The organism is Halomonas tibetensis, assembly GCF_042643535.1.
Lineage (GTDB): Bacteria > Pseudomonadota > Gammaproteobacteria > Pseudomonadales > Halomonadaceae > Halomonas > Halomonas tibetensis.
Genome location: NZ_JBHRSQ010000004.1, coordinates 56402 through 113252, shown reverse-complemented (window position 1 = coordinate 113252; position 56851 = coordinate 56402). Strand labels below are relative to the sequence as shown.

The window sequence follows — 56851 nt, the reverse complement described above, 5'->3', positions numbered from 1 at the left end:
CCGCGAACGGATCGTCCGTCAGGGAGAGCACCTGACTCGCCAACTGGGTCGGGGTGCCGGTGATCGCCAGCAGCCAGGAAAAGGCCGAGGCGCCAGCGGTAATCAGCAGCAGAGTGGCCGAGATCAGGCCGGAACTGCGCAGGGTACCGATCATGTTCCGGAAGTCGATGGTGCGATAGACCACCATGCCGACAAATAGCCCGTACATGCAGGCGACCGCGGCGGATTCGGTCGGGGTGAAGATGCCGCTGTAGATGCCGCCGAGCAGGATGAACGGCAGACCTAACCCCCAGGCGGCCGACTTGAACGCCGAACCAATCTCACGCAGTGTCGGGAAGGGCGAGCGCTCGTATCCCTTGAAGGACGAGTAGACGATGCAGTAGGCGATCAGCAGTGACCCGATCAGGATGGCCGGCAGCAGGCCACCCGCGAACAACCTGCCTACCGAGGTGCCGGTGACCGAGCCATAGATGATCAGCGCGATGCTGGGAGGCACGATGGGTCCCAGGGTGCCCGCGGTGGCGATCAGTCCGATGGCAAAACGCTTGTCGTAGCCGGCCGCGACCAGGGCAGGGAACATGATCGAGCCGATGGCCACGACCGTGGCGGGACTGGAGCCGGAGATCGCTCCGAAGAACAGGCAGGAAAGAACGGTGGCCGCCGCCAGACCTCCCGGCACCCAGCCCACCAGCGCCTTGGCGAGATTGATGAGCCGGTCCGACAGCCCCCCGATGCGCATCAGCTCGGCGGCCAGAATGAAGAACGGGATGGCCATCAGCGAGAAGTTGTTCATGCCGGTGAACATGCGCATCGGTACGATGACGGGATTGGTGGCGCCGAAGAATTCGATGGCCAGGAAGACAGAGAAGGCCAGGGCCGCGAAGATCGGAAGACCCAGCAGCAGCACTGCAAAGAAGATGGGAAGAAGTGCCGTGATCATGAGGATCTCCAGTCGTCAGACAAGCTTGTCTTTTCCAGCGGCGAGCTCTGCAGCGAGGCTTTCCGGCGGCTTGGTCCAGGCTTCGTGGATGACCCACAGGTAGCGCAGAATCAGCAGGATCCCCGAGATGCCGATGGGCAGGTAGAACCAGGCCATGGGCAGACGCAGGGCGGCCGTCAGCTGTCCTCGTCCCAGGGTGTTGAAGTAGAGATCGAACCCGTAGTAGGTCAGGAAGCCGGCAAAGGCAATGCCCAGCACGGCGGCAATGATATGGAGCCAGCGATTGATGGCGGGGGGCACGAAGGCATTGAGCACATCCACAGAGATGTGAGCGCCATGGCGTACCCCCATGCTTGCTCCCACGAAACTCATGCAGATGATGGAGTAGATGACGACTTCCTCGGCCCAGAACAGGGAGCCATTGAAGCCGTAGCGATAGACGACCTGGATGGTGGTAATGATGGTCGCGATCGACATGAACGCGACCATCGCCACACTCTCCAGGAGATCAACCACCTTGTTGAGTGCTTCGAACATGGTGAGTGCACCGGGTTAGAGTGACATCGGAGTGGATGGCAGGATCAGTACTCGATGCCTACCGCGTCGTAGACCGTGTGCAGAAGCTCGGTGGTGACCACGCTCTCGTACTCCTCATGCACCGGCATGCTGGCCTGGATGAAGGCTTCGCGCGCCTCGGGAGTGATCTCGTTGATCGCGATCTCATCCTGAATGGCTTCGAGGATGGTGGCCTCGTCCCGGAGGGTCAGTTCGCGAGAGGCGGTGCGCCCGTTGTCGAAGGCCTCGAGCATGACGGCCTGCAGGTCCTCTGGCAGCGAGTCCCAGGAGTCCTGATTGATGACCGCCGCGTAGGCGTGGTAGGCGTGGTTGGTCAGCGACAGGTAGTCCTGCACCTCGTGGAAACGCATGGTGTAGATGTTGGCCAGCGGGTTCTCCTGGCCGGCGACGACCCCCTGCTGCAGACCGTTGTAAACCTCGGTGAAGGCCATGGCGGTGGCATTGGCGCCGTAGTTCTCGTAGGTAGAGATGATGATCGGGGCCTGCATGGTGCGCATGCGGATGGCGTCGAGATCCTCCGGCCCATGGATGGGTCGCACGTTGTTGGTCATGTGGCGAAAGCCGGCCCCCCAGAAGTTCACGCCATACATGTTATGGCCGTTCAGGGTGTCCAGGATCTCGCGTCCCACTTCACCATCCAGGGTCTCCACCATGGTGTCGTAGTCGGCGATCAAAAACGGCAGGTCAAGGATCTGCATGCGGGGTTCGAAGTTGCCGAGCGTGGCCGTAGGCGGGATGCCGATATCCACCAGTCCCATCTGGATCTGCTCGATGATTTCCACGTCGCCGCCGACCTGGGCCGCGGGAAGCACGTTGATCTGGATGCGTCCTTCGGATTTCTCTTCCACCTCCTCCTTGAAGCGAAGTGCTGCCTGACCGTTGGGCGTTTCCTCGATCAGAACGTGGGCGAAGCTGAGGGTGTAGTCGGCGGCCTGTGCCTGGCTCATGCCTAGAGATGCGGCGGCAATCGCCGTCACCAGTGACACCTTGATCAGTTTGCTTTTCATTGTCAGCACCTTGTGGGGTTATTGGTGTGCATTATTGAGGGGTGTTCGGCACCGGGTCGCCCCGGTGTCATCCGTACGCGGTACGGGCCCTTTCAGCCTGACGTAGCCAGGCGGAGCATGTTGCCGGCCATGCTCAGGCCGTCAGGGTTCGCAGTCTCTCGGCGACCTCGCCGTGCGTGGCGGAGGCAAGGATGGCGGAGAGGGCAAGGCGGGCCTTGCGGGCGCTCAGGTCGGTCACGGCGATGACGCCGACTGCCTCGAGGCTCGCCAGGCTGCCCAGGAATTCGTAGCTCGCATGGACGGGACCGGTGGGGCAACTGCTGACGACTGCCACTGGGATGCCTCTCGCGGTAATGCGCTGGATAACGTCCAGCCAGTCCGGCGGCACATGACCGCGCCCCAGGCCGTCGATCACCAGGCCGGCGGCGCCATTCTCCGCGGCGGCCTCGAGCAGTGCCGGTGAGGCGTCCAGATAGGCGGGCAGGATATCGACCCTGGGCAGCGTGGCGTCGTCGGGGAGCGTCAGCTCGTCCGGCCGAGCGGGATGCATCGATAGGTTCACCCGTGCCCCGTCGATATAGCCCAGAGGGCCGGTCTCGGGTGCGGCAAAACCATTCACCTGAAAGCTGCTGACCTTGCGGATTTGCCGTGCGGCAAAGATCGACTGGTTGAAGACGACCAGTGCGCCCAGGCCGCTAGCCTGATGACTGGCGGCTACCAGCACTGCGTCCGCGACATTGCGATAGGCATCCGTTCCGGGCTCGTGAGGAGCCCGCTGCGAGCCTGTCAGCACGACGGTGGGTGAGGCCGGGAGAGTGATGTCGAGGAAGTAGGCGGTCTCCTCGAGGGTGTCAGTGCCGTGCGTGATCACGATGCCCGCCACGTCGGAAGAACGGGACAGTGCCTGACATTCCTGGCGAAGGGTCATCAGGTCGTCGAGGGTAATGGCGTTGCTGGGCTTCTGCAGGAGAGAGCGAACCTCGACGTCGATGTCTGCATCTGCGGGTAGTGAGACCCAACTCATCAGGTCTTCGCCCTTCAGCTCTCCTGACCGGTTCCGGCCCGAGGCGTCCTGGCCACTGGCGATGGTTCCGCCGGTGGTGAGGACCACGATCCTGGTTCTTGTGCTGATTCTTGTCATTATTATCACCGTGTCGGGCATGGGGCCTGAAGCTTCGCTATGCCGTTTCAGTGTTCAGACATCTGATGTCTGCTGTCTGAGCTCATGCTAGACTCAATTTTGAGTCGTCTGCAAGCGGGAAATGACAGGACGTCCAAACATTCGGCATCGATAAACTGTCTGCCTTGCGAGCAATGCATTGGCAAACAACGATTTTTTCGATGCGGCACGCCATACCACTACGAGACGCCAGCATGAGCCTGAAACGCCAGCCCACACTGCCGCTCACCTCAGTCGAGAGTTTCGGCAACTCCATCGATCGCAGCTCCGTTGCCCAGCAGCTGCTTGAACGCATCAAGGGGGCATTGATTCGGGGCGAGCTTTTGCCGGGTGACTATTTGCCATCGGAAACAGAGCTGACGCAAAGCCTGGGAATCGGCAAGTCGAGCGTTCGCGAGGCCATCAAGATGCTGCAGGCCATCGGTATCGTGGAGGTCAAACGGGGTCAGGGGACCATGATATGCCGCGAGCCTGGCGACCCCCTGGTAGACCCAATGGCCTTCGGCATGATCCTGGCGCGCGGGATGACGCGAGATGTGCTCGAGTTTCGAAAGATGTTTGAGCCCGCCTATACCCTGCAGGCCATGGACAATGCCTGTCCGGAGGACCATGTCCGCATCCAGCAGAGTATCGAGGCCATGGCCTCGGCGATCGCCAACGGCGAGCAGACGGCGCGCCACGATGTCGCCTTCCACCGGGCGATACTTCATGCGACCCATAATCCGATGACGATCAGGGTAGGAGAGACGCTGCTACAGCTGATCGAAGCAGCGTTGGAAACCTCCATGCAGACCCTTCCAGAGGTAGCATTGAAGGATCATAAGGCGATTTATGCGGCCTTTCAGGCGGGGGATGAGGAAGCGGTAAAGGCCGCCATCGACGTCAGTAGCGAAAGCTGGGAAACCAATCTCACCTATGTGAGTTGACGGGATGGCGGCCGTGGCGGGTTCAGCCGATGGCGGCGACGCCGGCCTTGGCGACCTGGACGTCCTGGTCGGGCTTGACGCCGGAGATGCCAACGCTGCCGGCGACCTCACCGTCCACCAGCACCGGGACGCCGCCGGCCAGCAGCGACTGCATGGGCGCGGTAACGAAGGCGGTACGGCCGCCGTTGATCATGTCCTCGAAGGCCTGGGTCTCGCGGCGGCCGATGGCGGCGTTGCGGGCCTTCTGGGACGCCACGTCGGCGCTGAAGGGCGGCGCGTTGTCCATGCGGCGCAGGCCGAGCAGGTGGCCGCCGTCATCGGCCACGGCGATGGTAACGCCCCAGCCGTTGGCTTCGGCTTCCTGCTGGGCGGCATCCAGGATGGCGTTCACGTCGGTCAGGGTCAGTGCGGGCTTATTCTTCATGGGTATATCTCCTCAGGGGGTTAGCGATTCGTCGACGATTTCGATCCAGTGCCTGACCGGGGTTCGGTTGGCGCCGGCCAGGTGGGTCTGGCAGCCGATGTTGGCGGTGACGATCACTTCGGGGCTGCCGGCCTCGAGGTTGTCGAGTTTGTTGTCGCGCAGCTGGGTGGCGAGCTCGGGCTGGGTGATGGCGTAGGTGCCCGCCGAGCCGCAGCAGAGGTGGGCATCGGCCACCGGGGTGAGGCTGAAACCGAGCCGGGTCAGTACGGTTTCCACGGCCCCGCCGAGCTTCTGGGCGTGCTGCAGGGTGCAGGGGCAATGGAAGGCGAGGCGGCGGCCCTGTGCCACCTCGAGGCCATCGACAGCTTCGTCGCGCAGCACTTCGACCAGATCCTTGGCCAGCTCGCCCACTCGGGCGGCCTTATCGGCGTAGGCCGGGTCATCCTTGAGAATCTCGCCATACTCCTTCACGAAGGCGCCGCAGCCGCTGGCGGTCTGAACGATGGCTTCAACTCCGGCTCCACCCTCTTTCTCGATATGCGGCCACCAGGCGTCGATGTTGGCTCTTGCCCGGGCACGGCCGTCGTCATGGGCGTTCAGGTGGAAGTCGATGGCGCCGCAGCAGCCGGCCTCCGCCACCGGGGTCAGGCCGATACCGAGTCGGTCCAGCACCCTTGCGGTGGCGGCGTTGGTATTGGGAGAGAGCCCCGGCTGCACGCAACCCTCGAGGATCAGCATCTGGCGGGCATGACTCTGGCCATCGGGGCGCTTGCCGGCATTCACGGGGGCCGGAGGCAGCTTGTCCCTGAGAGCGCCGGGCACCAGCGGCCGAAAGGTCTGGCCAAGCCTGAGAAGCGCCTGGAAGCGTTTGGGCTCCACCAGCATCTTGCGCAGAGCGAAGCGCTGGGCGCGCTCCGCTGGCTTGCGAGGGACCCGGCGCTCGATCTCGGCGCGGCCGATGTCGAGCAGCTTGTGATACTCCACGCCGGAGGGGCAGGTGGTCTCGCAGTTGCGACAGGTCAGGCAGCGGTCAAGGTGCAGCCGGGTCTCCTCGGTCACCTTGTCGCTGCCCTCGGGCGCCTCGAGCATCTCCTTCATCAGGTAGATACGTCCCCGGGGGCCGTCGCGCTCGTCACCCAGCAGCTGGTAGGTGGGGCAGGTGGCGTTGCAGAAGCCGCAGTGCACGCAGCTGCGCAGCACGCGGTCGGCCTCGCGGATATGCGGCTTCTTGAGGTCTTCCTCGGTAAAGTGCGTCTGCATCTCGGCGTTTCCCCTCTGTCTCAGAATGCCGCGTATAGCCGGCCCGGGTTGAAGATCCCCTGAGGGTCAAGCTCGGCCTTGAGGTGGCGGTGGTATTTCTCGACCACCGGGGCGAGCGGGGTGAAGGGCTCCTCCACCGGCTGCCCGCTGGCGCCGCGGAAGCAAGTGGCGTGTCCTCCGGCGCGGGCGACGATCTCGCGCAGGGCTCCGGCATCCAGTCCGCTGCGCACCCAGCGCTGGGCGCCGGCCCAGTCGTAGAGCACATCGGTCTCTTCGACGTCGGGTAGCTCGAGCGGCGGGGTGTGGTTGGGCAGCGAAAGCCGCCACAGCGGCCGGGTGTCCTCGGCGTTGAAGAACGCCAGGCGCTGTTCGCGGAGAGACTCCCAGAAATCGTCCTTGAGCTCGTCGCCGCCAAGCCGCTCGGCGGTGGCGGCCACCGAGCTCGGCCCGCCCTCAAGCCGCAGGTGCAGGGCGCCATCCAGCCAGGCGGCGGCGGTGATGGGCACCGGTTGACGGCCCCACTCGGAGAATTTCTCCAGGGCCTCGGTCAGCGGCATGTCCAGGTGCAGGCTGCGGCTGGCGCCGGGCAGCGGCAGCACCTTCATGGAGACCTCGGTGAGCAGCCCCAGGGTGCCCTGGGCACCGACCATGAGGCGAGAGAGGTCATAGCCGGCCACGTTCTTCATCACCTGGCCACCGAAGCGTTGCTCGCTGCCCTGGCGGGTAATGAGCCGCGTGCCCAGCACGAAGTCGCGCACGCTGCCGGCCCAGGGGCGTCGTGGTCCGGAGAGGCCGGTAGCAATCATGCCGCCGACCGTGGCGTTCTCGCCGAAGTGGGGCGGTTCGCAGGGCAGCATCTGACCATTGGCGGCCAGGGCGGATTCCAGCTCACGCAGCGGGGTGCCGGTGCGTACCGAAACGATCAGCTCTACCGGGTCGTACTCGGTGATGCCGTGGTGCTCGCGGGTCGAGAGCGTCTCGCCTTCGACCGGGCGACCATAGAACGCCTTGGTGTCGCCACCGACAATGCGCAGAGGCGTGCCCTCGGCCTCGGCACGGCGTATGCGGTCTGTCAGCGCTTCGCTGGCGTCATGGCCGGGAATGTCGTGATGGGGGGTATCGTGAGTGGTCACCATAGTGTCCTGTCTCTCAGCCGTGGCTCTTCTGGGCCTGGGTCTGGGCGGGTGCGTCGGGGGCGCTCTTGGTCAGGCGGAACTCGGAGCAGCGAGCCGGGGTAGGGATATTCTTGCCCGGGTTGAGCAGCTCGTCGGGGTCGAAGGCGCGCTTTGCCGCCCGGAAGGTCACAAGCTCGCCGGGGCTGAACTGCACGCACATCTGATGGATCTTCTCACGGCCCACGCCATGCTCGCCGGTGATGGTGCCGCCTACCTCGACGCACAGCTCGAGAATGCGGCTGCCGAGTTCCTCGGCGCGTTCGAATTCGCCAGGCTGGTTGGCATCAAAAAGAATCAGCGGGTGCATGTTGCCGTCGCCGGCGTGGAAGACGTTGGCCACGCGCAGGCCATACTCCTCGCTGAAGTCGTTGATGCCCTTGAGCACCCGGGCCAGCTCGCGGCGGGGAATGGTGCCGTCCATGCAGTAGTAGTCCGGCGACATGCGGCCCACCGCCGGGAAGGCATTCTTGCGCCCGGCCCAGAAGAGCGCGCGCTCGGCCTCATCGCGTGCCAGCTGGATGCCGGTGGCGCCGGCCTCTTCCAGCACCCGGCGTACCGTGGCGCAATCATCATCCACATCTGCCTCGACGCCATCCAGCTCGCAGAGCAGGATGGCCTCGGCTTCCACCGGGTAGCCGGCGTCGATGAAGTCCTCGGCGGCGCGGATCGCCAGGTTATCCATCATCTCCAGGCCGCCGGGGATGATGCCCGCGGCGATGATGGCGCCCACGGCGTTGCCGGCCTTTTCGATGTCGTCAAAGCTGGCCATCAGCACCTTGGCGCTCTCCGGCTTGGGCAGCAACTTGACGGTGATTTCGGTGACCACCCCGAGCATGCCTTCGGAGCCGGTGAAAAGCGCCAATAGATCGAACCCGGGTGCATCCATGGCGTCCGAGCCCAGGGTCATGTGCTCGCCTTCAATGGTCAGCACGTCGACCTTGATAACGTTGTGGACGGTGAGACCGTATTTCAGGCAGTGCACGCCCCCGGCATTTTCGGCCACGTTGCCGCCGATGGAACAGGCAATCTGCGACGAGGGGTCCGGAGCATAGTAGAGGCCGTGGGGAGCCGCCGCCTCGGAGATGGCCAGGTTGCGCACCCCGGGCTGGACACGGGCGGTGCGCGCATCAGGGTCGATCTCGAGGATGCGGTTGAAGCGAGACAGCACCAGCAGCACACCGTGCTCCAGTGGCATGGCGCCGCCGGATAGGCCGGTGCCGGCGCCGCGGGTCACCACCGGCACGCCCAAAGCGGAGCAGCGCTGGAGCAGGGTTTTGACCTGCTCGAGGGTCTCGGGAAGAGCGACCAGCATCGGCAGGGCGCGGTAGGCGGAAAGACCGTCGCATTCGAAGGGGCGTAAGTCCTCCTCGCGGTGCAGCAGGGTCATCCCGGGCAGGGCCTGCCGGAGATCGGCCAGCACCTCGGACTGGTCGCGCCCGGCTTGGCCGCCATCGAGTCTAGGGTCGAAGTGGGTATTCATGGTGACTCCTGAGCGAGAGGGACATCACTTGAGTTTAGGGTCAATTTTATGGAAAGAATTTCTATAAATCCATGGAAATTTTTTTCATAAAGCTTGCTTGAGCTATGATGGATCGAGAAATGACCGGGCCCCGCCGATGATCGGCGAGGCCCGGAGGACGTCATGCTCTTGCCATCATCCTGCCCGCATCAGCGGATCGGAGATGCCCATCACATAGAAGGCCACCAGCGCGAGAATGCCGGAGAACACCAGGTAGTAGATGGTCGGTAGAATGGTCTTGCGGATGGTGATGCCTTCGCGGCCAAGCAGGCCTACGGTGGCAGACGCTGCGACCACGTTGTGGATGGCGATCATGTTACCCGCTGCAGCGCCCACGGCCTGCAGTGACACCATCATGGCGGTGGAGACACCCAGCTGCTGCGCCACGTTGAACTGGAAGTCGGACAGCATCAGGTTGGACACGGTGTTGGAACCGGCGATAAAGGCCCCCAGGGCACCCACGGCCGGAGCGAAGAACGGATAGACGCCGCCCACGCTGTCAGCCACAAACTGCGCCATGGACACCGGCATGGAAACCAGGTCCGCCCCGTTGACGCCGGAGTTGATCAGGATCCGCACCATCGGGATGGTGAAGATAAGCACGAAGCCGGCACCGAGAATGGTCTTGGAGGATTCGCTGAAGGCGGCCCCCAACTCACCCAGGCGCATGCGGTGAAGCAGGGCGGTGAGCAGCACTACCATCAGCAGGATACCCCCTGGCAGGTAGAGCGGCTGGATGGCACCGGAGACCCCGGCTTCACCCAGGATGTTGCTCCAGCCGATGGAAATCGAGGTGAGCGCATTTTTGAACGGCTCAACGGTGCGAGAGGCCACCAGGATCACTGCCAGAAGCACATAGGGAACCCAGCCCATGAGGGTGGAAATGGGCGCCTTGCCGGCAATATCATCCAGCTTGATTTCCAGCTTGCCGATCCACTCGTCGGGCCAGGACGTCTTGTCCGGGAATTCCCAGACGTCCTTGGGAATCAGGAAGCCCTTGCGTGCCGCCGGCACAACGATAGCCAGACCCACCATGGCACCGATCATCGACGGGAATTCCGGGCCGAGCAGAACACCTGCCAGCATATAGGGGACCACGAAGGCCACGCCGGCGAAGATCGCAAAGGGGGCGATGGAGAGGCCTTCCTTCCAGGACTTATTCGCGCCAAAGAACTTGACCATGATGATCACCATGATCAGCGGCATCAGAACGCCAACGATACCGTGGATCACGGCCACCTCGGCGGCGATCAGGCGGAAATATTCCATCCAGGTATAGCCGCCGGTTTCCAGGGCCTCAGTGATGCCGATGCGGTCCAGGCCCCCGGTGACGCCCACCACGATGGGGGTGCCCACGGCGCCGAAGGAGACCGGAGTGGACTGAATCATCATGCCAACGACCACGGCGGCCAACGCCGGGAAGCCAAGCGCTACCATCAGTGGGGCGGCAACGGCGGCGGGTGTGCCGAAACCGGAAGCGCCTTCGATAAAGCAGCCGAACAGCCAGGCGACGATGATCGCCTGGACGCGGCGGTCCGGGCTGATACCGGAAAAGCCATTGCGGATCGCGGTGATGCCGCCAGAGTGCTTCAGTGTGTTGAGCAGCAGAATGGCACCGAAGATGATCCATAGAATCGCTATGGTGAGAATCAGCCCCTGAAGGGTTGACGCCAGTACCCGGTTGAAGCTCATGTCCCAGGCGAACAGGGCGATGAGGGCGGTGACCACGTAGACCACCGGCATGGCAGTCTTTGCCGGCATTCGCAGGCCGATCAGCAGTACACCGGCCAGCACCAGAGGCGTGAAGGCCAGCAGTGCAAGTAGGGTGTTATTCATGAGGCAGGTTTCCCCTCGACTGTTGTGGTGGTGTTGTCCGCAATGAGGTGGCACGACTCCGCCTGCCTAAGGCGCAGCGGATGCGCGAAAGATACGCCCTGGAAGCGTTGGTTCGCCAGCCGTGGAGAATTGGTATTACCAATGCTCTGCTGGGTTCCAAACGGCCCGTGTTAAAAAAATGTCTTTTTCAACAATAGGTTGTTTTATTGTGCCCCGGTTTCGGAAAGAAACGGTGCTTTCCGGCTATAGACTAAAAGACAAAGCGACGACGCCTTGGTCTGTTCCGACAACCTGCATGACAGGGCAAGCCAAAGGCTGGCAAGCTGTTTTGTTTATGCCGACTGAAACGGGAGAATGTCATGACACGGGTGCTCTATGATCTTTGCGGTATCGACGAGGGGCTGCGTTTCTCGCCCTATTGCTGGCGCGTTCGCTACGCCCTTGCCCACAAGGGACTTGAGGTAGAGACCCGTCCCTGGCGCTTCAATGACAAGGCGGCGTTGGCCTTCGCCGACCATGACAAGGTGCCGGTTCTCGTCGATGGCGATGCGGTCATTACCGATAGCTATGAGATTCTTCGCTACCTTGATCGCACCTACCCCGAGGCTCCTCTGCTCGGCGATGGCGTTGCCGAGGGGCGGGCCAGCTTTCTCAAACACTATACCGAGCGCGCCCTGCAGCCGGCGATGCTGCGCACCATTGTCATGGACCTGCTCAATGCCATTCACCCCGATGACCGCGACTATTTTCGCGAGACCCGAGAGCAGCGTATGGGCCGAACCCTCGAGGAATTTCATTCTCCGGCGAAGGGGCTTGCCCAACTCGATGCCGCCCTGGAGCCTCTGCGTGGCCGTCTGAAGGAGTCGGACTATATCGACGGAGAGGCGCCGGCGGCAGGGGACTATCTGGTGTTCGGCAGCTTCATGTGGGCACGTTGCGTGTCGAGTGCCGACCTGGTCTCCAACGCCGACCCCGTGTATCGCTGGCTGGAACGTATGCTCGACCAGCACAACGGCCTGGGTCGCGGGGCCATGCGCATCACCGATGTGGAGGGTTCCTACCGCTGACAGGCCACGACGTCTGCTGTTGAGATGGCGCCCGCTCATCACCGGGCTCCATCTTCAGGGATGCGCTCGGGATATGCGCTCGGGGGACGAAGAAAATGGTCCGGCACCATGTTGCGCTGCACAAAACTGACTGCTATGTTGCATTGCAGCGCAGGGCGAAACGTCCTGTCCTTCCAAGCTTGTCTTCCCAAGTTAGATGGAGGTGTTCCATGACCAAGGCAACCACCAAGAAAGCCACTGATACATTCGAGGGCCTGTTAGTCGAGCCGGCACGCGCCTACGGCTCACTGACTCTGGAGTATTACGAGAAGCTGATGGCCGCCCAACTTGAGGCTACGCGCCGCTATGCCGACTTCGGCCTGGCCCAGGCCCGCGCCTGGATCGATGTGCGTGATGCCGAGGGGCTCAAGAAGGTGATGGAGGAGCAGCAGAAGGTGGCTCAGGATCTGGCAGATCATCTCAAGGCCGATGCCGAGAAGCTCTCCGGCCTGAGCCAGGACTACGTGCAGAAGAGTCAGAAGCTGGTCGAAGAGAGTATGAAATCTGCGACTGAAGCCGCCAAGTAATCGGCGAAAAAGCAGCGAGTTTCACAGGAGTATCGCCGGTCGCTGAATCACAAGAGCCGCCCTGATCAGGGCGGCTCTTGTCGTATGCAGCCAGCGTATCAGACTTGCTCAGGGTGCATTCTCACCAAGCAGGTGGACCACCTCTTCATCCTGCACCTGACCGAAGTCGGCGAAGAACTGGCCGACTGCACTGAAGCGGTCGGGAGCCTCCGGGCAGACGACCTCGTCGGCCAGGGCCTCGAATCGAGCCAGGGTGTCTAGCGGTGCGACTCCGATGGCGGCGATGAGCCGTGCTGGATCGCGCTGGCGCAGGGTGGCCAGCGCCGCCGCCATGGTGGCTCCGGTGGCACTGCCGTCGTCCACCACCACTACGACCCGGCCGGCCGGATCGATGGGTGAACGCACCGGTGTGTAGCGCCTTCGGCGATCTTCGATCAACTCGCGTTGCCGGTCGATCTCCCGGGCCAACCACTCCTGGCGGCATCGCCGGGCCTCCTCTTCCAGGTGCACGCTACCGTCCTCGCTCACTGCGCCGATGGCGAACTCGGGGTTGCCCGGGGCACCGATCTTGCGCACCAGCACCACGTCGAGCTCTCCTTCCAGGGCATCGGCGATCACCCGCCCCATGGGCACGCCGCCGCGGGGGATGGCCAGCACCAGCGGTTTCACCCCCTTCAAATGGCCCAGAGCCTCGGCCAGGCGTCTGGCCGCATCGAGTCGATCTCGGTACATGTCGGTATTCCCGCAGGGACACAGGTAAAGTCTAGCCGAGAGGAGGGCCGCGCAAGCGACCGCGCCGCCGGGACCAGCGGCGGCGCGAGGGGTGCCAGGGGTCATATCATCCTCAGGGGTTGGACTTGACCTTCTCGCTCCTGGTCGCGATGACATCCTCTGGCTCGGGCTCTACCCGACTCGGTTTGCCTGGCAGAACGGCATCCAGCAGCAGAGCCGCCAGGGCCGCCGGCACCAGGCCGGACTTGAGCAGCAGACCGAGCTGACCGGGCATGGTCTCGGAGATTGCCTCCACGGCGGGCAGGCCAATCCCCAGGCTCAGCGAAACGGCGATGATCAGCATGGCGCGCTGGTCGAGCTCGCACTCCTGGATGATCTTGAGGCCCGCCGAGGCGATCATGCCGAACATCACGATGCCGGCGCCGCCCAGCACAGCGTGGGGCATGGCGGCCACCAGACCGCCCAGCTTGGGGAATAGTCCCATGCAGATCAGCAGGATGCCGCCGATGGTCACCACGTGGCGGCTGACCACGCCGGTCAGGGTGATCAGGCCAACGTTCTGGGCATAGGCGGTGTTGGGCAGCGTGTTGAAGAGAGCGGCGAAGGAGGTGGCCACACCATCGGCCATCACGCCGCCGGAAAGCTCACTATCCTTGGCCTGACGTCCGGCGCCACCGATGGTGATGGCGGAGATGTTGCCGATGGTCTCCAGGCCCACCACGAACATGATCAGCGTCATGCCGATAATGGCGCTCAGGTGGAATTCCAGGCCGTACTGCAGGGGCTTGGGAAATGCGAACCAGGCGGCGTCGCCGACGCTGGAGAAGTCCACCATCCCCAGGGCAATGGCCAGCAGGTAGCCGCTGGTCAGGCCGATCAGGATGGAGGCGGCCTTGAGGAAGCCGCGGCCGAACTGGTGCACGAGGATGGTGACCACCAGGACGAACAGCGCCAGGCCCAGGTTGGTGGGGGAGGCGAAATCGGGGTTGCCTATGCCGCCTGCAGCATAGTTGAGGCCCACCGGCATCAGGATGATACCGATCAAGAGCACCACGATGCCGGTCACCACCGGAGAGAACCAGTGGCGGATCTTCTTCAGATAGGCACCCAGCCCCACCTGCAAGACACCGGCCACCAGGGAGGCGCCCAGCACGGCGGCCAGTCCGAAGGTGCCGGCCAGTGGCAATGCCACCGGCAGGAAGCCGAAGCTGGTGCCCTGGACGATGGGCAGGCGGGCACCGATGGGGCCGATACCGATGGTTTGAATGAGGGTGGCAATGCCGGCTACGAAGAGCGCGACCTGAATCAGGAAGATCTGTTCACCGGTAGTGGCGCCGATGACGCCAGCGATGATGATCGGCGGCGTCACGTTGCCGGCGAACATCGCCATGATGTGCTGGATCCCTAATGGAATCGCCTTGGTCAGCGGCGGCATGGCGTCCGGGTCCCGGTTGATGGTCCGGGAGGGGTTGGTTTCTGGATGGGGAGCGGAACGGGGTCTGGTCATGGTCGGGCTCGCAGCGTGTGTTGTTGTAGGTGCTGGGCGTGCGGGTCTTGAGGTTCAGCTCTTCGCGCTAGCCTGCAGGCGAAACAGGGCGATGCGATTGATCTGTTCGACGGCGGTGCGGCGCTCCTTCGCCGGATCGTTCTCCAGGCGTACCTCGAAGGCGTCGAGGATGGCAAAGCGATCGCTGCCCTTCACCGCCATCACGAAGGGAAAGCCGAACTTCGCCTTGTAGGCCGCGTTGAGTCGCTCGAAGCGGGCCATCTCCTCGGGAGAGCACTGGTCCAGGCCCGCGCCCGCCTGCTCGCGGGTGGAGTCGTCGGTCAGCTCGCCGGCAACTGCCGCCTTGCCGGCGAGGTCCGGGTGAGCGCGAATCACGGCGAGCTGGCTGTCGGCATCGGCCTCGGCGAGCATCCGGCCCATCACCGCCGCCAGGTTCTCGGGCGTATCGTGGCGCTCGTCCAGCCTGCTCTCCCAGGCCCGTTCGGCCACCCAGGGAGAGTGCTCGTAGATGTCGCCGAAGCCGGCGATGAAGCTGGCCTTGTCCAACCGGCTGGGACGCGGGGTCAGGGTGCGGTGGGTCATGGTCGGTCTCCCGGTTCTCGGTGGTCAGGATGATGTCTTCCCATCAATGTATACAAAAAATATTTTGAAATGTACTCCATATAAGTCTAAAAATGTCCCCACTGAGATTCGCGGCATTCATGGAACAGTCCATGGAACGGTTGATGGATCGGTCACATAGAACAACAGGAGACGGAACATGGGACGCTTGACCACCCACGTGCTCGATACTGCCCAGGGTCGCCCCGGCAGGGGGATCCGTATCGAGGTATACCGCCTGGCGGGCAAGGCGCGAGAGCGCCTCAAGGAAGTCACCACCAACGATGATGGCCGCTGCGATGCGCCGATCCTCGAGGGGAACGAATTCACCGCCGGCGAGTACGAGCTGGTCTTCCACGCCGGCGACTACCTTCGCCAGCAGGGCATCACGGCGGAGGAGCCGCGCTTTCTGGACGTGATCCCGCTGCGTTTCGGCGTGGCCGATGCCGAAGCTCACTACCACGTGCCGCTGCTGCTCTCGCCTTACGGGTACTCCACCTACCGTGGCAGCTGAGGATTCGGCCCTTCGCCATTTCCATAACAACTTCCATAACAACATGCGCTAGACGAGGCATCCCCCGATGCAAGCCTATCTGCTGGACTTTGCCAACTTCATGCTGCGCTGGCTGCACGTCATCGCGGCCATCGCCTGGATCGGCGAATCGATCTACTTCGTGATGCTCGACAACGGCCTGCGCGTTCCCAAGGCTGCCGAGGACCGCGACAAGGGGGTGTTCGGCGAGATGTGGGCGGTGCACGGCGGCGGCTTCTACCACAACCAGAAGTACGCCACGGCTCCCGCCAAGCTGCCCGCGGACCTGCACTGGTCGTTCTGGAAGGCCTACACCACCTGGCTGTCGGGCTTCGCCCTGTTCATCCTGCTCTACATGGCCAACCCGAGCTTCTACCTGGTCAACCCCAATGCCAGCTGGGAGTGGGCGGCCAGCATGAGCGGCTGGCAGGCCAACGTGATGGCGCTGCTGTTCCTTCTCGGCGGCTGGGTGGTCTACAACGAGCTGTGCAAGCGCCTCAGCCCCAACATGGAGCGAGACGGGGTGCTTAGCCTGGCTGTCGCCGTGATGATGGTGGTGGTGGCTTACCTGAGCACCCAGATGTTCTCCGGCCGCGCGGCTTTCCTGCTCACCGGTGCGGTGATGGCGACGGCCATGTCGGCCAACGTGTTCTTCTGGATCATTCCCGGCCAGCGGCGCATGGTGGCGGCGATTAAGGCCGGCGAGACGCCCAACCCGCTGGATGGCAAGCGCGGGAAGCAGCGCTCGGTGCACAACACCTACTTCACCCTGCCGGTGGTGCTGCTGATGATCAGCAACCACTACTCCTTCGCCTACTCCCACGAGCTGGCGTGGGTAATCATGTCGCTGTTTATCTTCGCCGGGGCCCTGATCCGGCAGTTCTTCGTGCTGATGCACGCCGGCAAGATCCAGCCGGCCTACCCGGTTGCGGGTACCGCGCTGATCGCCGTGGCGTTCTGGGTCGCCGCCCCTTCCCCATCGCCCGCCGCCGATCCGGATCGCGCCGCGGTCGGCCTCGAGCAGGCCCATGCCATCGTCGAGACCCGCTGCGCGGCCTGCCACGCCAGCCAGCCGAGCCAGCCCGGCTTCAACGCGCCGCCGGCCGGGGTCGCCTATGACTCACCGCAGCAGACCGCCGCCCAGCGTGCCCAGATTCAGCAGGTGGTGTCCAGCGGCTACATGCCGCTGGGCAACATGACCGGCATGACCGACGAGGAGCGCATGGCCATCGCTGCCTGGGCTGAGTGAGCCAGACGCCTTTCTGTCATGCCCCCGACGCCCCTTCCTTCGGCGGGTCGTCGGCGCCGTTGGCGTCGTCGGTGGGCAAGCAAGTGTATACAATATGATCCACCAGGCACCGCAGGAGACGAGCCTTCATGAACCAGCGTGAGACCGTGGCCGAACGCGGGCCGTCCTCATCGCGCCGCGGGAAGGGCGGTGACGGAGCCGAGCGTCACGAGGTGATATACCGTTCGATCAGCGATGCGATCATCGAACATCGCCTCAAGCCCGGTTCCCGATTGCGCGAGGATGCTCTCGCCGAGGTGTTTGGCGTCAGCCGCACCGGCATTCGCAAGATCCTGCAACGCCTGGCCATGGAGCAGTTGGTCACCCTGACCCCAAGGCGCGGCGCCAGCGTCACCCGCCCCACGGCCGACGAGGCAAAGGACGTCTTCGATGCCCGCCAGATGATCGAGTGCGGCCTGATGCGAGAGGTCGCACGGCGCATCACGCCCGATAACGCGGCGGTGCTGCGCAGTCTGTCAGCACGTGAGCAGCAGGTGGTGCGTGACGGTGATCACAGCGCGGGCATCCGGCTCTCTGCCGAATTCCATTCTCGTCTGGCCAGGATCTCCGGCAACGCCACCCTGGCCGATTTCGTCGAGCGCCTCTGTTTCCGCTCATCGCTGATTCTTGCCGTCTATGGCAACCCCATACGCCTCGGTTGTGAAACCCACGACCATGATGCATTGATTGCCCTTCTGGAACATGGCGAGGGAGACAGAGCTGAAGCCCTCATGTCCAGACACCTGGATGCCGTGGAGGCCACCCTCTCCATGGTCGAGGAAGAGGATGAAACGCCGGATTTGCATACTATCTTCTCCCACTGACGTTGGCGGCTAGTCCAGGACGATATTCTCCGCGGGTCGGTCTTGCGGCAGATTGACCGCAAGGGTGCATTTTCTGTATACAAAATTGTCGTGCGAGGAGTTCAATTTGCGTGATCTACCAACAACAGAGTGACGCCATGACCTCTTCCAGCTATCCCCGTGATCTGATCGGCTATGGACGCAACCCGCCCCATGCCAACTGGCCGGGCCGGGCGAAGATTGCCGTGCAGTTCGTGCTCAACTACGAGGAGGGCGGTGAGAACTGCGTGCTGCACGGCGATGCCGGCTCCGAGCAGTTCCTCTCCGAGATCATCGGGGCTCCGGCCTTTCCGGATCGCCACCTGAGCATGGAGTCCATCTATGAGTACGGCTCCCGGGCGGGTGTCTGGCGAATCCTGCGCGAGTTCGAGCGCCGCGGCCTGCCGCTCACGGTGTTCGGCGTGGCCATGGCGCTGGAGCGCCACCCCGAGCTAGCCCACGCCTTCAAGGAGTTGGGCCACGAGGTCGCCTGTCATGGCTACCGCTGGATCCACTACCAGGAGTTGCCCGAGGAGGTCGAGCGCGAGCACCTCCACAAGGCCATGGCGATCTTCCAGCGTCTCTATGGCGAGAAGCCGCTGGGCTGGTACACCGGCCGCGACAGCCCCAATACCCGTCGCCTGGTGCTTGATGAGGGAGGCTTCCTCTACGACAGCGACTATTACGGCGATGACCTGCCTTTCTGGACGCGTGCCTCCGACAGCCAGGGCGTCGAGCACGACCACCTGATCGTCCCCTATACCCTGGACACCAACGACATGCGCTTCGCCGCGCCCCAGGGCTTCAATACTGCCGACCACTTTTACACCTACCTGCGTGACGCCTTTGACGTGCTCTATGCCGAGGGCGAGGAGTCACCGAAGATGCTCTCCATCGGCATGCACTGTCGCCTGCTGGGTCGCCCGGGTCGCTTCCGTGCCCTGCAGCGCTTCCTCGATCATATCGAGGCTCACGACCGGGTGTGGGTGGCGCGCCGGGTGGATATCGCCCGCCACTGGGTGGAGCACCATCCGGCGCCAAGAGCCTGAGGACATTTCTTGAAACAGCGCACCTACTACGCTCCGACAGGGGGGCACCCGCCCCAGACCCAGCTGCTCTCCGACAGGGCGGTGTTTACCGAGGCCTACGCCTTCATCCCCAAGGGGGTGATGCGCGACATCGTCACCAGCAACCTGCCGTTCTGGGAGAAGACCCGGCTGTGGGTGCTGGCGCGCCCGCTCTCCGGCTTTGCCGAGACCTTCTCCCAGTACATCATGGAGGTTGCCCCCGGCGGCGGAAGTGAGCGCCCCGAGCTCGACCCCGAGGCTGAAGGGGTAGTCTTCGTGGTGGAGGGCGAGCTGTCTCTGAGCCTTGCCGGCGAGCGTCACCGCCTGTTGCCCGGCGGCTACGCCTTTCTTCCGCCGGGAAGTCGTTGGCAGGTCAAGAACGAATCCGACGCTCCGGTGCGCTTTCACTGGGTGCGCAAGGCCTACGAGCGTGTCGAGGGCATCGAGGTGCCTGAGGTCTTCGTCACCAACGAGAACGACATCGCACCCAGCGAGATGCCGGGCACCGAGGGGCGCTGGGCGACTACCCGCTTCGTGGACCCCGGTGACGTTCGCCACGACATGCACGTCAATATCGTCACTTTCCAGCCCGGCGCGGTGATTCCCTTCGACGAGACCCACGTCATGGAGCACGGCCTCTACGTGCTGGAAGGCAAGGCGGTCTATCACCTCAACCAGGATTGGGTGGAGGTCGAGGCCGGCGATTTCATGTGGCTGCGTGCCTTCTGCCCCCAGGCCTGCTATGCCGGTGGTCCGGGGCCATTCCGCTACCTGCTCTATAAGGACGTCAACCGCCATGCGGCCCTGCGTCTGGGTAGCCGCTGACAGGAGATCGACATGCTGGAATTGAAAGCCGAGCCGCTGACGGCCGAGTCCTTCGCCCCCTTCGGCGAGGTCATCGACGCGCGCGAGTCCGACTGGTTCCCCATCAACGCCGGGCGCACTCGGCGCCACCATGACCTGGCCAGGGTCGAGGCACTGGGCGAGGGAGCGCGGACGCTGATCAGCATCTTTGTCAGCCAGCCGGTGACAGTGCCGCTGGAGCTCGGCTTCCTGGAGCGCCACCCTCTGGGCAGCCAGGCCTTTATGCCGCTGCATGAAGAGAGGTTCCTGGTGGTGGTTGCGCCGCCGGGCAACGAGATCGACCCCGTCGAGGTGCGCGCCTTCGTTACCGACGGTCGACAGGGGGTGAACTACCACGCAGGGACCTGGCACGCTGTTCAATCGGTGCTGGAGCGGGAAGGGGAATTCCTGGTGGTCGACCGCGGTGGGGAAGGGCACAACTGCGACGAGTTTTCGTTGCCTTTGCGCATCATCCTGTGATTGGTGCACTGGCCTGGACCCGTACGATTACCTGTCACGCAATGACGCGTATACTTTTCATCAGTCGCACGACCGGCATATGCAGACCGGTCCGATGCGCACCAATGTCAACGATTTACGTGCCATTCTGGCCCTGCCGAGGACTCCATGACGCTTCCCCCCCACGCCCTCCTGCATGACCCCATTCGCCGCACCAAGATCGTCGCCACCCTGGGCCCGGCCAGCGACCGCGAGGGCGTGCTGGAGGCCATGATCGCGGCCGGCGTCGACGTGGTCCGCCTCAACTTCTCCCACGGCAGCCCCGACGACCATCGCCAGCGCCTGGTGCGGGTCCGCGAGATCGCCGACCGCCTGGGCCGAAGCGTCGCCGCACTCGGCGACCTGCAGGGCCCCAAGATTCGCATCGCCCGCTTCAGTCAGGGCGCCGTCGAGCTGTCGGCAGGCGCGCCCTTCGTGCTCGATATGGCACTCGATGGCCATGCCGGCGATGCCTCCCGGGTCGGCTGCGACTATCAGCAGCTGATCGACGACGTCGCCCCGGGCGATCGCCTGCTGCTCGACGACGGCCGGGTGGTGCTCGATGTCACCGCTATCCGGGGCCGCGAGATCCACACCACCGTGGTGGTGGGCGGCAAACTCTCCAACAACAAGGGCATCAACAAGCAGGGCGGCGGCCTCTCGGCGCCGGCGCTCACCGACAAGGACCGCGCGGATCTCACCACCGCCGTCGAGATCGGCGTCGACTACCTGGCGGTGTCGTTTCCGCGCAGCGCCGCCGACATGCAGGAGGCCCGCGCGCTGCTTGGCGAGGCCGGGGCCGAGATCGGCCTGGTGGCCAAGCTGGAGCGCGCCGAGGCGGTGGCCGATGAGGCCACCCTGGACGGCATCATCGAGGCCTGCGAGGCGGTCATGGTGGCCCGCGGCGATCTCGGCGTGGAGATCGGCGATGCCAAGCTGATCGGCATGCAGAAGCGCATCATCAAGCGTGCCCGCACGCTGAACCGCGCGGTGATCACCGCCACGCAGATGATGGAGTCGATGATCGAGTCGCCGCTGCCCACCCGGGCCGAGGTGTTCGACGTGGCCAACGCGGTGCTCGACGGCACCGACGCGGTGATGCTCTCCGCCGAGACCGCCGCCGGCGACTTCCCGGTGGAGACCATCGAGGCCATGGATCGGGTCTGCCTGGGCGCCGAGCGCGAGAAGATCGCCCAGGAGTCCGGCCACCGCATTCACGAGGGCTTCTCGCGGATCGACGAGACCATCGCGCTCTCCGCCATGTATGCCGCCAACCACCTGTCGGGCGTGGCCGCCATCGCCTGCATGACCTCCACCGGCTACACGCCGCTGATCGCCTCGCGCATCAGTTCGGGGCTGCCCATTGTCGGCCTGGCCCACAGTCCGGTGGCCCAGCGGCGCATGGCGCTCTACCGCGGGGTGGTCTCGCTGCCCTTCGACACCCGCAACATGACCCCCCTCGAGCTCAACGAGCGAGCGCTGTCGCTGCTGGTGGAGAAGGGCATCGCCGCCTCCGGCGATCATGTGATCCTGACCCGCGGCGACCACATGAACGCCCACGGCGGCACCAACACCCTGAAGATTCTCGACGTGAACGAAAGCCACGACATCTGATCCTGTATACAGGATCCCTTCACCATGTGGCCCGGTGCAGGGAAACGTGCGAAGGTGCTTCCGGGCGACTCGGGGGAGTGAAATGAGCAGGACCTGGAAGGAAGACGTGGAGGCCGCCGTCCTGGCAGGCGGGAAGATCAGCGACCGGGATATCGTCGACCGGGTGCGGCACGCGGTGCTGACCCAGCGGCTGCCGCCGGGGACACGGCTTCCGGAGGTGTCGCTGGGCGAGATCTTCGGGGTGAGCCGGTCGGTGGTGCGCCGGGCCCTGACGCGTCTGGCTGCCGACCATGTCATCGACCAGCGCCCCAACCAGGTGGCCCGCATCCGAGCGCCGAGCATCGCCGAGACCCACGAGACCTTCGCCGCCCGTCGCCTGGTGGAGGGCGAAGTCGTCGCGCTGCTGGCCGGCCGGGTGGATGCCGAGTCGCTGGATGGCCTGGTTCGGGAAGCAGCGAGCGAGGCCCAGGCCCACGCTCGGCAGGACGAGCCGGCGCGCATCGAGCACTCCCTGGCGCTTCACCATTGCCTGGCCGACCTGTCGCCCAATCGGGTGCTCGGCGCCATGCTCACCGACCTGATCCTGCGCACATCCATCGTCATCGCTCTTTACAAGGGGGCCTCGCTGGCCTCGTGCTATCTGGCGGAGGACCATCCGCGACTGCTGGAGGCGCTGCGCGACGGCGACGCAGAGGGGGCTCGGAGCGCAGTGGTGAAGCATCTGGATAACCTGCTGAATCTCCTTGACCTGGGCCCTCGTGACACCGAGACCGACCTCAAGGCGATCTTCGGTGCCGCCACGGCATAGGTCTGACGCCTGATTCCGGCTTGACCTCGGTCAGTAGCGCCTGCCGGCGTTGGCTCATGGTCTTGTGGTGCCCCTGCACGCTGACTGACAATGCCTTCACTCCTCTCGGGTTCCGGAGATTTCAATGCGTTCACGATGTGCGGCCTGGCTGCTCGGCCTGGCACTGTTCCTTCCCGCGACCCTGCTCAAGGCCGACGTTCCCACCGTGGCGGCGGCGTCGGACCTGCAGTTCGCGCTGACGGAGGCCGCCGAGCGATTCCGCGACGAAACCGGCCGGGAACTGCGCCTGAATTTCGGCTCTTCCGGCAACTTTCGCCGCCAGATCGCTCAGGGCGCGCCCTTCGAACTCTATCTTTCCGCCGACGAGGCCTATGTGCTGGCGCTCCACGAGGAGGGGTACACCGAGGACGAGGGGACGGTCTATGCCATCGGCCGGCTGGCGTGGATGCAGCGCCCGGGCCGCAATGATCTGACGGGGGAAGATGCCCCCCTGGCTGCGGTACGCGAGGCGATTGCCGCCCACGGGGCGGGGCAGGGGCGACCGCGCATCGCCCTGGCCAATCCGGAGCATGCCCCGTATGGCGTCGCTGCCAAGCAGGCCCTTGAACATGCCGGCCTGTGGGAAGAGACCGCGCCTCTGCGCATCCTCGGCGAGAATGTTTCCCAGGCCGCCCAGTTCGCGCTCACCAGCGACGCCCGCGGCGGACTGGTGGCCTGGTCCCTGGCGCTGGCCCCGACACTCGCCGAGCGCAGCGACCACGTGCTGATTCCCGAGGCCTGGCATGCCCCGCTGGTGCAGCGCATGGTGCTGGTGAAGGAGGCCGGCGAGACCGCACGGGCCTTTTACGTCTGGCTGCAGGAGGAGGAGGCCCGGGCCGTCCTGGCCGACTACGGTTTTCGTCTGCCAGGCCAAGATGCGCAACCCGCCGATGAGGGAGTCACCACGCCCTGATGGACTGGACGGCCCTCTCGGTCTCGCTGCGCCTGGCCGCCTTCACCTGCCTGCTGCTGTTGCCGGTGGGGCTGTGGCTGGGGCGCACCCTGGCCACAACCCGTTTTCGCGGCAAGCCGCTGTGCGAGGCGCTCGTTGCGCTGCCACTCGTCATGCCGCCCACGGTACTGGGCTTCTACCTGATGCAGTCTTTCGGCGTCGAGACGCCCGTCGGCAGCCTGTGGCAACGCCTCTTCGGAACGGGGCTCAACTTCACCTTCAGCGGCATCCTGCTCGCCTCGCTGGTGGCCAACCTGCCCTTCGCCGTGCAGCCGATCCAGCGTGCCTTCGAGACGGTGCCGGCCAACCTGCGCGAGGCGGCCTGGTGCAGCGGACTCTCCCCCTGGCAGACCTTCCTGCGCATCGAGCTGCCGCTGGTGTGGCCGGGGATCATCTCCGCCCTGGCGCTCACTTTCGCTCATACCCTGGGCGAGTTCGGGGTGATCCTGATGGTCGGCGGCGCCATCGATGGCGAGACCCGCACCCTGGCCATCGCCATCTACGATCGGGTGCAGGCCTTCGATGAGGCGGGGGCTGGCATCATGTCGGCGATGCTGCTGCTGGTCTCCTTCCTCACCATCGGCGTGGTCTATGGCCTGGCGGGCCGTCGCAGGTGGCGCCGTGCCTGAGTCTTCCGAACTGCCCTCGCGGCTGTCGGTGAGCCTTCACCAGCCAGGCCCCATACCGCTGGACGCCGATTTCCACTGCGAGGCCGGCGAACTGCTCGCTCTGGTGGGACCCTCCGGCAGCGGCAAGACCACCCTGCTGCGCGCCATCGCTGGCCTCTACCGCCCAATATCCGGGCGCATCGACTGCGGTGGCGAGGCCTGGTTCGATGCGGGGCGCAGGCTCTCTCTGTCGCCCCAGCATCGCCGGGTCGGCCTGGTATTCCAGGACTACGCGCTTTTTCCCCACCTCACCGCCCTGGGCAATGTCATGGTGGCCCTGGACCCCTTGCCGCCTCGGGAGCGACGCGAGCAGGCGATGGCATGGCTCTCTCGGGTACGCCTCGATGGATTGGCCGACCGGCATCCTGCACAGCTCTCCGGGGGCCAGCGTCAACGGGTGGCGCTGGCCCGCGCCCTGGCGAGAAGTCCTCGGGTACTGCTGCTTGATGAACCCTTCTCGGCGGTGGATCAGGTCACTCGGCGACGCCTGCAGCGCGAGCTGGCGATGCTGCGCGAGCAGATCCGTATCCCCATCGTGCTGGTGACCCATGACCTCGACGAGGCCGCGGCTCTGGCCGATCGTCTCTGCGTGCTGCATGGCGGGCGCAGCTTGCAGGCAGGGCCGCCGGAGGCCCTTTTCCGCCGCCCCGCCTCGCCGGAGGTCGCCCGTGTGCTGGACCGCCAGAACCTCTTTGAAGGCGAGGTGATTGAGGAAGACGGCGAGCAGCGCCTTGCCTGGGGACCCTGGCGGCTGGAGGTGGCCGAGGGCCTGGAGGCGCTGTCCCTCGGTGAACGGGTGAGCTGGTACCTGCCGCCCTCCGATGTGGTGTTGCATCGACGCGGCAGACCCTCCCAGGGAGAGCGGGAGAATCCGGTTCAGGCGAGAGTCGAGACACTGGTGGTGCTAGGCGGAGTGACCGCTGTTACGCTGGCCTTCGACCATACTGAACGTACCCTTAGCTTCGAGATTGCCACCCATGCCGCGCGTCGCAACGACCTGGCTCGGGGAGAGTCCGTGCAGGTCTCGCTGCTGGCGGCGGGAATTCACCTGATGCCGGCGCAGGACCTGCCGGATGATGCGAGGACGATGAGATGATGCGTGCACGGCAGTGGATCGGCGCCCTGGCGCTGCTGGTGAGTGTCCCGACATTGGCGGCCGACGAAGAGCGCGAGTCCGAGGTTGCCGTGACGCTACCGCTGGTGGTGCATGCCGTCGAGGGGCCGCAGCCGTTTGACGTCGAGGTGGCGCGCACCATTCCCGAACGCAGCCGAGGCTTGATGGAGCGCGACCACCTGGACGAGAACGCCGGCATGCTATTTCTCTACCGGGAGTCCCAGTCGCCCCGCAACGGCTTCTGGATGTATCGCACCCGAATACCCCTGGATATCGCCTTCATTGGCGAGGACGAGCGCATCGCCGCCATCTTCACCATGTGGCCCTGTGGCTCCGCCAACCCCGCTGAGTGCCCGGTCACCTACCCTGGGGTATCTTACCGGATGGCGCTGGAGGTCAACGCTGGCCTCTTCGAGCGCCGGGGCATCGCGGAGGGAGACTGCGTCAGCTGGCCCGGCAGCGCCGGCCATTGCCTGCTGGCGTCGAGCGATGATGCGATGCCCTCGGCACACGACGAATAGGGGAGGGCGACCGGGCTATCATTCAGCGCCGCGCCTCGTAGAATATTCCCTGTCGATAACAATCATGCCCCCGGCATCCCGCCGGTTGGCCGCAGCAAGGACACGCCATGACCACCACACGCCATCTCGCCAAGTTGGCCGCTGCCCTGGCCGGCGCCGCCGTGCTCAGCGCCTCGCTTTCTGCGCAGGCGCGCGAGCTCTCCGTCTCCACCGTGCTCTCCGACGCTTTTCCCTGGGGCCAGGCGGCCGAGAAGTGGGCCGAACTCGTTGAGGAGCGCACCGAGGGGCGCCTCACCCTGCGCGTCTACCCCAACTCTCAACTGGTGGCCGGTGACCAGACCCGCGAGTTTTCTGCCATGCGCTCCGGGCTGATCGATGCCGCTGTGGGCTCCACCATCAACTGGTCGCCCCAGGTGCCGGAGCTCAACCTCTTTTCGCTGCCCTTCTTCCTGCCCGACGAAGCGGCGGTGGACGCCGTGACCGCCGGGGCCGCCGGCGAGATGATCTTCGAGGCCATCGAGTCCCGCGACGTGATTCCCCTGGCCTGGGGGGAGAACGGCTTCCGCCAGCTCTCCAACTCACGCGGCCCGATCAGCGAGCCTGCGGATCTGGATGGCCTGAAGATTCGCGTGGTGGGCTCACCGCTGTTCCAGGACACCTTCAACGCCCTGGGGGCCGACCCCACTCAGATGAGCTGGACCGACGCCCAGCCGGCACTGACCACTGGCGCGGTTGACGGCCAGGAGAACCCTCTGTCGGTGTTCGACGTGGCGCGCATCGACCAGGTGGGCCAGCAGAACCTGACCCTGTGGAACTACATGAATGACCCGCTGATCTTCGCCGTCAACCGCCAGGTGTGGGATTCCCTGGAAGAGGGTGACCGCGAGATACTGCGGGAGGCCGCCGTAGAGGCCGGCCAGTGGGAGATCGACATGACCCGTGAAGAGGAGAGCGGGCGTCTGGCCGCTATCCAGGAGCGTGGCGTCAACGTTACCGAGCTCACCGATCAGCAGTATCAGGCCTTCGTCGAGGCCACCGCCGAGGTCCACGACAAGTGGTTGCCACGCATCGGCGAGGCCCTGGTCGAGGCGGCTCGCGAGTCTGTCGAAGCGCGCTGAGCCCCGACGTATGCCACGTCCGTCGCCCCCGTCTCCGGGGGCGACGTCATTTCACGAGGTCGACATGAAACCTTCCCCTGATGCCCGGCCGGAGCGCTGGCTCGCCTCTCTGGCGCTTTTGATCATCTCTCTGATCAGCCTCGGCAATGTGGTCACCCGCTATATTACCGGGGGCTCGCTTGCCTTCACCGAGGAGTTCTCGGTGTTCCTGCTGGTGGTACTTACCTTCGCCGGGGCGGCGGTGGCCCTGCGCCGAAACGGCCATATTCGCGTGGGCTTGCTGGAGCGGGCGTTGCCAGCGGCGCCGCGCAAGGCGCTGATCCTGTTCCAGTGGGCCTGTGGAATGGCGTTGCTGGGGCTGATCACCTGGTTCGGCGCCAAGCTGGCCTGGCAGGAGTATCAGTGGGAGTCGCTCTCGCCGGGGCTGGGGCTGCCCCAGTGGTGGTACATCGTGTGGCTGCCGCTGCTCTCGGCGGCGATGCTGATTCGCCAGACCCAGCAGACCTGGGATCGCCTCTGCGGGAGACTTGCCGATGAGCCCTGACCTGTGGATGCTGCTGGCCTTTGCGGGTTTGCTGATCAGCGGTGTGCCGGTGGCCTTTTCCCTGGGCCTGGCCGGCGCCGTGGGCATCCTGGCCGGGTTGCCGCCGGCGATGCTGGCGACGCTCGGCACCAACACCTACAACAGCATCGCCAAATACCCGCTTATTGCCATTCCACTGTTCATCCTCACCGGGCTGATCTTCGAGCGCTCCGGGGTGGCGCTGCGCTTGGTGCGCTTCGCCCAGGCCCTGATCGGGCCGCGCCATGGCGGCCTGGCCCTGGTGGCCGTCCTGGTCTGCATGATCATGGGTGGCATGAGTGGCTCGGGGCCGGCGGACGCCGCCGCGGTGGCCATGGTGATGCTGCCGAGCATGACAAAAGCCGGCTACCCAAAGCCCTTCTCTGCCACGCTGATCGCCGCCTCCGCCTCCACGGCGATCCTGATCCCGCCCTCGGTGGCGCTGATCCTCTACTCTATCGTGGTGCCGGGGGTCGACCTGCGCGCGCTCTTCGCCGCCGGCCTCTTCCCGGGGATTCTCGCCGGTTTGGCGCTGCTAATGCCGGCGCTGCTGGTGTCACGCCACTACGGTTGGGAAGGCGGCACGCCGGTGGAAGGCGCCGAGCGTCTGAGAGTGGGTGACACCTTCAAACAGGCGCTGCCTGCCCTGTTTGCGCCGGTGCTGATCCTCGGCGGGCTTCGCTCGGGGCTCTTCACCCCCACCGAGGCGGCCGTGGTGGCGGTGGCCTACGGAGCAGTGATCGGGCTCTTCGTGACCCGCGAAATTGGCCTGAAAGACCTCTGGGGCCTGTTCGGCGAGGCGGCAGTGATTTCCGGGGTGGTGATGATGATCATCGCCCTGGCCGGTATCTTCGCTTGGGCCGGCACCATGCTCGGCACCTTCCGCGATATGGCTCAGTGGATCATCGCCCTGACCGATAATGGGGTGCTGCTGCTGATCCTGATAATGCTGGCGGTGCTGGTGGCCGGCATGTTGCTCGACGCTATCTCCATCTATCTGATCCTGATGCCGATCCTCATCCCGGTGATGCAGCATTTCGAGTGGAATCCGGTGTGGTTCGGCATCTTGCTGGCGATGAATATTGCTATCGGCCAGTTCACGCCGCCGGTGGCGGTGAATCTGATGGTGACCACCGAGGTGGCCAAGATCCGCCTGGAGCAGACCGTCGGCTGGGCGCTGCTCTTTGTGGTGGCCATGGCCGGTGCACTGGCGCTTGTTGCCCTATTCCCCGAGATCGCCCTGTGGCTGCCACGTGTGTTGGGCTACAACGTCGGCTGATCCTGATCGGGGAACCGCGCCTGCAGCGCCTCGCGGCGAAGCTGATTCGCCGCCCGGGGTGAGGCCATGAAGGACGAGAAGCAGCGCTGATCAACGAAGGCATTCTGGCGACCACAGGCTAGCCGTTGCTGAACGAGATAACCGCGCCATGGCGCAGTTCTCTCATTGTTAATGCGCTAATTTCCAACGCGGCGTAAACGCTTGGAGGGGCTAGAATGAACTCTGTTCGTCCAATTCTCCGTTGAGGGAGCCGGGTTACCCGAATGAAGTTTTATCCGCTAAAGTAGAAGAGGTTGGTAGAAACTCTGACCAGCGTGTTGGAGCTGCCACATATTACTGCCTACAACATCATGAGGTGTGTTCATGAAACGCCATGCTTTTTCGGCTGCTGCCTTCTCTGGCGCTTTGCTGGGGGCCGCGATGTTCTCGGCTCCTGCGGTAGCGCAGGAACGCTTTATCACTATCGGTACCGGTGGCCAGACCGGCGTCTACTATGTCGTCGGCCAGTCGGTCTGCCGTATGGTCAATCGCGGCAGTGACGATCACAATATCCGTTGCAATGCGCCATCCACCGGTGGCTCTGTGGCCAACGTCAACGGTATGAAGAGCGGTGAGCTGGACATGGGCGTCGTGCAGTCCGATGTCCAGTATCGTGCCTACCACGGCGAGGATAACTTCGAGTCCGATGGTGCTTGGGAGGACATGCGAGCCGTCTTCACCATGCACGGCGAGCCCTTGACCGTTGTCGCCCGTGCCGATTCCGGCATTGAACATATCAGCGATTTCCCGGGCAAGCGCGTCAACATCGGCAACCCAGGCTCCGGCCAGCGCAACACCATGGCCGTGGTCATGGAAGCCATGGGTTGGGATACCGATATCTTCTCCCTGGCCTCTCAGCTGGACGCTGCCGAGCAGGCCGCCGCCCTGTCCGATAACAATATCGATGCGATGGTTTATGTAGTGGGCCATCCCAATGGCTCCATTCAGGAGGCCACCACCACCATCGAAGCCCGCTTGGTCCCGGTGACCGGTCCCGAGATCGACGAAATTATCGAGGCCAATCCCTTCTACACCCGATCGGTGATCCCCGGTGGCCTCTATCGCGGCAATGATGAGGATACCGAGACCTTCGGCGTAGCGGCGACCTTTGTCTCTTCCACAGCGGTGGACGAAGACGTGATCTACGAGACCGTCAAGGCGGTGTTCGAGAACTTCGATCGCTTCACGCGCCTGCATCCGGCCTTCCAGAACCTCAACGAGGAAGACATGATTTCCGATGGCCTGACCGCGCCGCTGCATGACGGTGCGGCACGTTACTACCGCGAGCGTGGCTGGATCGAGTGATTCCGGTAGCGCCAGCTAACCACCCGTGGTGATCGATGCGCGGACCCCCTCGGGGCGTCCGCGCATCTTGTTGGTGAGTCGGCTTTTTGTCTCACCTCGGGAAGGTAATAATCCATAAGTCACTGACAGTGGACAGGGCCAGCATATGTCTGACGAGAAAAATAAAACCCGCGACTCTGAGATCGACCTCGAGGATATGGTCGCCTCCAGCGATTCGGGGTCGCGCAAGCCGGCGGGGGCGCCCGGTAAGCTGCTGCTGGGGATCGCGGCTACCTGGTCGCTTTTCCAACTGTGGATCGCCTCTCCACTTCCGTACATGCTGGGTTTCGGGGTCTTCAACGCCACCGAATCCCGCTCGATTCACCTGGCCTTCGCCCTTTTCCTGGCCTTCATGGCCTACCCGGCGCTCAAGCGCTCGCCGCGTGACCGGATTCCGATCCAGGACTGGGTGCTGGCAGCCGTCGCTGCCTTCTGTGGCGCCTACATGTTCCTCTTCTACGAGCAACTCGCGACTCGGCCCGCTGCGCCGATCACCCAAGATGTGATCGTCGGCATTATCGGCATCGTGATGCTCCTGGAGGCTACCCGGCGGGCCCTGGGGCCGCCGCTGATGATCGTGGCCTCGGTGTTTATCCTCTACTCGCTGTTTGGCCCCTATATGCCGGGCATCCTCGCCCACCGCGGGGTCAGCTTCAACGGCCTGGTCAACCACCAGTGGCTGACCACCCAAGGGGTATTCGGCATCGCGCTGGGGGTGTCGACCAGTTTCGTTTTCCTGTTTGTGCTGTTCGGTGCCTTGCTCGACAAGGCCGGGGCCGGCAACTATTTCATCAAGGTGGCCTTCTCGCTGCTGGGCCATTACAAGGGCGGTCCCGCCAAGGCCGCCGTGGTGGCCTCGGGCATGACCGGCCTTATTTCGGGCTCCTCGATTGCCAACGTCGTGACCACCGGCACCTTTACGATCCCGATGATGAAGCGTGTCGGTTTTTCCTCCGAGAAGGCCGGCGCGGTGGAAGTCGCCTCGTCGGTGAATGGCCAGATCATGCCCCCGGTGATGGGTGCTGCGGCGTTTCTGATGGTGGAGTACGTCGGCATCAGCTACGTGGAGGTGATCAAGCACGCCTTCCTGCCGGCGTTGATCTCCTATATCGCGCTGGTCTATATCGTGCACCTGGAGGCGCTCAAGGCCAATATGAAAGGGCTGCCCACCAGCAACCCGGTGCGCCCCTTCCTGAACAAGGTGATCGGCTTCCTCACCGGCCTGCTGTTGCTGATGGCACTGTCGTTCGGTGTCTATTACGGCCTCGGCTGGTTGAAGCCGGTGCTGGGAGATGCCACTCCCTGGGTGGTGTCCGTTGCGCTTGTGGTGATCTACGTAGCGCTGCTGAAGGTGGGGGCCAAGTATCCTGAGCTGGAGCTGGACGACCCGAACTCCCAGGTCCTCACGCTGCCCCAGACCCGGCCCACCGTCATGGTCGGTCTGCACTATATCCTGCCGGTGATCGTGCTGGTCTGGTGCCTGATGGTCGAGCGCCTCTCGCCCGGTCTCTCAGCCTTCTGGGCGACGGTGTTCATGATCTTCGTCATGGTGACCCAGCGTCCTGTCATCGCCCTCTTTCGTGGCCGCAGCAAGGTGGCTGAAGACATCAAGGAGGGCTTGAAGGATCTCTGGGACGGCCTGATCGCCGGTGCCCGCAACATGATCGGTATCGGTATTGCCACCGCCGCGGCAGGCATTATCGTCGGCGCGGTCTCCCAGACCGGCGTCGGCCTGGTGCTTGCCGACGTGGTGGAGATCCTCTCCATGGGCAACCTGATGCTGATCCTGTTGTTCACTGCGCTGCTCAGCCTGATACTCGGCATGGGCCTGCCCACCACCGCTAACTACATCGTGGTATCAGCCCTACTGGCGCCGGTGATCGTGACGCTGGGCCAGCAGAGCGGCTTGATCGTCCCACTGATCGCCGTGCACCTCTTCGTGTTCTACTTCGGCATCATGGCGGACGTTACACCCCCGGTGGGCCTGGCCTCCTTCGCGGCGGCGGCGGTCTCCGGGGGTGACCCGCTGCGCACCGGCTTCCAGGCGTTCTACTACAGCCTGCGTACCGCGGCACTGCCGTTCCTGTTCATCTTCAATACCGACCTGCTGCTGATCGATGTAACCTTTCTGCAGGGCATTGTGATCTTCGTCATATCGACGATCGCCATGCTGATCTTCGCGGCGGCGACCCAGGGTTTTATGATCGCCCGTAATCGCTGGTACGAAAGCATCTTGCTGCTGCTGGTGGCCTTTACCTTGTTCCGGCCGGGCTTCTGGATGGACATGATCCATGATCCCTACCAGCAGGTACCGCCGGCGCAGTTTGCTCAGGCGCTGGGCGATGTCGAGGAGGGGAGCAATCTGAGGGTCCAGATCGCCGGCGAGGATGCCTTCGGCGACCCCTTGACCACTTATGTGCTGGTGCCGGTCCCCGATGGTGACAGCGATGAGGAGCGCATGGAGAACCTGGGGATAGAGCTCTATGTCGACGGTGACCAGGCCATGGTGGATTTCGTCGTGTTCGGCAGCCTGGCAGCGGATCTTGGCTTTGACTTCGATCAGAGGATCATCGAAGTGTCGGCGCCGGTGGACCGCTGGGCCAAGGAGTGGATGTGGATACCGGGATTCCTGGTGTTCGGCCTGGTGGTGATGCTGCAGCGTCGCCGTCGTGAACCCGATGCTGGCCAGGCCGCTACTGCCTGAAGGAGACGATGACATGTACAGCAAGATCATGCTGCCAGTGGACCTCAACGAGGAGAGTTCCTGGAAGAAGGCGCTGCCCACGGCCGTGACCCTGTGCCGGACCTTCGGGGCCTCGCTGCATGTGGTGACGGTGCTACCCGACTATCGCATGCCGCTTGTGGGCTCCTACTTTCCGAAGGATTTCGCCAAGAAGGCTCACGCGGCCATCGCTGAGGCCCAACAAACGTTCATTCAGGAGCATGTGCCCGAGGAGATCCAGACTCAGTCGGTTATCGTGGACGGTTCGCCCTGGGAGGCGATCATCAAGGCCGCCAAGAAGCTTGAGGTCGACCTGATCGTGATGGCGTCTCACAACAAGCGAAAGTTCGCCGACTATGTTCTCGGTCCCAACGCCGAGCATGTGGTGCACCACGCCAAGATATCGGTGATGATCGTGCGCTAAGCCCATCGGGCGGCCGTCAGGGCCGCTAAACACGCAGGAGCCCCGGCCAATTGGTCGGGGCTCCTGCGTTATGGAGGAGGTGGGAAGAGATCAAGCGAGGCAGACAAGAGACACGCGCGACCCGGCCCAGGCATCGCGCGTCGTGAAAGCGTGGAAAGCTGCGTGAATGCCAGGGCTGCATAATTGACTCGGGTCAACTACATTAACTCTGAGTTAATGGATGAAGTCGGCATTAAGGCATCGGCCTATGCTGGGATTTAGTCCGCCGGGGGCGGACATTACAAGGCGCAACAGGGGTGACAGCATGAACGCGGCAACAACAAGAGCGAATGACAAGGCTGCAGCAGTGCCCAGGGTCAAGATCACCATCAACCCGGTAGGGATGGATCGGCCGAGGGCCTGGCTGTCAGCCGGCATCGAGGACTTTCGCCAGGCCACAGCGGTGAGTCTCGCTTACGGCATGTTCTGGGTGGGCCTGAGTATTGCCATCACTGCAGGCGCCGTCACCCTGGGACTATGGCACTGGTTATTGCCCATGGTGGCAGGCTTCATGTTCATGGGGCCGCTGGTGGCGGTGGGTTCTTACGGCGTCAGCCGTGCCCTTGAGGCTAACCGGGCCCCTCATCTGGGAGACGCCTTCGGCGCCTGGCGGCCCCATGCCGGCCAACTCGCCATGATGGGGGTGATGATGATGATCTTCTTCCTAGCATGGATCCGGCTGGCGACCCTGCTCTTCGCGCTATTCTTCGGTTTCGAAGTGCCCAGTCCGGGTGCGCTCTACTCGTCCCTTTTGACTACACCGCAGGGCCTCGGGATGATTCTGGTGGGTTCCGTGGCGGGCGGCATTCTCGCGTTCGGGGCCTTCGCCATCAGTTCGGTGGCCATTCCCACCCTGATGCATCACGACCTCACCTTCATGGAGGGAATCGAGGCAAGCGTTCGCTCCGTGGCCCGCAACTTTCGCCCGATGCTGCTCTGGGCGGCCATCCTGACCGGCTGCGTGCTGGTGGGCGTGATGACCTTCTACATTGGTCTTGCGCTTATCCTGCCGGTACTGGGCCATGCCAGCTGGCATGCCTACGAGGATCTGGTGCGCGTTGATATCATCGATGAGGGTGAGCCACTGCGCGGTTGACCCGACTCGTCTCGCCCTGCCGGGGCCAGGCCACTATGCTGGGGGGCGTTGACGTCCCCCTTTTCATTGCTGGCTTCCCGGCCCCGTTCCCACGAGGTCATGTCATGCCGACACTGCCCAAGCTTGCCTGCCTGTTGCCTATCCTGTTTCCCCTGATGCCGCTCCACGCTCAGCCCCTGACGCTATCGCTTAACGAGGGGGGGCATGACATCGCCCATGAGTTCGATGCCTGCCTGGCGGATGTCCAGTGGCAGCCCGCACCCGCCCTGAACTGTGCGAGGAATGCCGAGACTCGCTGGGCGGAGGAGGTAGAGCGCCTCGGTGCCCGACTCGATAAGGTGCTTGGGCGTGAGGCGCGCTTGGCCCTGGAGAGCTCACAGGCCGCCTGGGAGCACGGCCGCGCGGCCGACCTGGCGTTGGTGGAGGCCTACCATGGCCAGTTGGCTGAGGCGGAATTGGGTGATCCCGACCTGCTGCCGGTGGCGCGCCAGCTTCACCGTAACGCCGTGTGGGAGCAGCGCGCTCGTTACCTGCGACGTCTGCTGGATGGCCTTTCTGAACCTGCACGGGAGGCACCTTTAGAACCACGGATTCGGGCTGTGTCAGATTAGCTGACTGACCCTTGTCACAGGATCGGGTAGGCTGGTGACTCTCCGGATGTCACTACTGGATTGCCATCATGCGCCAACGCGTCCTGCCCCTCATGTTCGTCCTTGCTTCTCTCCCGTGGCTGCCGCTGTCGGCTATCGCCGAGGAGAAGCTGCCGTCGCCTAGCGGCGAGGTGCTGCTGACCATCAGCGGCAATATCGACTTCCCCAACGTGGACGGCGAGGCCAGGTTCGACCGTGAGATGTTGATGGCCATCGCCCCCACCGAGATTCGCACTCGAACTCCCTGGCATTCGGACTGTGCCCGCTACGAGGGCCCGCTGTTCCGGGAAGTGCTCGCAGCGGCCGGGGTTCGTAGCGGGCACGTTCGTGTCAGGGCGCTGAACGACTTCGAGGCCGAGATCTCACTGGCCGAGCTGCACGACTACGACGTCATCCTGGCCATGAGCCGCAACGGCTCGCCCATTCAGATTCGCGAATTCGGCCCGCTGTTTGTGCTCTACCCCTTCGACGACCATCCGGAACTGCTCAACGAGTCCGTGCGTTTCCGCTCGGTGTGGCACGTTGTGCACATACACGCCCCCTGAGGGGCCGCTATCGGGAGCGTCACATGTTGCGCCTGCCCCTGCGAGTCAAGCTTGGCGCCATCAGCGCGCTGCTGCTGTTGGCAGCGGCGCTGGTGGTAGTAGGGCTGGTCGCATGGCGACAGGACAGTCTGGCCCAGAGCGTGGGCGGGGATACCTCCTGGCACGCGTACAAGCTCGACCGCGACGTGGTCCAACTGCGCAACTACCTGGCGCAGCAGGAAGCTGACCGTCCTGGATTGGCGCTGCGGTTCGAGCTTTTCTACAGCCGACTTAACCTGATGCGCGGTGGCGGTGATATCAGCGAGCTGCTGGCCTCTATTCCTTCGGCTAACGCCCTGCTGGACGATATCGAGCAGCGTATCGAAGTGCTTGACCGCATGATCGAGGCGCTTGAAGTGCTGCAGGAGAGCGATCGTCATGCCCTGGAACAGCACCTCGATGTCCTGGGGAATCGGACCGAGCGGCTGGTGATCGACATCAATGGCCACCTGGCCGAGACGGCTACCCGCGAGCGTGGCCAGCTGCAGCGGCTCTACGCTCTACTGTTGGTGCTGATCCTGGCGATGAGCCTGTCGGCCATGCTGGTGGCGCTCATCCTGTTCCGCGAGGCTCGAGATAACGCGGCGGCGCGTCGTGACCTTGAGGCGCTGAGTCGTGAACTGGAGGCGACCGCCCGGCAGGCGGAGTCGGCTAGCCAGGCCAAGTCGGAATTCCTGGCCACCGTCAGCCATGAAATCCGCACCCCCCTCAACGGCGTCATCGGCATGAGTGAGGTGCTGATTGAGCATCGGCTAGACAAGTCGGCACGTCATTGCGCGGCCACTATTTATGACAGCGCCGGGCTGCTACTGGAATTGATTAACGACCTGCTGGATTTTTCCAAGATCGAGGCCGGGCGTCTCGAGCTTGAGCAACGTGCTCTGGCGCTGGATGAGCTGGTCGATGGCGTGGTGGTTCTGCTGGCACCGCGCGCCGAGGCTCGCGGCGTGGCGCTGCTGACGTGTCTGGATCCGCAACTCCCGGAGCGGGTGCTGGCCGACCCGGGACGCCTGCGTCAGGTGCTGATCAACCTGGTCTCCAATGCGGTGAAGTTCACCGAACAGGGTGAGATTCGCCTGGAGGTGAGACCCGAAGAAAGCGGGCGACTTCGTTTTGAGGTGGTGGATACCGGCTGCGGCATCGCTCCCGAGCAGCTCTCCAGGATCTTTGAGCCGTTCCGTCAGGGTGATGCCTCAACCGCGCGACGCTATGGTGGTACCGGGTTGGGCCTGGCGATCTGCCGCCGGCTGGTCGAAGCCATGGGCGGGCGCATCGAGGTGGCCAGCGAGCCAGGGGTGGGCAGTCGCTTCTGGTTCGTGCTGCCCCTGATGGCCGCTGAGGGCACCGACCCGGTTGCGCTGCCGGCTGCAAGGGGCTCGCGGCGTGAGGATCTGCAATGCACCGATCTGCTGGTAGTGGAGGACAACCCCATCAACCAGCAGGTCGCTAGGGCCATGCTTGAGCGCCTAGGCTGCCGAGTTACCATTGCCGGCTCCGGCGCGGCGGCGCTGCAGCTGGCGGAAGCGGGCTGGTTCGACCTGATCTTCATGGACATCCAGATGCCTGACATGGACGGCCTGGAGGTAACCCGCCGCTTGCGCGCCCTGAACGGCTGGACGGCAGATGTGCCGATCGTGGCAATGACTGCCGGCGGTCCCGGAGGTGAGCAGGCCCGTTGCCTGGCTGCTGGCATGAACGGCTACCTGATCAAGCCGCTGCGACAGGAGCTGCTGCTCGAGACGCTGTTTCGCTTCCTGGCCGACGGGGCAACGGGGTCGTGCACTATCGGCGTTCCCGCGCCGGCTGGCCGCGACAGCCTGGTTGACCCGCTGACGCTGCTGGCGCTGCATGAGTCATTGGGCGGGGAGGGGCTTGCCTCGCTGATGGATCTCTTCGCTGGCCAGGCCGAGTCTCGGCTGGCCAGCCTGGAGCGCGCCCTCGGCGAGGGTGACCTCAAGGAGGCTCGCCATGCGGCGCACCAGCTCAAGGGGGAGTCGTCGAGCCTGGGTGCCGTCAAGGTGGCTGGCCTCGCTACTCGGCTCGAGCGCCTGGCCAATGAAGGGGAAGGGATGGCGGCCAGGGCTCTGCTGAATGAGCTCTCTTCCTGCCTGGCGGCCACCCTGGCCGCCCTGACCGCCTGGCGGTCTCGGTCTGCCCTCTGAACCGATCGTTTGTGGCGTATCCTCCCGGCGGCCTACACTGGTCGAGGGTTGCAGTCGGAGTCCGCCATGCAAGATGCCACAAGTCTCTTCCCCGTTTCGGCCCCTGCCGTGGTTTCCCCGCTGCGCACCGCCGTGAGCCATCGATCCGACCCGGCCGAGGCCGTGGCGGAGCTCGCCTCTGGTCTGTGTCATGCATCGCTGGGCTTCGTGCTCTTTTTCTGCAGCGTCGAGTATCCCCTGGAGGCACTGTCTCGCGCCCTCAACGAAGCCTTCGCCGACATCCCGGTGGCGGGTTGCACCTCGGCCGGGGAGATCACCCCGGCGGGCTATGCTCGGGGCAGCATCGTGGCGATCGGCTTCGACCGCTGCCATTTCGTGTTTGCCCCGGCGCTGGTGGACTCCCTCGACGCCTTCGACCTGCCCTGTGCCCAGCGCCTGGTGGATGATCTGCTTGGCCGTTGTCGCGAGCGTGCTTTGGCGCCCCTGGCGGACCACAGCTTCGTGGTAACCCTGCTTGATGGCCTCTCGAGCAGCGAGGAAAGCGTGATTGCGACTCTCGATGCCGCACTCGGCAGCATTCCCAGCTTCGGCGGCTCGGCCGGGGACGACAACCGGCTCGCCCGTACCCACGTCTTTTGCCACGGCCGCTTCCACAACGAGGCGGCGGTGGTGCTGATGGTCAATACGCCGTTGCCCTTCGAGGTCTTCACTACCCACCACCTGCGGCCCCGGCATGAAAAACTGGTGGTTACCGCGGTCGATCGGGAGTCGCGACGAGTGATGGAGCTCAACGCGGTGCCTGCCGTGGAGGCCTATGCGGCGCTGGTGGAGCAGCCGGTGGCTGGGCTGGGCCCCGAGCTGTTTGCCCGCCATCCGCTGGCAGTGCGCATTGGCGATCACTATTACGTGCGTTCCATCCAGCGGGCCAACGAGGATGGCAGCCTGAGTTTCTATTGCGCCGTGGATAACGGCATCGTGCTCACGGCCATGACGTCCGCACTGATCCTTGAGGAGCTGGTGCAAACGTTACAGGGCCTCGAACAACGGCTGGGGCCCCACGAACTGGTCATCGGCTGCGACTGCTTTCTAAGACGCCTGGAGCTGGAGGTGCTGGGCGAGGACGCGGCGGTCTCGGACCTGCTTAGCCTGAGCCGGGTGATTGGCTTCAATACCTACGGGGAGCAGTACCATGGCATGCACATCAACCAGACCTTCACCGGGGTGGCCATTGGCACCGCTCGACCCGGCGGCGCTGCCTGAGACGCCAGAGGCCAGGGCGGCGTTGCTGGCCGAGGAGAATGCCCGGTTGAGGCGCATCTGCAGTGCCTTGATCGAGCGCGTGGAGTCAAGCGGCGTGCCGGGTGGGGCGCCCTATGCGGCCTTCGAGCACTCGGTGCTGCTGGCTGAGCAGGTCCGCGAGCGTACTGAGACTCTGCAGCGCACCCTGGGTGAATTGCACAGGGCCAAGGCGGAGGCCGAGGCGGCCAACCTCTCCAAAACTCGGTTTCTCGCCGCAGTGAGTCATGACCTGCTCCAGCCACTGAACGCGGCGCGGCTCTTCGCCAGTGCCCTTGAGGAACAGTCGCTACCGGATGGCTCCCGGCGCCTGGTCGGCAACATAGGGCGCTCACTCAAGGATGTCGAGGCGCTGATCGGCAGCCTGGTGGATATCTCGCGGCTCGATGCCGGGGTGCTCAGGCCCGATATCGCCCCCTTTCCCGCTGAGGAGCTGCTCGACGTGCTGGCGGAAGAGTATCGCCAGATGGCGGCGGCCAAAGGGCTCGCCTTCCACTACGTGACCACTCGGGCGGTGATTGAGACCGACCTGGCACTACTGGCACGGGTAGTGCGTAATTTCCTCGGCAACGCGATTCGCTATACCTCGCGCGGCCGCATCCTGTTGGGCTGTCGACGTCGCCAGGGCGGATTGGAGATCTTGGTGGGCGATACCGGGCCCGGTATCGCGCCCGGGCAGCAGCGCGAGATCTTCGAGGAGTTCCGGCGCCTCGAAGCGAGTCGCGGGGAAGAAGACCGCGGGTTGGGTCTGGGTCTGGCCATCGTCGACCGCATCAGCGGGATGCTTGGCCATCCGCTTGGACTTGCCTCGGTGCCCGGGCAGGGTTCGCTGTTCTCGGTGACGGTGCCTTTTGCCGAAGCGCCCCGGCCATCCCCTGGACGCCCTGACCCTGCGCCAAGCGGGACGCCACTGGTCGACCAGATGGTCTGGGTGCTGGACAACGACGCGGCGATCCGAGAAGGCATGAAGGCCCTGCTGGGAGGCTGGGGATGTCGGGTGGTGGCCATGGGGTCGGCGTCCGAGCTCGAAAAGCGTATCGCCCAACCCGGTACGGTGCTGCTGGTGGACTATCATCTGGGCGATGGGCAGCCCGACGGGCTCGAGGTCGCCGCTCGACTGCGCGACACTTACCCCTGGCTGCCGGTTTTGGTAATCACCGCCAACCACGACGCAGCATTGAAGTCGCGCATACGCCGGGCCGGCTATCATTGCCTGCTCAAGCCCATCAAGCCGCTGCGCCTGCGCCTGTTGCTGACTGTGCTGCTGGGGCCTCAGCCGGAGCGATGACCGGCCCGGTAGCGGGTCAGGTCCAACTCGTTGGCCAGCAGTATCGCCTGGACCCGGCTCGCTACGCCCAGCTTTCTCAGGATGGCCGAGACGTGTGTTTTCACTGTGGTCTCGGCGACGTCCAACTCCCGGGCGATCCCCTTGTTGGAGGCGCCACGGCTGAGCAGCTCGAGCACCTCAAGCTGCTTGTCGGTGAGGCGCGCCAGGCGCGAGTCGGATGGAGCGGCGGTCAAGGCCGGCGCCGGGCGCGCGGGGGGAGGGCGGCGCATGACCTGGGGCGGAAGATAGAGCTGCCCCTCGAGGAGCTGGCGCAGGGCAGCCAGCAGGTCGTCGCGGGGCGTCGATTTGGGGATATAGCCCACCGCGCCCATCTCGATGGCTGCAAGCACCGTGCGCCGATCCTGCTCCGCCGAGACGATGGCCACCGGCAGCTCGGGATAGGTCTCCCTGAGGCGGCTTAACCCATCAAGACCCTCGGCGTCGGGCAGATTCAGGTCCAGAAGCAGCAGGTCGAGGGCCTCCTCGTGGCGCTCGGCCTCCTGCATGGCGCGTGCCAGGCTGTCGGCCTCCAGCAAGCGGGTGCCTGGAAGGCCCGCCGCGATCACCGCGCCGATAGCGTCGCGGAACAGCGGATGGTCGTCGGCGACCATCAGGGTTGTCATTGCTCTCTCCCGTCAAGGCCCTCCTCCCAAGGGATGAGGGCGTCTCATGCCACCGGAGTATGTCGCAGAAGCCCAGCCTGACCAACACTGAGTTGTGTACAACGATAACGATAACAGTCAGGAGCCATGCCATGATCTATGCCAACCCCGGTCAGACCGATGCCGTCATCACCTTCGATAAGCGCTACGGCAACTATATCGGCGGCGAATTCGTGCCGCCGGTAAAGGGTGAGTACTTCGACAACGTCACGCCGGTCAACGGCGAAGTGTTCTGCCAGATCCCACGCTCCAGCGCCGAGGACATCGACAAGGCGCTGGACGCCGCCCACCAGGCCGCACCGGCCTGGGGCAAGACCTCCACCACCGAGCGCTCCAACATCCTGCTGAAGATCGCCGACCGCATCGAGCAGAATATCGAGATGCTCGCCGTGGCCGAAACCTGGGACAACGGCAAGGCGGTGCGCGAGACCCTCAACGCCGATCTGCCGCTGGCCGTCGATCATTTCCGCTATTTCGCCGGCTGCATCCGCGCCCAGGAAGACACCTCCAGTGCCATCGACAACAATACCGTGGCCTACCACTTCCACGAGCCGCTGGGCGTGGTGGGACAGATCATTCCCTGGAACTTCCCGATCCTGATGGCAGTGTGGAAGCTGGCCCCGGCGCTGGCCGCCGGCAACTGCGTGGTACTCAAGCCCGCTGAGCAGACGCCAGCTTCGATTCTGGAACTGATGAAGCTGATCGGCGATCTGCTGCCGCCGGGGGTGGTCAACATCGTCAACGGCTATGGAGCCGAGGCGGGCCAGGCGCTGGCGACCAGCAAACGCATCGCCAAGATTGCCTTCACCGGCTCCACCCCGGTGGGTGGGCATGTGCTCAAATGCGCCGCCGAGAACATCATTCCCTCTACCGTGGAACTGGGCGGCAAGTCGCCGAACATCTACTTCGCCGACATCATGAACGCCGAGCCGGAATTCATCGACAAGGCCGCGGAAGGGCTGGTGCTGGCGTTCTTCAATCAGGGTGAGGTATGCACCTGCCCGTCCCGGGCGCTGATTCAGGAGAGCATGTATGACGCCTTCATGGCCAAGGTCATGGAGCGCACCCTGTCGATCACGCGTGGCAATCCGCTGGATACCGATGTCCAGGTCGGTGCCCAGGCCTCTCAGGAGCAGTTCGACAAGATCATGTCCTACATGGACATCGCCCGCGAGGAGGGCGCCGAGTTCCTGACCGGCGGCGACAAGGAGACCATGGACGACTCGCTCAACAGTGGCTTCTATGTGCAGCCGACGCTGCTCAAGGGCCACAACAAGATGCGTGTCTTCCAGGAGGAAATCTTCGGCCCGGTGGTCGCGGTGACCACCTTCAAGGATCAGGAAGAGGCCCTGGCTATCGCCAACGACACCGAGTTCGGCCTTGGCGCCGGCCTGTGGACCCGCGACATCAACGTTGCCTTCCGCATGGGGCGTGGCATTCAGGCCGGGCGCGTCTGGACCAACTGCTACCACCAGTATCCGGCCCATGCCGCCTTCGGTGGCTACAAGAAGTCCGGCATCGGCCGCGAGAACCACAAGATGGCACTTGAGCACTACCAGCAGACCAAGAACCTGCTGGTCAGCTATGACATCAACCCGATGGGCTTCTTCTGACCGGCGGTCTTTGACAACGCATCGGTAACCCCAAGCCGGATCCCGGGCGCGACGCGAGTCGCGCCTTTTTTCGCTCGTTGCTACACGTCTCGGCCGCTTTGCGTCATCATCATCCGCCCGATCCCGACGGAGAGAGCATGGAGAAGATCAATCTCGAAGCCCCTGACCTTCACCAGGAGCGACTGCAGCGTGTGGTGTCGCTGGTCAGGGCCAGCGGTGCGCGCCGGGTGCTTGACCTGGGGTGCGGATCCGGAGGGCTGCTGCAGTACCTGCTGCGCGACGCCCAGTTCGACCGTGTGGTTGGCCTGGAGCTCTCAGGTGAACTGCTGGCCCAGGCCAAGATGCGTCTGGAGGATCTGCCTTCCGTCCGTGCGGGGCGCCTCGAACTGGTGTGCGGCTCCTATACCGACAAACATCCGGGTCTAACCGGCTTCGATGCGGCAGCCATGGTGGAGACCATCGAACATGTTCCACCCGAGGCGCTCTCTCGGGTCGAGCGGGCGGTCTTCGCCGGGTTGCGCCCCCATCTGCTGGTGATGACAACCCCGAACCATGAATACAACCCGCTTTATGACATGGCGCCGGGCGAGTTCCGCGACCCCGACCACAAGTTCGAGTGGGATCGGGCGCGCTTTCGAGAGTGGGCCCAGGGTGTGGCACGCCGCAACGGCTATCGGGTGAGCTTTTCCGGGGTCGGCGAGATGGACACCCACCTCGGCCAGCCTTCCCAGGTGGCTCGTTTCACCCTTGTGGAAACCCCGACCTGATACCACCCGCTGTCCGAGTTGCACCGCAGACTTCCCATGTCGCCAACTGTTCTACCCACTCTCAATCCTGCGCCAGCCACCGCTCGGCCAGGCGGACGGCATGGGCCTGACCGGCGACCATGGCCAGCCGTCCTGCCTCGCGGCGCAGCCCAGCGCGCCGGAGCTTGATGACCATCCGTGGGGGCAGGCCGAAGAAGATCAGTCCTACCCGCTGAGCATGCAGTTCACCCACCAGCGACTGGAGGGCGACGATGGCCGTGGCATCCAGGCTCGGCACGTCATGCATGTCCAGCATCATCACCTTGACTTCCGGGTCTACCAGCCGCAGCGATGCGACGGCCTTCTCGGCGGCCCCGAAAAACAGCGGGCCGTTGATGTCGTAGAAGGCCACCTCGCGGGGCAGGGTCGGCGGGGCCTCCCGTTCACCGGCGCGCAGCTGGCGGGCCTCGGTGAGGCTGGCCATGCGGCGGATAAACAGCGCCGCGGCCAAGCCCATGCCTACGGCCACCGCCAGTACCATGTCGAAGATCACCGTGAGGGCGAAGCAGATCACCAGCACCGCCACATCGCTGCCCGGGGCGCTTCTCAGGGTGTGAGCAAAATGGCGCGCCTCGCTCATGTTCCAGGCGATGATGAACAGCAGGGCGGCCAGTGCCGCCATGGGCACATAGCCCAGCACCCCGGCCAGCAGCACGACCGCCAGCAGCACCACCAGAGAGTGGACGACGCCGGCTACCGGCGAGACTGCGCCGCTGCGGATATTGGTGGCGGTGCGGGCCAGCGCCGCAGTGGCGGTGATGCCGCCAAAGAAGGGCACCACCACGTTGCCGAGCCCCTGGCCGATCAGCTCGGCGTTGGGGTCGTGGCGGGTGCGGGTCAGGCCGTCGGCCACCACCGCGCAGAGCAGCGACTCGATGGCTGCCAGCATGGCGATGGCCAGCGCCGGGCCGAGCAGTTCGCGAATCAGCGCGAAGTCTACTGCCAGCGGCGTGCCATCTGGCCCTGGTAGTCGCCAGGGTACCACCAGGCTGGGAGCGAAGGGTGGGATGCCGCTGCCGCTTTGCCCCTGGAATTCCCAGCTGAAGCGCGAGGCGATAGTGGCGACCTCGACGCCGGTGGCACTCAAGGCCAGTGCCACCAGAGTACCGACGACCAGCCCCACCAGAGGGGCGGGGACCGGGACCTTGAGGCGCGGCCAGAGGATCAGGGTGGCCAGGGTCACCAGGCCGATGCCCAGCTCCGCCGGGGCCAGGGTCGGGATGGCGCGAACGATAGCGGCTAGATTATGCGGCGTACTGTCGCCCAGTTCGACGCCCGCCAGCCCCAGGAAGTCGGGAAGCTGCAGCAGGGCGATCACCACCGCGATGCCGGCGGTGAAGCCGAGCACCACCGGGTAGGGCACGAACTGGATCAGGCTGCCCAGCCGTGCGAGCCCCAGCGCCACCAGGATCAGTCCCGCCATCAGGGTGGCGATCAACAGGCCACCGACGCCGTGGCTTGCGACGATGGGAAAGAGGATCACCACGAAGGCCGCAGTGGGGCCAGAGATGTTGAAGCGGGAACCGCCGGTCAGGGCGATGATAGCGCCGGCCACGATGGCGGTGTAAAGCCCGTGCTGGGGCGGCACCCCGGTGGCGATGGCCAAGGCCATGGAGAGGGGGATGGCGACGATGCCGATGGTCAGGCCGGCCATCAGGTCGCGGCGCAGTTCGGCCAGGCCGTAGCCCGCGCGCCAGGCGGCCACCAGCGCACTGCCGGGAACAGGGAGACGATAGCCGCTCCGAGGGGAAGAACGGGACATGGCGATTCCTTTGCACGCTAAAGAGCAGGAGCCATTACGCTACGCCTGTCTGCTGCGCTGCCGCAAGCGGTTCTGCTCTTGAAGAGAGGGGCAGACAATGTAAAAGGGGCGCCGCTTGGCGCCCCTCGTTCATCGGGCCGGGGGAATCAATCCTGGCTAACACCGTCCGGCAGCTCGCCTACTGCGCCGGGCATGGCCTGCACCTGGCCGCCTTCCCCTGCCAGCGCCAGGAAGTGCAGATGGCGCTCATACTCGGAGAGCACATCGCCGACTACCTGGCCACGCGTATAGCCGTTGAGGTCCTGGCCGGTGCCGCCTTCGGCGAGGAAGACGTCAAGGCGCACATAAAAGTCGTCATCGGCCGGCAGGAAGCTCGGTGTTCGCATGCGGTGTGGACAGACCTGATAGACGAAGCTGGCCGCATTCTCCATTACCACCTGCAGGGTCAGACGCGGCAACGGCTCGCCTTCGATCTGCTTCTCGGACACCGTGGCGTCCTGGCCGCGGCTCGCGAGTTCCTGGGCGAACTGGGTCAGCGCCGGACGGATGGCGTGTTCGATGGTGGCCTCGGCTCCTGCGCGGTTAGAGGTATCCAGTGCCCTGTCGAGCCGTTCGCGCCAGTCGCCGCCCGGCGCGGTGCCGGAGACCTGGCGGCGTGCCTCGGCCTTGCGGCCCTCTAGCTTGAGCGCCTTGAACATGCCGACCATGATGGCAAAGATCACCAGCGAGAAGGGCAGAGCGGTGATCACCACTGCACTCTGCAGGGCCGCGAGGCCTCCGGCCATCAGGAGTGCCACGGTGACCAGGCCGATCATCGCCGACCAGAAAATACGCAGTTTCACCGGGGCGTCGTGGTTTACGTCGCTGAGGATTGAGGTGAAGTTGGCCAGCACCAGGGCACCGGAATCCGCCGAGGTAATGAAGAAGACGATGCCAAGCACGGTCACAACGGCGGCGGTGAGGCCGATATAGGGGTAGTACTCGAGTAGGGTGTATAGGGTGGTCTGGGGGGTGCTCAGTGCCTGTTCGCCCAGTTCGGTTACGCCCTGGTTGGCGACCAGTTCGATGCCGCTGTTACCCAGTACCGACATCCACACCATCATGAAGGCCAGAGGAATGAACAGGGCGCCGGCGACAAACTCTCGAATAGTGCGCCCGCGGGAGATGCGTGCGAGGAACAGTCCCACGAAGGGAGTCCAGGCGATCCACCAGCCCCAGAAGAAGACGGTCCACCACATTTTCCATTCCTGGGCTTCCTCGCCGGCGAAGGCGTAGGTGTCGAAGCTCATCGCGACGAAGCCTGACAGGTAGTCGCCGGCGTTGTTTACCACCTTGTCGAGCAACACCAGGGTCTGGCCCTGAAACAGGATGAACAGCATCAGAGCCAGCGCCAGCAGCATGTTGAACTCTGACAGGCGACGGATACCTTTTTCCACACCGCTGACCACCGAGACGGTGGCCAGCACCACCACCAGGGCGATCAGGATGATCTGCACCGAGAGACTCTCGGGCACGTCGAACATGTAGGCCAGCCCGTAGTTGAGCTGCATCACCCCGATGCCGAGGCTGGTGGCGATGCCGAACACCGTGGAGATCACCGCGGTGATGTCCACGGCGTGCCCGATAGGGCCATAGATACGCTTGCCAAGCAACGGGTAGAGGGCGCTACGGATCGCTAGCGGCAGGCGGTGACGATAGCTGAAGTAGGCCAGAGCCATGCCCATCAGTACATAAAGCCCCCAGCCGGAAAGTCCCCAGTGCAGGTAGGTCTGCACCACGGCTTGGCGCATGGCCGCCTGGCTCTCGGGCGTCAGGTCGGGCGGAGCCAGGTAGTGGGCCACCGGTTCGGCCACACTGAAGAACAGCAGGTCGATGCCGATACCGGCGGCGAACAGCATCGCCGACCAGGAAAGCAACGAGAATTCAGGCCGAGAATGATCGGGTCCGAGGCGGATACTGCCAAAGCGAGAGCAGCCGATTAACACTACGAAGACCAGATAGGCCACCACGGCGAGCATGTAGTACCAGCCGAAGGTCTTGCTCACCCAGGCCAGGCCGGCGTCGAAGAAGGCGCCGGCCTGCTCGGTGAAGAGCAGAGTAAGGACGAGGAAGGTGACGATGCCTGCCACGCTCCCGTGAAAGACCACGGGGTTGAGTCGATCCCTCGAGGGGTCGGAGTTGTGCGCCATCGGTATGAATGCTCCTGTGGGGTGGATGGAGGCGACACTCCCGAGACGCGCTGTTGATTGTTACGCACAATCGAGAGCACGCCTGCTGCGTAGGACGGGAGGCGGTTCATCTTTGTTGAATGAACGTTCAAATAAAATACGTGGATCCGCTTCGTCCTGCAACCCTGGGTTGAATCAGCTGGGGTTCAGGACGGCGAGGGGCCATAAACGTCGACGGGCCCGACCGAATGGTCGGGCCCGTCGCTTCAGGGGCCGGGTAGAAGGAAGCTCAGCCGCCGCGCTTGTCGCCATGGCCATGGTAGGGCTTGTCGTGTCCCATGCCGTTGCCGCGTTCGCCGCGAGTCATCATCTCGGCGCGGCGCTCCTCTTGCATCTCGCCACGAGCCACTCTCATGGCGGCGCGCTGGTCGTCGTCGAGGAGCTGGTCGAGGCGCTCGTGGTGCTGCTCATGGAGTTGGCGCATCGCCGCGTGGTGCTCGCCTCTTGCCTCTTTCAGAGCCTCACGGGTTGGCTCATCAATGCCGGCGCGTTCGAAGAGCGCCTGGCGCTTTTCGGCCCGGTGTTCTGCACGGGCTTCCTGCCACTGCTCGCGCTGTTCCTGGCGCTGTTCCTTGTGAAGTTCTGCGCCCTTGCCGTGGTCAGCGGCCGCGGCTGAAAGCGCCAGGGGCGCAATGGCAATAGCGAGCAGGGCGGGAGCCAACAGCTTTCGAGAAACGATCATCTTCATGGGGGCACTCCTTTGAGCTTCGGGTTGACGGTCCCAGTCTCGCTCGGCGCAGTGCAAGAGACGTGCAGCCAGCGTGCAAAGGTCGTGCATGCGAAACCGACATCACTCCTCGGGCTGATACTTGTAGCCGACCCCGTAAACCGAGCGGATCACTTCGCGTTCCGGCCACACCTCGCTGATCTTGCGGCGCAGCTTCTTGACGTGGCTGTCCACGGTGCGCTCGGAGACGATGCGATGGTCTCGGTACATGTGATCCATCAGTTGGTCCCTGGAGAAGATCCGCCCCGGGGCGTGCATCATTACCTTTAGCAGCTGGAACTCCACGGCCGTAAGCCCCAGGTCCTGGCTATCGGCCAGCGCCCGCCAGCCCTCCTCGTCCAGCACCAGATCACTACCGGCGGCGGCATTATCGAGATTTTCGCCCCCCTGGCTGCGGCGCAGCACCGCCTTGACCCGGGCGACGACCTCCCGCGGGCTGAAGGGCTTGCAGATATAGTCGTCGGCGCCAAGCTCCAGACCCAGCAGGCGGTCCACCTCTTCGACCCGGGCGGTGAGCATGATGACCGGCAGCGCCGGCCAGCGCTGGCGGATCTCGCGGCACAGAGTCAGGCCGTCGGTGCCGGGCAGCATCAGATCAAGTAGCACCAGCAATGGCCCCTTGCTCGCCTGGCGTGTTTCCGTCAGCCAGGGCAGCACGGCGTCGCCGTGGTCCAGGTGATGCGTGGCAAAGCCGCTGCCCTCCAGGTAGTCGGCCACCAGCCGGGCAATCTTGGGCTCGTCCTCGACGATCAGGATCTGCGATTCCGCGTATTCCTGTGATGTCATGCGATCTCCTCCCTGAAGCGGTCGTCATCGATCGTTGGAAACGTCATCGTCCAGCATAACCCACCTAGCGGCGAGCAAGAGGGGTGCATCTCACCGCCGTGGGCCTTGACCAGGGCCGCAGCGATGGAGAGTCCCAGGCCGCTGCCGCCGCTGGCCCGGTTCCGGGAGCCCTCCACCCGATAGAGGCGCTCGGTCAGCCGGTCAAGCTCAGCTTCGGGCACCCCGGGGGCACTGTCTTCCCAGGTGACCCGAATGCCTCGGGAAGTGGCGATGAGAATGATCCGTAGCCGTCCCGGTGATCGGGTGTAGGCACAGGTGTTGTCCAGCAGATTGTTCCACAGTTGACGCAGGCGCTGGACGTCGCCGCGTATCCAGGCCTCCCCCTCAATGCGGGTCTCCAGGCTGATGCCGCTGTCGGTGATCCATCCTTCCGCTTCATCGAGTCGGTCGGCCAGGCTCTCGGCGAGGTCCAGCGGTGCCAGCTGTACCTCCAGGGCGCCGGCATCGCTCTGAGAGAGCAGCCGCAGGTCGGCCACCAGGCGTTCGAGCTGGCCGACCTCCTGGGCCAGGGAGTGCAGGCTGTCCTGGTCCAGCCGGCGGATACCGTCCTGCATCGCCTCGATCTCGCCGCGCAGTACCGCCAGCGGAGTACGCAGCTCGTGGGCAATGTCAGACACCCAGCGGCTGCGCGCCTCGCGGCTTGCCTCCAGGGTCGCAGCCAGCACGTTGAAATCCCGGGATAGCCGGGAGAGCTCGTCGCGTCCCCTTTCGGGTAGCCGGGTGCTGTAGTCGCCCTCGGTCAGTCGACGGGTCGCCAGTGCCATGCTGCGGGTTCGTCGACCTAGCCACCAGGAGAGGCCACCTGCCAGCAGCAGCGAGGCGACCCCGAGCGAACCCACGATGATCGCCAGGTTGCGTTGCTGGCGCGCCAGGAAGATGTGGTCCATGCGCGCCATCAGCTGTTCCGGTGGGCGGTAGCCCAGGGTGCCGATCCGCTCGTCCTCGTGGAGGATGGGTAGCCAGCGCAGGGTGGCGGCCTCCTCCTCGTCATCAGGTGGCAGCCCGATCACCGGCAGCCCCGAGGCGTCGTGGAGCACAAAGTCCTTGGGATCCCCCAGGCGGCGTTCGATGCCCCGGGGCGGCGAGCTGGCGCCGGGCCAAAGCTGCTGGCGGACCAGGCGCTGCCAGGCTGAGGGCGAGACGCGCAGCCACTGCCAGTCGCCGCGTCGTGCCCACTCCTCGCCGAGCCCTTCGGCGAGGGTCGCGGCACGGTTGGCCTGGGTGGTGTCCAGGTACTCGACGAAGCCGCGGTCGAGGCTGCGCGAGATGGCGAGAAAGACGAAGCCTGAGATGGCCACGTTGACCGCCAGGATCACCACGAAGAGCTTGATCCCCAGTCGGGAAACGGCGGGGCGGGGCAGGCGCAGGCTCATGGGGAGACTTCCTCGCGTTGGTGGCTGCGGCCCTGAAGGCGCTCGCGCAGGCCCTCCAGCATCAGATAGAGGCAGGGGACCAGCAGCAGCAGGATGAAAGTGGCGAAGAGCATGCCGAAGCCCAGCGAGATTGCCATGGGGATAATGAAGCGCGCCTGGCGCGAAGTCTCGAAGATCATCGGGGCCAGGCCCAGGAAGGTGGTCAGGGTGGTCATCATGATCGGACGCAGGCGGCGAGTGGCCGCGGCGAGGATCGCCTCCCGGGCGCCCATGCCCTCACGGCGCCTGCGGTTGGCGTAGTCGATCAGCACCAGGGCGTCGTTGATCACAACCCCGGAGAGCGCCAGCATGCCCATCAGGCTGATCACAGAGAGGCCGAAGCCCATGATCATGTGCCCGGCCACGGCGCCGATGATGCCGAAAGGAATGGCGGCCAGCACCAGCAGCGGCTGAAGATAGCTGCGGAAGGGGATGGCCAGCAGAGCGTAGAGCGCGATCAGCGTCAGCCAGGCGGCGCGGGTGAGCGCCGAGACGTTGTCGGCGGTCTCCTGCTGGCGTCCGCCGGGGGTAATCTCGAGCCCCGGCCAGCCGGCCTGCAAGGCGGAGAAGATATCCGTCTCCAGGGTCGCCAAGATCTGATTGATGCGCCCCTCACCGGCAACATCGGCGGTGACGCTGATGATCCTCCTGCCATCTATGCGTTGCAGGGTGGTGGCGGCACGGCCGAGCTCGATCTCGGCGACCCGGGCCAGCGGCACGAGGAGGCCCTCGGGAGTTCGGATCGGCAGCCGGTAAAGGTCGGAGAGGCTTTGACGTGCCTCGGCGGGCAGGCGCACCTCCACGCTGATCTCGTGGCGGCCCACGAACTGCTCCAAGGCGGTGATGCCCTGCAGCGGGGCGCGCAGCTGACCCGCCAGGTCCGCGCCGGTGAGGCCCAGGGCACGACCCTCGGGCGACAGGCGGATCTCCAACTGGGGCTTACCGTCGGCTAGGCCGCTGTCGATGTCGGTGACCCCCTCGAACTCGCTCAGCGCCTCGGCCAGACGGGTGGCGGCCCCCTCCAGGGCTCGACTGTCGGGATGAGAGAGGCGCAGGGTCAGCCCGGCTCCAGCCCCGGGGCCGCCCACGTCGGACTCGAAGCGCACCGACTGGGCGCCGCTGAACTCACCGGCGAGTTGACGCCACTCCCGAGCCACCCGGGAGGGCGGCCAGGCGTCGAGGCTGTCGCGATCCAGAGTGAGCTGCACGGCGAGCCGGTCGCCGTCGATCTGGGCGCGACTGGCGGTAAAGGTCGGGCCCAGATCGCGCGCGGCCAGCGCGTTGGCGGCGTCCAGCAGGCGGTCACGGATGGCGCGGTCGTCGGCGATAGGGCTGCCCACTGGCAGAGTGACCGTGGCCTGCACCCGGTCTGACTCCACCCGGGGCATCAGTGAGAAGCCCAGCCGCCCGCTCATGGCAAAGGCCAGGGCCACCGCCAGCACCGCCACTGCGAGGCTGACCGTGAGCAGTCGCTGGTTCAGGCAGTGCTGAAGGAAGGGCGCGAAGCGGTGCTGGGTGACGTGAGCCAGCCATGCCTGCAGCCCCTTGCGAACTCGATCCAGGGGCCTGCGCCAGACCGGCGCTTCGCGGCTTCCAGCGCGGTGGGCCAGGTGGGCGGGCAGAATGAACAGCGCCTCCAGCCAGGAAGCCAGAAAGACCGTGATCACTACCAGCGGTACCACGGCGAAGATCATGCCCAGGAATCCGGGCAGAAACAGCAGCGGCAGGAAGGCAACAATGTTGGAGAGGATGGCGAAGGTGATCGGTACCGCCATCTCCCGGGCCCCTCGCACAGCGGCCTCGCGAGCGGAATGGCCCTGCTCGCGGTAGCTGTGGATGTTCTCGCCCACCATGATGGCGTCGTCCACGACGATGCCCAGCGCGATGATGAAGGCGAACATGGACATCATGTTGATGGAAACGCCGAACCAGGGCAGGAACAGCAGGGCGCCGAGGAAGGCGGTGGGGATGCCCAGGGTGACCCAGAAGGCCAGCCGTGCCTCCAGAAAAAGCCCCATCAGCACCAGCACCAGGGCCAGGCCTAGGAAGGCGTTCTTGAGCAGCAGGTCGAGGCGATCGCGGTAGATCTCTGAGGTGTCCCGGTAGACCGAAAGGCTCACCCCCTCCGGCAGGCTCGCCTGGAGGCGTTCAAGCTGGGCATGCACGGCATCCGAGATGCCGATGGGCGTCTGGTCGCCGATCTGGTAGACATCGAGGGTCAGGCTCGGCGCACCGTTGTAGAGCATCTCGCGGTCGGTCTCGGCAAAACCGCGCTCGACCCGGGCGATGTCGCCCAGGCGCAGCTGGCCGCCGTCGGGGCTGCCCAGGATCGGTAGCTCGTTGAATTCGCGGACGTCGTCGCGGCGTCCCTGATAGCGGATCAGCCACTCCCCCTCACCGGTGGTCAGGCGCCCGCTGGCCAGATCCAGGGCCTCGTCGCCGATGAGGTTGGCGAGCTGGCGGTGGTCGAGGTTGTGGCGCTGCATGGCCTCTTCGTCGAGCAGCACCTGGATTTCGCGTTCGCGGTTGCCGGAGAGTTCCACCCGGGAGATGCCCGAGGCGGCCTGCAGTTCGGCGCGCACGGACTCGGCCAGGTCGTGGAGCCGCTGATCGTCAACCCAGCCGTGCAGCTGTAGGTTCATTACGCTGCGTGAACGCCCCGCCAGGCCGAAGCGTGGTGGGTCGGCAGCGGCCGGCAGGCTGGTGATGGTGCCCACCGCCTGCTGAATTTCCTGGTAGACCCGCATCACCTCTATCCCCTCCACCAGGCTGGCGGAAACCCGAGCGGCTCCCTCGTTGGCGGTAGCGGTCAGCTCGTCGATGCCGTCCACGCCCGCCAGCGCCGCCTCAAGCGGCAGCAGCAGACTGCGTTCCACTTCCTCGGGGGTGGCGCCGGGGTAGCTGATGGCGACGGTGATGATCTCCAGTTCGAAGTCGGGGAAGACCTCCTTCTTGATGGTGGTCGAAGCCATCAGTCCCCCGATGATCAAAAGCAGCATCAACAGGTTGGGGGCCACCCCGTGATGGACCATCCAGGCGATGGGGCCGCGGCGCGTCATCGGCTTGCCCCTGTCGGCGCTTGGTCGGTATCGACTATCCCCCGACTGTCGCTGGGGGAAGCGGTGCGCAGTGGCATGCCCTCCCCGGGTAGGCCCAGCGGCGAGGTGATGACCCGCTCGCCCTCCGTCAGGCCCTCGGCCACCAGGACCCGATGGTCATCGCGATGCAAGACAACGACCGAGCGTCGACGCAGGCGCTCGTCCTCGTCCAGCAGCCAGACCTCGTCGCCGGGCCGCAGTGCGGCGGCCGGCAGGGCGATCAGGTTGTTACGTTCGCGTGCCTGAAAGTCCAGGCGCACCACGTCACCCAGGCGCAGTGCTGGAGAGCCGCGATTCTCTTCGGCCAGCGCCAGGGGATCCTCCACTGCCACCAGCAACTGGGCCTGCAGGCCGTTCTCCTCCAGGGCGGGCAGCACCGAGAGCAGTTCCCCCCGCCGCACGCTGCCGGCGGGCCAGCTGCGGCTGGACAGCATCACGACGGTGCCTGAGGTGTCGGCCGTGGCGGTCTCGAGCCAGGCCAGCGCCTCGCCGGGCAGCGAGGCCTGCACCCAGAAGCGCGAGACATCCACCAGGTGGAGCAGCTCGGTGCCGCTGCCCACCTCGCTGCCCTCTCCCAGCAGACGCGCCTGGACCATGCCGCGCCAGGGCGCCGTGAGGGTGGCGCGCTCGAGGTCCAGCCGGGCGCGATCGCGGGCGGCCCGGGAACGCTCTACCTCGGCCTGGGCGCTCCGAAACTGCGGTTCACGCAGCACCAGGGCGCGTCGCTCGGCGGGCAGATCGCGGCCGAAGCTCTGGTACTCGGACTGGGCGCGCTGCTGTTCGCCGCGCTCCATGGACAGGGCCGCCTCGGCCTGGGCCAGAGTGGCCTCGGCCTCGCGCAGGACGAGTGCCAGGTCGTCGTCATCCAGCCGAGCGAGGGGGACGCCCGCCTCCACCATGCGGCCGGGGAGCACCCCGGAAGCGAAGGCCTCCAGGCGGCCGGCGACCCGGCTGGCCAGGCGCGCCTCGCGCTCGGCCACCACGCGGCCGAAGCCGTGCAGCGCCGGCGCGGCGGCCCGTGGTGTCACGGTAACGGCGTCGACCAGCGGCGGCGCGGATGCAGGCGCGGGGCGGCGCTCGACTCGCGGCGGTTGGCTGAGCAGCCACCAGGCCAGGACCATTCCCCCGGCCAGTACCAGCAGAGCGAGTAAGGGACCAAGGCCGAGGCGTCCGCGCTGACGGTGAAAGCGAGCCACAGAGGAGAAGGGCGGGCGGTTCATGAGCGCCTCGAGCAAGAAAACGAAAGAACAGCATCGCTCGAGGCGATGCAGCCAATGGTCACGAAATGTGGAAACGGTATGCAAGCCGCCCGAGTAAAGCGTCGTGTCAAAGCGACAGGAAAAACAGGATCAACGGCGGCGAGAGCAGCGACAGGATAAAACCTGACACCACCGCCACCGGCACACAGGTGACCCCGCCGTGCTGCTGGATCACCGGCAGGGTGAAATCCATGGAGGTGGCGCCACCGTAGCCGATGGCCAGGGCCGCATGGCGGCGGATCAGAAGGGGGATCAGCACAAAGGCAAGCAGTTCTCGAGCGAGATCATTGAAGAAGGCCACGCCTCCCAGCGCCGGTCCCAACTGGTCGCCCACCAGGATAGCGGAGAGCGAGTACCAGCCGAAGCCGGCGGCCAGGGCCAGCCCTTCGCTGGGGCGCAGGTCAAGCAGCGGGGCGGCGAGTAGTCCGCCCATCAGCGAGGTGGCGGCCAGCATCAGGGCGATGCCCAGACCGTGGCGGTTGAGAAGGATCTGGCGCAGTGGCATGCCGGAGTTGCGAAGCTGACAGCCAATCAGCGCCAGCAGGGCATAGAGCACCCATTCGGCCAGTATCTCTGCGCCGTCATGGAGCCCGGGTAGGCGCCTGCCGGCCAACCCCAGGGCTATGCCAACGACCACCACGCTCACCAGCGCCAGGGAGCCGGCCATGGCGGCGAGCTTGCTGGCGGGGGCGCCGGGCACGACCCGCGTGGGGTCGGCACTCAGGCTCAGGCGGCTTGACAGCCACCAGAGACCCGCCAGGTTGCAGACGCTGATCACCGTGAACAGGACGAGCGCCTGGCTGCCCATGCGGGACAGCTGGTCTGCCAGATCGTCGAGCCCGGCCAGGCTTATGCCCATCAGCAGCAGAATCACGTAGACCGAGGCGTTCACCCCGCGGTTGATCAGCGCCATCAGGTAGGCGCGACGCACCGGTACCATGTAGCCCAGCACCAGCGGCAGCAGCACGATCACCAATCCGCTAAGCATCAAGAGTTCCTTCTCCTGAACAGTCACCGGGGCGGCGACAGGAAACGCGCTACTCTAGCAGCCTGGTGACCGCCTGGCAGGCTCGGGCGCCGCTCACTCCATTAGCGAGAGCTGGGTAAGGGATAAGCGACTCTTGCGCTCGCCGTCGCGATGATAGTCCAAGACGAGTATCAGGCCGGGCACCTCGGGGTGGAAACGAAAGACCATACGTCGCTCCGGCTTGCCGGGTTCGGTGACTTCCACTGCCAGCGTTTCGAACTCTCCGACGGGCAGGCTCAGACTCTCGGGTCCCAGGACACGGTACTCCATGTACTCCTCCCGTCCGCGGTGGTCCTGGTAGTGGATGGCGCACGCCTCCTGACAGCCATCATCAAGCACTCGGCGAGAGAGGTCGAAGATGGTCGCCTGGCGATCAGGAAGGGTGGCGAGATCGTCGGAAGTCAGACGATAGTCGCCGCCCAGTCCCAGCAGGGAGTAACCGCTGATGTACTGCAGTGAACGTACCCCGTTTTCCTCGATCAGGAAGCGGCTGCTTTCCTCTCCCCGTGCCATGGCGATGGCGGCGCTCATCTTGCTGTGCCACGAGGCGCCGTCCCGGGAAAGACGATGCTCAACGTTGGTGCTGGGCCAGCCGGATACTTCAAGGCGGTAGCGGGCATCGAAGGGACGCGTCTCTGCCGCCTGGACGCTGCCGACGGACACCATCA

The 56851-nt window shown here is 64.8% G+C and carries 52 protein-coding genes (2 of these 52 cut by a window edge); 30 read left to right on the top strand and 22 right to left on the bottom strand.

What is annotated here, in order from left to right; genetic code table 11:
- The 4 genes from ACFODV_RS00710 to ACFODV_RS00695 form a co-directional block, all read right to left on the bottom strand.
- On the bottom strand, positions 1 to 940 hold the 5' portion of the coding sequence (locus ACFODV_RS00710) for a TRAP transporter large permease (RefSeq protein WP_379753128.1). The gene continues 335 nt to the left of window position 1, outside the view; only the first 940 of its 1275 coding nucleotides appear in the window; the start codon lies at positions 938 to 940; its stop codon lies off the left edge, out of view.
- 15 nt (positions 941 to 955) lie between these two features.
- Positions 956 to 1477: a TRAP transporter small permease gene (locus ACFODV_RS00705; RefSeq protein WP_379753125.1), complete on the bottom strand. Its 522-nt coding sequence runs from the start codon at positions 1475 to 1477 to the stop codon at positions 956 to 958.
- 44 nt (positions 1478 to 1521) lie between these two features.
- Positions 1522 to 2523: a TRAP transporter substrate-binding protein gene (locus ACFODV_RS00700; protein WP_379753122.1), complete on the bottom strand. Its 1002-nt coding sequence runs from the start codon at positions 2521 to 2523 to the stop codon at positions 1522 to 1524.
- A gap of 133 nt (positions 2524 to 2656) precedes the next feature.
- Positions 2657 to 3664 (bottom strand): asparaginase, encoded by a 1008-nt coding sequence (locus ACFODV_RS00695; protein ID WP_379753119.1) that lies wholly within the window; start codon positions 3662 to 3664, stop codon positions 2657 to 2659.
- Between the two features lie 233 nt (positions 3665 to 3897).
- Between ACFODV_RS00695 and ACFODV_RS00690 the strand changes: the two genes are divergently transcribed.
- A complete protein-coding gene (locus tag ACFODV_RS00690) occupies positions 3898 to 4629 on the top strand; it encodes a FadR/GntR family transcriptional regulator (protein ID WP_379753116.1) in 732 nt (243 codons plus the stop codon).
- A 22-nt stretch (positions 4630 to 4651) separates the two neighbouring features.
- On the opposite strand, the gene ACFODV_RS00685 is transcribed toward ACFODV_RS00690, so the two are convergent.
- The 5 genes from ACFODV_RS00685 to ACFODV_RS00665 all read right to left on the bottom strand — a co-directional run bounded on the left by ACFODV_RS00685 (position 4652) and on the right by ACFODV_RS00665 (position 10843).
- Positions 4652 to 5053, bottom strand: a complete 402-nt coding sequence (locus ACFODV_RS00685) for a GlcG/HbpS family heme-binding protein (RefSeq protein WP_379753113.1) — start codon at positions 5051 to 5053, stop codon at positions 4652 to 4654.
- Between the two features lie 12 nt (positions 5054 to 5065).
- Positions 5066 to 6313, bottom strand: a complete 1248-nt coding sequence (gene glcF, locus ACFODV_RS00680; RefSeq protein WP_379753111.1) for a glycolate oxidase subunit GlcF — start codon at positions 6311 to 6313, stop codon at positions 5066 to 5068.
- Positions 6314 to 6333: 20 nt separating this feature from the next.
- Positions 6334 to 7446: a glycolate oxidase subunit GlcE gene (gene glcE / locus ACFODV_RS00675; RefSeq protein WP_379753108.1), complete on the bottom strand. Its 1113-nt coding sequence runs from the start codon at positions 7444 to 7446 to the stop codon at positions 6334 to 6336.
- Positions 7447 to 7462: 16 nt separating this feature from the next.
- On the bottom strand, positions 7463 to 8968 hold the full coding sequence (gene glcD, locus ACFODV_RS00670; protein WP_379753105.1) for a glycolate oxidase subunit GlcD: 1506 nt from the start codon (positions 8966 to 8968) through the stop codon (positions 7463 to 7465).
- 174 nt (positions 8969 to 9142) lie between these two features.
- Complete coding sequence (locus ACFODV_RS00665) at positions 9143 to 10843, bottom strand: L-lactate permease (protein WP_379753102.1); 1701 nt, start codon at positions 10841 to 10843, stop codon at positions 9143 to 9145.
- Positions 10844 to 11202: 359 nt separating this feature from the next.
- On the opposite strand from ACFODV_RS00665, the gene ACFODV_RS00660 reads away from it, so the two are divergent.
- Positions 11203 to 11910, top strand: coding sequence for a glutathione S-transferase N-terminal domain-containing protein (locus tag ACFODV_RS00660; protein WP_379753099.1), 708 nt, complete (start codon positions 11203 to 11205; stop codon positions 11908 to 11910).
- A 209-nt stretch (positions 11911 to 12119) separates the two neighbouring features.
- Entirely contained in the window at positions 12120 to 12476 is a 357-nt protein-coding gene (locus tag ACFODV_RS00655) for a phasin family protein (RefSeq protein ID WP_379753096.1), read from the top strand.
- Positions 12477 to 12584: 108 nt separating this feature from the next.
- Here ACFODV_RS00655 and ACFODV_RS00650 read toward each other — a convergent pair whose 3' ends face one another.
- The 3 genes from ACFODV_RS00650 to uraD form a co-directional block, all read right to left on the bottom strand.
- Positions 12585 to 13208, bottom strand: coding sequence for a phosphoribosyltransferase (locus ACFODV_RS00650; protein ID WP_379753093.1), 624 nt, complete (start codon positions 13206 to 13208; stop codon positions 12585 to 12587).
- A 112-nt stretch (positions 13209 to 13320) separates the two neighbouring features.
- Positions 13321 to 14715, bottom strand: a complete 1395-nt coding sequence (locus tag ACFODV_RS00645; RefSeq protein WP_379753090.1) for a uracil-xanthine permease family protein — start codon at positions 14713 to 14715, stop codon at positions 13321 to 13323.
- Between the two features lie 54 nt (positions 14716 to 14769).
- The gene (gene uraD, locus ACFODV_RS00640) at positions 14770 to 15297 is read right to left on the bottom strand and encodes a 2-oxo-4-hydroxy-4-carboxy-5-ureidoimidazoline decarboxylase (RefSeq protein ID WP_379753087.1); all 528 of its coding nucleotides are present in this window, start codon (positions 15295 to 15297) and stop codon (positions 14770 to 14772) included.
- 178 nt (positions 15298 to 15475) lie between these two features.
- Between uraD and uraH the strand changes: the two genes are divergently transcribed.
- The 25 genes from uraH (at position 15476) to ACFODV_RS00515 (ending at position 40704) form a co-directional block, all read left to right on the top strand.
- Positions 15476 to 15829, top strand: a complete 354-nt coding sequence (uraH, locus tag ACFODV_RS00635) for a hydroxyisourate hydrolase (RefSeq protein ID WP_379753084.1) — start codon at positions 15476 to 15478, stop codon at positions 15827 to 15829.
- A gap of 67 nt (positions 15830 to 15896) precedes the next feature.
- On the top strand, positions 15897 to 17096 hold the full coding sequence (locus ACFODV_RS00630; protein ID WP_379753081.1) for a urate hydroxylase PuuD: 1200 nt from the start codon (positions 15897 to 15899) through the stop codon (positions 17094 to 17096).
- Positions 17097 to 17224: 128 nt separating this feature from the next.
- Positions 17225 to 17959: a GntR family transcriptional regulator gene (locus ACFODV_RS00625; protein WP_379753077.1), complete on the top strand. Its 735-nt coding sequence runs from the start codon at positions 17225 to 17227 to the stop codon at positions 17957 to 17959.
- A 137-nt stretch (positions 17960 to 18096) separates the two neighbouring features.
- Positions 18097 to 19026 (top strand): allantoinase PuuE, encoded by a 930-nt coding sequence (gene puuE, locus ACFODV_RS00620; RefSeq protein WP_379753295.1) that lies wholly within the window; start codon positions 18097 to 18099, stop codon positions 19024 to 19026.
- Positions 19027 to 19035: 9 nt separating this feature from the next.
- Positions 19036 to 19869: a bifunctional allantoicase/(S)-ureidoglycine aminohydrolase gene (locus ACFODV_RS00615; protein WP_379753074.1), complete on the top strand. Its 834-nt coding sequence runs from the start codon at positions 19036 to 19038 to the stop codon at positions 19867 to 19869.
- 12 nt (positions 19870 to 19881) lie between these two features.
- Entirely contained in the window at positions 19882 to 20367 is a 486-nt protein-coding gene (locus tag ACFODV_RS00610) for an ureidoglycolate lyase (RefSeq protein WP_379753071.1), read from the top strand.
- Positions 20312 to 20518 carry an MOFRL family protein gene (locus tag ACFODV_RS00605; RefSeq protein ID WP_379753068.1) on the top strand — a complete coding sequence of 69 codons (207 nt, stop codon included), beginning with the start codon at positions 20312 to 20314 and terminating at the stop codon, positions 20516 to 20518. Before ACFODV_RS00610 ends, ACFODV_RS00605 begins: the two co-directional genes overlap by 56 nt.
- Positions 20515 to 21999: a pyruvate kinase gene (gene pyk / locus ACFODV_RS00600; protein WP_379753065.1), complete on the top strand. Its 1485-nt coding sequence runs from the start codon at positions 20515 to 20517 to the stop codon at positions 21997 to 21999. The genes ACFODV_RS00605 and pyk overlap by 4 nt, the downstream gene beginning before the upstream one ends.
- 82 nt (positions 22000 to 22081) lie before the next feature.
- Positions 22082 to 22807 (top strand): GntR family transcriptional regulator, encoded by a 726-nt coding sequence (locus tag ACFODV_RS00595; protein ID WP_379753062.1) that lies wholly within the window; start codon positions 22082 to 22084, stop codon positions 22805 to 22807.
- 124 nt (positions 22808 to 22931) lie between these two features.
- Positions 22932 to 23759, top strand: a complete 828-nt coding sequence (gene modA, locus ACFODV_RS00590) for a molybdate ABC transporter substrate-binding protein (protein ID WP_379753059.1) — start codon at positions 22932 to 22934, stop codon at positions 23757 to 23759.
- On the top strand, positions 23759 to 24427 hold the full coding sequence (gene modB, locus ACFODV_RS00585) for a molybdate ABC transporter permease subunit (RefSeq protein WP_290788002.1): 669 nt from the start codon (positions 23759 to 23761) through the stop codon (positions 24425 to 24427). The genes modA and modB overlap by 1 nt, the downstream gene beginning before the upstream one ends.
- Positions 24420 to 25562: an ABC transporter ATP-binding protein gene (locus tag ACFODV_RS00580; RefSeq protein ID WP_379753055.1), complete on the top strand. Its 1143-nt coding sequence runs from the start codon at positions 24420 to 24422 to the stop codon at positions 25560 to 25562. The genes modB and ACFODV_RS00580 overlap by 8 nt, the downstream gene beginning before the upstream one ends.
- On the top strand, positions 25559 to 26101 hold the full coding sequence (locus ACFODV_RS00575; protein ID WP_379753051.1) for a DUF192 domain-containing protein: 543 nt from the start codon (positions 25559 to 25561) through the stop codon (positions 26099 to 26101). The genes ACFODV_RS00580 and ACFODV_RS00575 overlap by 4 nt, the downstream gene beginning before the upstream one ends.
- Positions 26102 to 26208: 107 nt before the next feature.
- The gene (locus tag ACFODV_RS00570; RefSeq protein ID WP_379753048.1) at positions 26209 to 27219 is read left to right on the top strand and encodes a DctP family TRAP transporter solute-binding subunit; all 1011 of its coding nucleotides are present in this window, start codon (positions 26209 to 26211) and stop codon (positions 27217 to 27219) included.
- Positions 27220 to 27283: 64 nt separating this feature from the next.
- Positions 27284 to 27763 carry a TRAP transporter small permease gene (locus ACFODV_RS00565; RefSeq protein ID WP_379753045.1) on the top strand — a complete coding sequence of 160 codons (480 nt, stop codon included), beginning with the start codon at positions 27284 to 27286 and terminating at the stop codon, positions 27761 to 27763.
- A complete protein-coding gene (locus tag ACFODV_RS00560; protein WP_379753043.1) occupies positions 27753 to 29060 on the top strand; it encodes a TRAP transporter large permease in 1308 nt (435 codons plus the stop codon). The genes ACFODV_RS00565 and ACFODV_RS00560 overlap by 11 nt, the downstream gene beginning before the upstream one ends.
- Before the next feature lie 363 nt (positions 29061 to 29423).
- Positions 29424 to 30404: a TAXI family TRAP transporter solute-binding subunit gene (locus tag ACFODV_RS00555; protein WP_379753041.1), complete on the top strand. Its 981-nt coding sequence runs from the start codon at positions 29424 to 29426 to the stop codon at positions 30402 to 30404.
- A 145-nt stretch (positions 30405 to 30549) separates the two neighbouring features.
- On the top strand, positions 30550 to 33147 hold the full coding sequence (locus ACFODV_RS00550) for a TRAP transporter permease (RefSeq protein ID WP_379753038.1): 2598 nt from the start codon (positions 30550 to 30552) through the stop codon (positions 33145 to 33147).
- A gap of 13 nt (positions 33148 to 33160) precedes the next feature.
- Positions 33161 to 33589 (top strand): universal stress protein, encoded by a 429-nt coding sequence (locus ACFODV_RS00545; protein WP_379753035.1) that lies wholly within the window; start codon positions 33161 to 33163, stop codon positions 33587 to 33589.
- Positions 33590 to 33893: 304 nt separating this feature from the next.
- The gene (locus ACFODV_RS00540; RefSeq protein ID WP_379753032.1) at positions 33894 to 34724 is read left to right on the top strand and encodes a DUF2189 domain-containing protein; all 831 of its coding nucleotides are present in this window, start codon (positions 33894 to 33896) and stop codon (positions 34722 to 34724) included.
- A 104-nt stretch (positions 34725 to 34828) separates the two neighbouring features.
- On the top strand, positions 34829 to 35335 hold the full coding sequence (locus ACFODV_RS00535; RefSeq protein ID WP_379753029.1) for a hypothetical protein: 507 nt from the start codon (positions 34829 to 34831) through the stop codon (positions 35333 to 35335).
- 68 nt (positions 35336 to 35403) lie between these two features.
- Positions 35404 to 35919 (top strand): molybdopterin-dependent oxidoreductase, encoded by a 516-nt coding sequence (locus tag ACFODV_RS00530; protein WP_379753026.1) that lies wholly within the window; start codon positions 35404 to 35406, stop codon positions 35917 to 35919.
- A 23-nt stretch (positions 35920 to 35942) separates the two neighbouring features.
- Positions 35943 to 38120: an ATP-binding protein gene (locus ACFODV_RS00525; protein WP_379753023.1), complete on the top strand. Its 2178-nt coding sequence runs from the start codon at positions 35943 to 35945 to the stop codon at positions 38118 to 38120.
- Between the two features lie 66 nt (positions 38121 to 38186).
- On the top strand, positions 38187 to 39380 hold the full coding sequence (gene nosP / locus ACFODV_RS00520) for a nitric oxide-sensing protein NosP (protein WP_379753020.1): 1194 nt from the start codon (positions 38187 to 38189) through the stop codon (positions 39378 to 39380).
- Positions 39349 to 40704: a hybrid sensor histidine kinase/response regulator gene (locus tag ACFODV_RS00515; protein WP_379753017.1), complete on the top strand. Its 1356-nt coding sequence runs from the start codon at positions 39349 to 39351 to the stop codon at positions 40702 to 40704. The genes nosP and ACFODV_RS00515 overlap by 32 nt, the downstream gene beginning before the upstream one ends.
- Here ACFODV_RS00515 and ACFODV_RS00510 read toward each other — a convergent pair.
- A complete protein-coding gene (locus ACFODV_RS00510) occupies positions 40689 to 41366 on the bottom strand; it encodes a response regulator (RefSeq protein ID WP_379753014.1) in 678 nt (225 codons plus the stop codon). The genes ACFODV_RS00515 and ACFODV_RS00510 overlap by 16 nt on opposite strands.
- 131 nt (positions 41367 to 41497) lie before the next feature.
- Between ACFODV_RS00510 and exaC the strand changes: the two genes are divergently transcribed.
- Both exaC and ACFODV_RS00500 read left to right on the top strand, forming a co-directional pair.
- Positions 41498 to 43018 carry an acetaldehyde dehydrogenase ExaC gene (gene exaC / locus ACFODV_RS00505; protein WP_379753011.1) on the top strand — a complete coding sequence of 507 codons (1521 nt, stop codon included), beginning with the start codon at positions 41498 to 41500 and terminating at the stop codon, positions 43016 to 43018.
- 137 nt (positions 43019 to 43155) lie between these two features.
- Positions 43156 to 43785 carry a methyltransferase domain-containing protein gene (locus tag ACFODV_RS00500; protein ID WP_379753008.1) on the top strand — a complete coding sequence of 210 codons (630 nt, stop codon included), beginning with the start codon at positions 43156 to 43158 and terminating at the stop codon, positions 43783 to 43785.
- Between the two features lie 61 nt (positions 43786 to 43846).
- On the opposite strand, the gene dauA is transcribed toward ACFODV_RS00500, so the two are convergent.
- The 9 genes from dauA to ACFODV_RS00455 form a co-directional block, all read right to left on the bottom strand.
- Complete coding sequence (gene dauA / locus ACFODV_RS00495) at positions 43847 to 45586, bottom strand: C4-dicarboxylic acid transporter DauA (protein ID WP_379753005.1); 1740 nt, start codon at positions 45584 to 45586, stop codon at positions 43847 to 43849.
- Positions 45587 to 45732: 146 nt separating this feature from the next.
- Positions 45733 to 47775 (bottom strand): choline BCCT transporter BetT, encoded by a 2043-nt coding sequence (betT, locus tag ACFODV_RS00490; RefSeq protein WP_379753003.1) that lies wholly within the window; start codon positions 47773 to 47775, stop codon positions 45733 to 45735.
- Positions 47776 to 48043: 268 nt separating this feature from the next.
- Complete coding sequence (locus tag ACFODV_RS00485) at positions 48044 to 48502, bottom strand: hypothetical protein (protein ID WP_379753000.1); 459 nt, start codon at positions 48500 to 48502, stop codon at positions 48044 to 48046.
- 102 nt (positions 48503 to 48604) lie between these two features.
- Complete coding sequence (locus ACFODV_RS00480) at positions 48605 to 49327, bottom strand: response regulator (protein WP_379752998.1); 723 nt, start codon at positions 49325 to 49327, stop codon at positions 48605 to 48607.
- Entirely contained in the window at positions 49324 to 50760 is a 1437-nt protein-coding gene (locus ACFODV_RS00475; protein ID WP_379752995.1) for an ATP-binding protein, read from the bottom strand. The genes ACFODV_RS00480 and ACFODV_RS00475 overlap by 4 nt, the downstream gene beginning before the upstream one ends.
- Positions 50757 to 53858 carry an efflux RND transporter permease subunit gene (locus ACFODV_RS00470; RefSeq protein WP_379752992.1) on the bottom strand — a complete coding sequence of 1034 codons (3102 nt, stop codon included), beginning with the start codon at positions 53856 to 53858 and terminating at the stop codon, positions 50757 to 50759. The genes ACFODV_RS00475 and ACFODV_RS00470 overlap by 4 nt, the downstream gene beginning before the upstream one ends.
- Entirely contained in the window at positions 53855 to 55117 is a 1263-nt protein-coding gene (locus ACFODV_RS00465; protein WP_379752989.1) for an efflux RND transporter periplasmic adaptor subunit, read from the bottom strand. The genes ACFODV_RS00470 and ACFODV_RS00465 overlap by 4 nt, the downstream gene beginning before the upstream one ends.
- A 106-nt stretch (positions 55118 to 55223) precedes the next feature.
- Positions 55224 to 56144, bottom strand: coding sequence for a lysine exporter LysO family protein (locus ACFODV_RS00460; RefSeq protein ID WP_379752985.1), 921 nt, complete (start codon positions 56142 to 56144; stop codon positions 55224 to 55226).
- Positions 56145 to 56237: 93 nt separating this feature from the next.
- Positions 56238 to 56851 carry the 3' portion of a hypothetical protein gene (locus tag ACFODV_RS00455; protein WP_379752983.1) on the bottom strand. Its footprint extends 43 nt past the window's final position, so only the last 614 of its 657 coding nucleotides appear in the window; its start codon lies beyond the right edge, outside the window; it ends in the stop codon at positions 56238 to 56240.

Bases quoted from the DNA above. Each gene is read 5' to 3' on its own strand.
- ACFODV_RS00705 (WP_379753125.1), bottom strand. From the start codon at position 1,477: ATGTTCGAAGCACTCAACAAGGTGGTTGATCTCCTGGAGAGTGTGGCG.
- ACFODV_RS00700 (WP_379753122.1), bottom strand. From the start codon at position 2,523: ATGAAAAGCAAACTGATCAAGGTGTCACTGGTGACGGCGATTGCCGCC.
- ACFODV_RS00695 (WP_379753119.1), bottom strand. From the start codon at position 3,664: ATGACAAGAATCAGCACAAGAACCAGGATCGTGGTCCTCACCACCGGC.
- ACFODV_RS00690 (WP_379753116.1), top strand. From the start codon at position 3,898: ATGAGCCTGAAACGCCAGCCCACACTGCCGCTCACCTCAGTCGAGAGT.
- ACFODV_RS00685 (WP_379753113.1), bottom strand. From the start codon at position 5,053: ATGAAGAATAAGCCCGCACTGACCCTGACCGACGTGAACGCCATCCTG.
- glcF (WP_379753111.1), bottom strand. From the start codon at position 6,313: ATGCAGACGCACTTTACCGAGGAAGACCTCAAGAAGCCGCATATCCGC.
- glcD (WP_379753105.1), bottom strand. From the start codon at position 8,968: ATGAATACCCACTTCGACCCTAGACTCGATGGCGGCCAAGCCGGGCGC.
- ACFODV_RS00665 (WP_379753102.1), bottom strand. From the start codon at position 10,843: ATGAATAACACCCTACTTGCACTGCTGGCCTTCACGCCTCTGGTGCTG.
- ACFODV_RS00660 (WP_379753099.1), top strand. From the start codon at position 11,203: ATGACACGGGTGCTCTATGATCTTTGCGGTATCGACGAGGGGCTGCGT.
- ACFODV_RS00655 (WP_379753096.1), top strand. From the start codon at position 12,120: ATGACCAAGGCAACCACCAAGAAAGCCACTGATACATTCGAGGGCCTG.
- ACFODV_RS00650 (WP_379753093.1), bottom strand. From the start codon at position 13,208: ATGTACCGAGATCGACTCGATGCGGCCAGACGCCTGGCCGAGGCTCTG.
- ACFODV_RS00645 (WP_379753090.1), bottom strand. From the start codon at position 14,715: ATGACCAGACCCCGTTCCGCTCCCCATCCAGAAACCAACCCCTCCCGG.
- uraD (WP_379753087.1), bottom strand. From the start codon at position 15,297: ATGACCCACCGCACCCTGACCCCGCGTCCCAGCCGGTTGGACAAGGCC.
- uraH (WP_379753084.1), top strand. From the start codon at position 15,476: ATGGGACGCTTGACCACCCACGTGCTCGATACTGCCCAGGGTCGCCCC.
- ACFODV_RS00630 (WP_379753081.1), top strand. From the start codon at position 15,897: ATGCAAGCCTATCTGCTGGACTTTGCCAACTTCATGCTGCGCTGGCTG.
- ACFODV_RS00625 (WP_379753077.1), top strand. From the start codon at position 17,225: ATGAACCAGCGTGAGACCGTGGCCGAACGCGGGCCGTCCTCATCGCGC.
- puuE (WP_379753295.1), top strand. From the start codon at position 18,097: ATGACCTCTTCCAGCTATCCCCGTGATCTGATCGGCTATGGACGCAAC.
- ACFODV_RS00610 (WP_379753071.1), top strand. From the start codon at position 19,882: ATGCTGGAATTGAAAGCCGAGCCGCTGACGGCCGAGTCCTTCGCCCCC.
- pyk (WP_379753065.1), top strand. From the start codon at position 20,515: ATGACGCTTCCCCCCCACGCCCTCCTGCATGACCCCATTCGCCGCACC.
- ACFODV_RS00595 (WP_379753062.1), top strand. From the start codon at position 22,082: ATGAGCAGGACCTGGAAGGAAGACGTGGAGGCCGCCGTCCTGGCAGGC.
- modA (WP_379753059.1), top strand. From the start codon at position 22,932: ATGCGTTCACGATGTGCGGCCTGGCTGCTCGGCCTGGCACTGTTCCTT.
- modB (WP_290788002.1), top strand. From the start codon at position 23,759: ATGGACTGGACGGCCCTCTCGGTCTCGCTGCGCCTGGCCGCCTTCACC.
- ACFODV_RS00575 (WP_379753051.1), top strand. From the start codon at position 25,559: ATGATGCGTGCACGGCAGTGGATCGGCGCCCTGGCGCTGCTGGTGAGT.
- ACFODV_RS00570 (WP_379753048.1), top strand. From the start codon at position 26,209: ATGACCACCACACGCCATCTCGCCAAGTTGGCCGCTGCCCTGGCCGGC.
- ACFODV_RS00565 (WP_379753045.1), top strand. From the start codon at position 27,284: ATGAAACCTTCCCCTGATGCCCGGCCGGAGCGCTGGCTCGCCTCTCTG.
- ACFODV_RS00560 (WP_379753043.1), top strand. From the start codon at position 27,753: ATGAGCCCTGACCTGTGGATGCTGCTGGCCTTTGCGGGTTTGCTGATC.
- ACFODV_RS00555 (WP_379753041.1), top strand. From the start codon at position 29,424: ATGAAACGCCATGCTTTTTCGGCTGCTGCCTTCTCTGGCGCTTTGCTG.
- ACFODV_RS00550 (WP_379753038.1), top strand. From the start codon at position 30,550: ATGTCTGACGAGAAAAATAAAACCCGCGACTCTGAGATCGACCTCGAG.
- ACFODV_RS00545 (WP_379753035.1), top strand. From the start codon at position 33,161: ATGTACAGCAAGATCATGCTGCCAGTGGACCTCAACGAGGAGAGTTCC.
- ACFODV_RS00540 (WP_379753032.1), top strand. From the start codon at position 33,894: ATGAACGCGGCAACAACAAGAGCGAATGACAAGGCTGCAGCAGTGCCC.
- ACFODV_RS00535 (WP_379753029.1), top strand. From the start codon at position 34,829: ATGCCGACACTGCCCAAGCTTGCCTGCCTGTTGCCTATCCTGTTTCCC.
- ACFODV_RS00530 (WP_379753026.1), top strand. From the start codon at position 35,404: ATGCGCCAACGCGTCCTGCCCCTCATGTTCGTCCTTGCTTCTCTCCCG.
- ACFODV_RS00525 (WP_379753023.1), top strand. From the start codon at position 35,943: ATGTTGCGCCTGCCCCTGCGAGTCAAGCTTGGCGCCATCAGCGCGCTG.
- nosP (WP_379753020.1), top strand. From the start codon at position 38,187: ATGCAAGATGCCACAAGTCTCTTCCCCGTTTCGGCCCCTGCCGTGGTT.
- ACFODV_RS00510 (WP_379753014.1), bottom strand. From the start codon at position 41,366: ATGACAACCCTGATGGTCGCCGACGACCATCCGCTGTTCCGCGACGCT.
- exaC (WP_379753011.1), top strand. From the start codon at position 41,498: ATGATCTATGCCAACCCCGGTCAGACCGATGCCGTCATCACCTTCGAT.
- ACFODV_RS00500 (WP_379753008.1), top strand. From the start codon at position 43,156: ATGGAGAAGATCAATCTCGAAGCCCCTGACCTTCACCAGGAGCGACTG.
- dauA (WP_379753005.1), bottom strand. From the start codon at position 45,586: ATGTCCCGTTCTTCCCCTCGGAGCGGCTATCGTCTCCCTGTTCCCGGC.
- betT (WP_379753003.1), bottom strand. From the start codon at position 47,775: ATGGCGCACAACTCCGACCCCTCGAGGGATCGACTCAACCCCGTGGTC.
- ACFODV_RS00485 (WP_379753000.1), bottom strand. From the start codon at position 48,502: ATGAAGATGATCGTTTCTCGAAAGCTGTTGGCTCCCGCCCTGCTCGCT.
- ACFODV_RS00480 (WP_379752998.1), bottom strand. From the start codon at position 49,327: ATGACATCACAGGAATACGCGGAATCGCAGATCCTGATCGTCGAGGAC.
- ACFODV_RS00475 (WP_379752995.1), bottom strand. From the start codon at position 50,760: ATGAGCCTGCGCCTGCCCCGCCCCGCCGTTTCCCGACTGGGGATCAAG.
- ACFODV_RS00470 (WP_379752992.1), bottom strand. From the start codon at position 53,858: ATGACGCGCCGCGGCCCCATCGCCTGGATGGTCCATCACGGGGTGGCC.
- ACFODV_RS00465 (WP_379752989.1), bottom strand. From the start codon at position 55,117: ATGAACCGCCCGCCCTTCTCCTCTGTGGCTCGCTTTCACCGTCAGCGC.
- ACFODV_RS00460 (WP_379752985.1), bottom strand. From the start codon at position 56,144: ATGCTTAGCGGATTGGTGATCGTGCTGCTGCCGCTGGTGCTGGGCTAC.